This is a genomic window from Blastopirellula sp. SH421 (genome assembly GCF_057808535.1).
Genome location: NZ_CM173712.1, coordinates 5298390 through 5356060, shown reverse-complemented (window position 1 = coordinate 5356060; position 57671 = coordinate 5298390). Strand labels below are relative to the sequence as shown.

Annotated in this window: 47 protein-coding genes (2 of these 47 cut by a window edge); 24 read left to right on the top strand and 23 right to left on the bottom strand. The window is 55.1% G+C overall.

Translation table 11 applies throughout. The features are described from left to right. The 4 genes from SH421x_RS21590 to SH421x_RS21575 form a co-directional block, all read right to left on the bottom strand. A protein-coding gene (locus tag SH421x_RS21590) for a zf-HC2 domain-containing protein (protein WP_488852090.1) crosses the window boundary here: on the bottom strand, positions 1-87 show its 5' end (the start). Its footprint begins 435 nt before the window's first position; only the first 87 of its 522 coding nucleotides appear in the window; it begins with the start codon at positions 85-87; its stop codon lies off the left edge, out of view. 116 nt (positions 88-203) lie between these two features. Then, positions 204-962: a Crp/Fnr family transcriptional regulator gene (locus SH421x_RS21585; RefSeq protein ID WP_488852089.1), complete on the bottom strand. Its 759-nt coding sequence runs from the start codon at positions 960-962 to the stop codon at positions 204-206. A 289-nt stretch (positions 963-1251) separates the two neighbouring features. After that, positions 1252-1950, bottom strand: a complete 699-nt coding sequence (locus tag SH421x_RS21580) for a redox-sensing transcriptional repressor Rex (RefSeq protein WP_488852088.1) — start codon at positions 1948-1950, stop codon at positions 1252-1254. Positions 1951-2168: 218 nt separating this feature from the next. Then, positions 2169-2606 (bottom strand): type II secretion system protein, encoded by a 438-nt coding sequence (locus tag SH421x_RS21575; protein ID WP_488852087.1) that lies wholly within the window; start codon positions 2604-2606, stop codon positions 2169-2171. Positions 2607-3140: 534 nt separating this feature from the next. Between SH421x_RS21575 and SH421x_RS21570 the strand changes: the two genes are divergently transcribed. Together SH421x_RS21570 and SH421x_RS21565 are read left to right on the top strand one after the other, a co-directional pair. Beyond that, positions 3141-4679: a hypothetical protein gene (locus SH421x_RS21570; protein ID WP_488852086.1), complete on the top strand. Its 1539-nt coding sequence runs from the start codon at positions 3141-3143 to the stop codon at positions 4677-4679. Positions 4680-4920: 241 nt separating this feature from the next. After that, a complete protein-coding gene (locus SH421x_RS21565) occupies positions 4921-5889 on the top strand; it encodes a sterol desaturase family protein (protein WP_488852085.1) in 969 nt (322 codons plus the stop codon). A 23-nt stretch (positions 5890-5912) separates the two neighbouring features. Here SH421x_RS21565 and SH421x_RS21560 read toward each other — a convergent pair whose 3' ends face one another. Together SH421x_RS21560 and SH421x_RS21555 are read right to left on the bottom strand one after the other, a co-directional pair. Then, positions 5913-6404 (bottom strand): HEAT repeat domain-containing protein, encoded by a 492-nt coding sequence (locus SH421x_RS21560; RefSeq protein WP_488852084.1) that lies wholly within the window; start codon positions 6402-6404, stop codon positions 5913-5915. 139 nt (positions 6405-6543) lie between these two features. Next, on the bottom strand, positions 6544-7509 hold the full coding sequence (locus tag SH421x_RS21555; RefSeq protein WP_488852083.1) for a Gfo/Idh/MocA family protein: 966 nt from the start codon (positions 7507-7509) through the stop codon (positions 6544-6546). A 214-nt stretch (positions 7510-7723) separates the two neighbouring features. Here SH421x_RS21555 and SH421x_RS21550 point away from each other — a divergent pair, with 214 nt between their 5' ends. The 4 genes from SH421x_RS21550 to SH421x_RS21535 all read left to right on the top strand — a co-directional run bounded on the left by SH421x_RS21550 (position 7724) and on the right by SH421x_RS21535 (position 15436). After that, positions 7724-9835 (top strand): esterase/lipase family protein, encoded by a 2112-nt coding sequence (locus SH421x_RS21550; protein ID WP_488852082.1) that lies wholly within the window; start codon positions 7724-7726, stop codon positions 9833-9835. Positions 9836-10252: 417 nt separating this feature from the next. Next, positions 10253-12853 (top strand): PVC-type heme-binding CxxCH protein, encoded by a 2601-nt coding sequence (locus SH421x_RS21545; protein ID WP_488852081.1) that lies wholly within the window; start codon positions 10253-10255, stop codon positions 12851-12853. A gap of 97 nt (positions 12854-12950) precedes the next feature. Further along, a complete protein-coding gene (locus SH421x_RS21540; protein ID WP_488852080.1) occupies positions 12951-14714 on the top strand; it encodes a HEAT repeat domain-containing protein in 1764 nt (587 codons plus the stop codon). A 17-nt stretch (positions 14715-14731) separates the two neighbouring features. Continuing rightward, entirely contained in the window at positions 14732-15436 is a 705-nt protein-coding gene (locus SH421x_RS21535; RefSeq protein ID WP_488852079.1) for an N-formylglutamate amidohydrolase, read from the top strand. Here SH421x_RS21535 and SH421x_RS21530 read toward each other — a convergent pair. Continuing rightward, the gene (locus SH421x_RS21530) at positions 15407-18040 is read right to left on the bottom strand and encodes a response regulator (RefSeq protein ID WP_488852078.1); all 2634 of its coding nucleotides are present in this window, start codon (positions 18038-18040) and stop codon (positions 15407-15409) included. The genes SH421x_RS21535 and SH421x_RS21530 overlap by 30 nt on opposite strands. Before the next feature lie 168 nt (positions 18041-18208). After that, entirely contained in the window at positions 18209-19066 is an 858-nt protein-coding gene (locus tag SH421x_RS21525) for a formyltetrahydrofolate deformylase (protein WP_488852077.1), read from the bottom strand. Positions 19067-19276: 210 nt separating this feature from the next. Here SH421x_RS21525 and SH421x_RS21520 point away from each other — a divergent pair, with 210 nt between their 5' ends. The 3 genes from SH421x_RS21520 (at position 19277) to SH421x_RS21510 (ending at position 21794) form a co-directional block, all read left to right on the top strand. Continuing rightward, entirely contained in the window at positions 19277-19720 is a 444-nt protein-coding gene (locus SH421x_RS21520; protein ID WP_488852076.1) for a YkgJ family cysteine cluster protein, read from the top strand. 77 nt (positions 19721-19797) lie between these two features. After that, the gene (hisS, locus tag SH421x_RS21515) at positions 19798-21147 is read left to right on the top strand and encodes a histidine--tRNA ligase (RefSeq protein WP_488852075.1); all 1350 of its coding nucleotides are present in this window, start codon (positions 19798-19800) and stop codon (positions 21145-21147) included. A 74-nt stretch (positions 21148-21221) separates the two neighbouring features. After that, a complete protein-coding gene (locus SH421x_RS21510) occupies positions 21222-21794 on the top strand; it encodes an HYExAFE family protein (protein WP_488852074.1) in 573 nt (190 codons plus the stop codon). Here the strand turns inward: SH421x_RS21510 and SH421x_RS21505 are convergent. Next, positions 21791-23182 (bottom strand): sigma-54-dependent transcriptional regulator, encoded by a 1392-nt coding sequence (locus SH421x_RS21505; RefSeq protein ID WP_488852073.1) that lies wholly within the window; start codon positions 23180-23182, stop codon positions 21791-21793. The genes SH421x_RS21510 and SH421x_RS21505 overlap by 4 nt on opposite strands. Positions 23183-23185: 3 nt before the next feature. Then, positions 23186-24565, bottom strand: coding sequence for a sensor histidine kinase (locus SH421x_RS21500; RefSeq protein ID WP_488852072.1), 1380 nt, complete (start codon positions 24563-24565; stop codon positions 23186-23188). Positions 24566-24814: 249 nt separating this feature from the next. Between SH421x_RS21500 and SH421x_RS21495 the strand changes: the two genes are divergently transcribed. Beyond that, positions 24815-25828: a DUF1559 family PulG-like putative transporter gene (locus SH421x_RS21495; protein ID WP_488852071.1), complete on the top strand. Its 1014-nt coding sequence runs from the start codon at positions 24815-24817 to the stop codon at positions 25826-25828. A gap of 134 nt (positions 25829-25962) precedes the next feature. Beyond that, a complete protein-coding gene (locus tag SH421x_RS21490; protein WP_488852070.1) occupies positions 25963-26490 on the top strand; it encodes a zinc ribbon domain-containing protein in 528 nt (175 codons plus the stop codon). Between the two features lie 47 nt (positions 26491-26537). On the opposite strand, the gene SH421x_RS21485 is transcribed toward SH421x_RS21490, so the two are convergent. From SH421x_RS21485 to SH421x_RS21475, 3 genes are all read right to left on the bottom strand, one after another. Beyond that, a complete protein-coding gene (locus SH421x_RS21485) occupies positions 26538-27317 on the bottom strand; it encodes a hypothetical protein (RefSeq protein ID WP_488852069.1) in 780 nt (259 codons plus the stop codon). A 179-nt stretch (positions 27318-27496) separates the two neighbouring features. Next, complete coding sequence (locus SH421x_RS21480) at positions 27497-28069, bottom strand: RNA polymerase sigma factor (RefSeq protein ID WP_488852068.1); 573 nt, start codon at positions 28067-28069, stop codon at positions 27497-27499. Positions 28070-28301: 232 nt separating this feature from the next. Then, a complete protein-coding gene (locus SH421x_RS21475; protein WP_488852067.1) occupies positions 28302-28610 on the bottom strand; it encodes a hypothetical protein in 309 nt (102 codons plus the stop codon). A 745-nt stretch (positions 28611-29355) separates the two neighbouring features. Between SH421x_RS21475 and SH421x_RS21470 the strand changes: the two genes are divergently transcribed. Further along, a complete protein-coding gene (locus SH421x_RS21470) occupies positions 29356-30138 on the top strand; it encodes an MBOAT family protein (RefSeq protein ID WP_488852066.1) in 783 nt (260 codons plus the stop codon). After that, positions 30135-30545, top strand: coding sequence for a hypothetical protein (locus tag SH421x_RS21465; protein WP_488852065.1), 411 nt, complete (start codon positions 30135-30137; stop codon positions 30543-30545). The genes SH421x_RS21470 and SH421x_RS21465 overlap by 4 nt, the downstream gene beginning before the upstream one ends. Positions 30546-30777: 232 nt before the next feature. Here the strand turns inward: SH421x_RS21465 and SH421x_RS21460 are convergent, their stop codons facing one another. After that, positions 30778-32067, bottom strand: coding sequence for a glucuronate isomerase (locus SH421x_RS21460; protein ID WP_488852064.1), 1290 nt, complete (start codon positions 32065-32067; stop codon positions 30778-30780). Between the two features lie 100 nt (positions 32068-32167). Continuing rightward, entirely contained in the window at positions 32168-32836 is a 669-nt protein-coding gene (locus SH421x_RS21455) for a hypothetical protein (protein WP_488852063.1), read from the bottom strand. A gap of 330 nt (positions 32837-33166) precedes the next feature. Here SH421x_RS21455 and SH421x_RS21450 point away from each other — a divergent pair, with 330 nt between their 5' ends. From SH421x_RS21450 to SH421x_RS21415, 8 genes are all read left to right on the top strand, one after another. Beyond that, positions 33167-33943 (top strand): inositol monophosphatase family protein, encoded by a 777-nt coding sequence (locus SH421x_RS21450; RefSeq protein ID WP_488852062.1) that lies wholly within the window; start codon positions 33167-33169, stop codon positions 33941-33943. 32 nt (positions 33944-33975) lie between these two features. After that, positions 33976-34485, top strand: coding sequence for a GNAT family N-acetyltransferase (locus tag SH421x_RS21445; protein WP_488852061.1), 510 nt, complete (start codon positions 33976-33978; stop codon positions 34483-34485). A gap of 161 nt (positions 34486-34646) precedes the next feature. Continuing rightward, the gene (locus SH421x_RS21440) at positions 34647-35816 is read left to right on the top strand and encodes a DegT/DnrJ/EryC1/StrS family aminotransferase (protein ID WP_488852060.1); all 1170 of its coding nucleotides are present in this window, start codon (positions 34647-34649) and stop codon (positions 35814-35816) included. Between the two features lie 255 nt (positions 35817-36071). Continuing rightward, positions 36072-38357, top strand: coding sequence for a DUF1592 domain-containing protein (locus SH421x_RS21435; protein ID WP_488852059.1), 2286 nt, complete (start codon positions 36072-36074; stop codon positions 38355-38357). A gap of 17 nt (positions 38358-38374) precedes the next feature. Then, positions 38375-39718, top strand: a complete 1344-nt coding sequence (locus SH421x_RS21430) for a DUF1552 domain-containing protein (RefSeq protein WP_488852058.1) — start codon at positions 38375-38377, stop codon at positions 39716-39718. 107 nt (positions 39719-39825) lie between these two features. Further along, positions 39826-42960 (top strand): DUF1553 domain-containing protein, encoded by a 3135-nt coding sequence (locus tag SH421x_RS21425; protein ID WP_488852057.1) that lies wholly within the window; start codon positions 39826-39828, stop codon positions 42958-42960. A 4-nt stretch (positions 42961-42964) separates the two neighbouring features. Beyond that, positions 42965-44392 (top strand): DUF1501 domain-containing protein, encoded by a 1428-nt coding sequence (locus tag SH421x_RS21420; RefSeq protein ID WP_488852056.1) that lies wholly within the window; start codon positions 42965-42967, stop codon positions 44390-44392. Positions 44393-44472: 80 nt separating this feature from the next. After that, positions 44473-45171 carry a 2OG-Fe(II) oxygenase gene (locus SH421x_RS21415; protein WP_488852055.1) on the top strand — a complete coding sequence of 233 codons (699 nt, stop codon included), beginning with the start codon at positions 44473-44475 and terminating at the stop codon, positions 45169-45171. Between the two features lie 22 nt (positions 45172-45193). On the opposite strand, the gene SH421x_RS21410 is transcribed toward SH421x_RS21415, so the two are convergent. Further along, on the bottom strand, positions 45194-46567 hold the full coding sequence (locus tag SH421x_RS21410) for a methyl-accepting chemotaxis protein (RefSeq protein WP_488852054.1): 1374 nt from the start codon (positions 46565-46567) through the stop codon (positions 45194-45196). Positions 46568-47189: 622 nt separating this feature from the next. On the opposite strand from SH421x_RS21410, the gene SH421x_RS21405 reads away from it, so the two are divergent. After that, positions 47190-48128, top strand: coding sequence for a GGDEF domain-containing protein (locus tag SH421x_RS21405; RefSeq protein WP_488852053.1), 939 nt, complete (start codon positions 47190-47192; stop codon positions 48126-48128). Between the two features lie 13 nt (positions 48129-48141). On the opposite strand, the gene SH421x_RS21400 is transcribed toward SH421x_RS21405, so the two are convergent. Next, complete coding sequence (locus SH421x_RS21400) at positions 48142-49935, bottom strand: PQQ-like beta-propeller repeat protein (protein ID WP_488852052.1); 1794 nt, start codon at positions 49933-49935, stop codon at positions 48142-48144. A gap of 815 nt (positions 49936-50750) precedes the next feature. Here SH421x_RS21400 and SH421x_RS21395 point away from each other — a divergent pair. Then, entirely contained in the window at positions 50751-51185 is a 435-nt protein-coding gene (locus tag SH421x_RS21395; protein ID WP_488852051.1) for a carboxypeptidase-like regulatory domain-containing protein, read from the top strand. A gap of 68 nt (positions 51186-51253) precedes the next feature. Further along, on the top strand, positions 51254-52183 hold the full coding sequence (locus SH421x_RS21390; protein WP_488852050.1) for a DUF1559 family PulG-like putative transporter: 930 nt from the start codon (positions 51254-51256) through the stop codon (positions 52181-52183). Between the two features lie 165 nt (positions 52184-52348). On the opposite strand, the gene SH421x_RS21385 is transcribed toward SH421x_RS21390, so the two are convergent. The 6 genes from SH421x_RS21385 to SH421x_RS21360 form a co-directional block, all read right to left on the bottom strand. Then, the gene (locus tag SH421x_RS21385) at positions 52349-53512 is read right to left on the bottom strand and encodes a hypothetical protein (protein ID WP_488852049.1); all 1164 of its coding nucleotides are present in this window, start codon (positions 53510-53512) and stop codon (positions 52349-52351) included. A 185-nt stretch (positions 53513-53697) separates the two neighbouring features. Continuing rightward, a complete protein-coding gene (locus tag SH421x_RS21380; RefSeq protein WP_488852048.1) occupies positions 53698-54168 on the bottom strand; it encodes a DoxX family protein in 471 nt (156 codons plus the stop codon). A 142-nt stretch (positions 54169-54310) separates the two neighbouring features. Further along, positions 54311-54742 carry a peptidase associated/transthyretin-like domain-containing protein gene (locus tag SH421x_RS21375; protein WP_488852047.1) on the bottom strand — a complete coding sequence of 144 codons (432 nt, stop codon included), beginning with the start codon at positions 54740-54742 and terminating at the stop codon, positions 54311-54313. Between the two features lie 73 nt (positions 54743-54815). Continuing rightward, positions 54816-55505: a DUF1559 family PulG-like putative transporter gene (locus SH421x_RS21370; protein WP_488856472.1), complete on the bottom strand. Its 690-nt coding sequence runs from the start codon at positions 55503-55505 to the stop codon at positions 54816-54818. 142 nt (positions 55506-55647) lie between these two features. Continuing rightward, entirely contained in the window at positions 55648-56211 is a 564-nt protein-coding gene (locus tag SH421x_RS21365; protein WP_488852046.1) for a type 1 glutamine amidotransferase domain-containing protein, read from the bottom strand. Positions 56212-56424: 213 nt separating this feature from the next. Beyond that, positions 56425-57671, bottom strand: partial view of a beta-ketoacyl-[acyl-carrier-protein] synthase family protein gene (locus tag SH421x_RS21360; protein WP_488852045.1) — the 3' portion only. It continues 16 nt past the right edge of the window; the window shows 1247 of its 1263 coding nt (coding positions 17-1263); its start codon lies off the right edge, out of view — the gene reads right to left on this strand; it ends in the stop codon at positions 56425-56427.

The following is a 57671-nucleotide window of genomic DNA, read 5'->3' as shown; positions in this document are numbered from 1 at the left end:
CCGACGTAGCGAAATGAGGCCCTGCGCGACCTCGCCAATTTCGCCGGCTCGGCAGGGACGCCAAGATGGAGAGTCGTGCTCGTTCATGCGGTTAGTAGTCGACCCCAGGTAGTTTGTGACTCAAAGCTACCTAATCGTACGCAAAACAGGGAGAGGAATTTGGTGCGAAGTCCTACGAAACCTGGTGATTTCGCGGGAAATCGCTAGGTAGTGAACCCGAGTCGCAACGACGTTTCATGATGAGCCGCGTCCGCCGGTTCGGGGATCTTCGGTTCTGGAGCCGAAACGCTGTGCGCCAGACGCTGCATCGAGCGGAGGATAATTCGGCGACGGCCAACCTTTACCAAGCCCTCGTTTTGCATTTCGCCCAGCACGACCGTGACCGTTTCTCGCGTACTGCCCACGATATTGGCCAAGTCTTGGTGCGACAGGCGGATCTCGAGTTCGACGCCATCAGTGATCCGTTTGCCGTAGCTTTCGGCCAGTTCTAGCAGCAGGTGGGCCAAGCGATCACGGTTTGAAAGAAACAGGAGATTTTTTACTCGGCGTTCGATACGGCGACGACGAAGTCCGATTAGCTTGGTCACGCCGATCGAGAGACCGGGACGCGACTCCATCAGTTCGTGCATCGCTTCTTTGGGGATCGAAACGATCATCGCCGCTTCAACCGCTTCTGCATATTCGTCGCGCGCTTCGCCATCGAGAATCGAGAGCTCACCAAACAATTCGCCCGGCTCAATAAAAGCGAGGATCGATTGTTTTCCCTCCGGCGTTAAATGGCAGATTTTAACGCGTCCCGAGGCAAGCAAGAGTACCGAATCCGCTCGTTCAGCGGGTAGGTAGATCGGTGATTTTTTTGCGAAGCGACGAACGCGTGAGCAGGCGTCGAGTCGTTCAATTTCTGTGGCTGACAACTGTTCGAAGATACGACAGTTCTTAAGGTGCCAAATTTTCTCGGTCATCGAGACCCCCAAAATAGCTCGACCGACAGGCCGCCCCAGAAGAAGGAGCGTTGCGATCGAAAACCGGGTGGATTCCACCTTGGATGCCGGAGGTAGGCCGAAGTTACAGCCGTTCGAGAAACGTTCACAAAAAAAGAGACGCCGATTTGGCGTCTCTAAGAAAGCTACCCCCCGAGGATTCGAACCTCGAATGACAGTGCCAAAAACTGTAGTGTTACCATTACACTAGGGGGTAAAAATGTGAAGGGGCTATCTTAACCAACTATCCCGCTGTTCGGCAAGAGGACCATCAGTCGGCCAGCGGCCCTTCACTGGACAGGAGGTCTTCTGGCGGCCGCAGGTTCGTCATTGCAAAGGATAATTGTTCCATTTCAATCGCCAAATCTACGCTCGAAACAGCAACTTCCGGGGGAAGACGGAGCGTTATCGGAGCAAAATTTAAAATTCCGCAAATTCCTGCCGTGACAATACAATCCGCCACTTCTTGCGCGGCGGCGGCCGGCGCGGCGATGATCGCTAAGCGAACATCATGTTGGAGCACAATCTCGGCCAATTGTGACATCGGCCGAATCTCGATCCCCTCCAGCGTTTTTCCGTATTTTAGCGGGTCAGAATCGACGGCGGCGACGATGTCAAAACCTTGGTGGCCAAACCCGCGGTGTCCTAGCAAGGCTCGCCCAAGGTTGCCAACGCCGATCAGAACCACCGGCCACGAATGATTGGTGCCGATGATTTGTTTGATCGCCAGCACCAACTCGCTGCAGCGATAGCCGACGCCGGGGTAGCCAAAGTGCCCGAAGTGCGCGAGATCTTTTCGGACTTGGGCATCGGTAAAGCCGAGGAGTTGACCAAGTTGCGTACTGCTAGTCGTCACCACACCATCACGTTGCAGCCGCTGCAATTCTCGCAGGTACAGGCTCAACCGGCTGACGACGGCTTTGGGTACGGCATCAGCCGGCGGTTTGTTTTTGTCTTTCGGCTTGCTCATTCCATCGGCGGGCAAATGTAATTTTGATCAAAGTCAACCTTTACTCTATCGCTTCGGGTTCATTCTAAGCAACCCAAGTCGAAGCTCACGACGCATGAAGCGCCAGGGAAGGGGGCGGAGTTCGGTTGCGGTAGGATGACGAAAAAAAGCCTCCAGACCACGAAGGGCCAAGAGGCTTTTTTTATTTCTAGCTAAATATCCCCGCGCCGGGCAAGCGTTTACTCAAGCAGCATTTCTTCGTGATTGATATAGATATTGCCGGTTGTCGGATTGTACAGCCAGCCGTCAGTCGTGGTGACGTCGCCCGCGGTGGGGACAGCGGAGATCGATTTGATCGTCGCCGAGTTTGTGAATGAGTTAACCGGCAATTTGGAGAGATAAGGCCCCATTTCTGGGCTGCCTGTCGTGGTGCCGTCAACATTAGTTTTGATGATCAACTCTCCCAGCGTGGCGCTCGGCATTTTACCTTCGTGCTGGGCACGATAAAGCTGGATCTGCGAACGGAGCGTGTGAAGATTGAACTTTACGCTGCTCGCTTTGGCGTCTTCGGTCGAGTCAGTGAATTGGGGTATCACCGTCGCGGCCAATACGGCCAGGATCACGACCACGATCAAAACTTCGATCAACGTGAAACCAAGCTGTTTTTTGTTGGACATGGGGATTTGTCTCCTGCGATTTACTTGCCGCCCGGCAAAAGTAAGTACGGTTTTTTCGTAGCGACGCGAAATTGCGATCCGCTCCTTGTACTTACGTTACCGCGGACCTGCGTCAAGCAAATCGAGCCTGTTTCAAGCAGCGTTGCGGGAGATTTTCCTAGCCAGAGGGAGCCTCAACCGCCAAATGTGCAAATTGTTCCGATCGTAGCGGATGTGGCCGAGAGATTGCCGGTCTATTTTCCCCATTGCCTCTGAACGCTACGAAGTCGTCAATTTATCTATCCGATCTATCTCAAGCCGATGACCTAAATTGACGATAAGTTACAACATCCAGGTGATGCTTGGGATAAATGGGAAGACTACATGCGGCAGCTGAGTCCCCAGTCCTATCACAAGCACCGTTTGGAGCGGTCGGAGGATTCTGCACGGATTTTTCGGATTTGAGGGCTAAAGGACACGGCGAACGCTTCGCCAAACCAGGCCAGGCCCTTTGTCACCACACACAGCGATTCTGTCAGCTAAGGAGAATTGGAAATGAGAGCGTTTCTTTGGGCGCCGGTGCTTGCGGTTTTGCTGACCGTAAGTTCGGTCACAACTGCTGAAGCCGGCTATTGCGGCCTGTTCAGCTTTCGTAACTGCTGTTGCTGCGAGCCCGTGAGCTACGAGTGCTGCAAGCAACAGTGCTACACGGTCAACAAGACCTGCAAAGAGGTCCAGTACGAGAAGCAGGAAATTACCTGCTACAAGACTGTTTACGACAAAGTGATGGAAGAGAAGGCAATCGATTGCGTGCGTTACGAGAAGGAAACGCTGTACAAAGATTGCACGTACACGGTTTGCAAGCCGGTTTACGAATCCAAAGTCCGTACTTGCACCTATACGGTTTGCAAGCCGGTCTGGGAAACGAAGACCAAAGAGATCAACTACACGGTCTGCAAGCCGGTTTGGGAAACCAAATCGAAGGACATCTGCTACACGGTTTGCAAGCCGGTCTGGGAAACCAAGACCAAAGAGATCAACTACACCGTTTGCAAGCCAGTTTGGGAAACCAAATCGAAGGACATTTGCTACACGGTCTGCAAGCCGGTTTGGGAAACCAAGACCAAGGACATCTGCTACACGACTTGCAAGCCGGTCTGGGAAACCAAGACCAAAGAGATTAACTACACCGTTTGCAAGCCGGTCTACGAAACGAAGACTCGCGAAGTTTGCCACACGGTCTGCAAGCCGGTTCACTACACCAAGACCATCCAGATCAATTGCGGTCACTACGAAACCGAAGTTACCGAGATTCCTGGTCCGGTCGTGAAGAAGTGCGTCCAAGAGCCAGGTTGCTGGACTTGGGATCCTTGCTGCTGCAAGTGCGTCTACTGCCCGGGTGAGACGAAAATCGTCGAAGTCCAGTGCCCGCCGCGCAAATGCTGCAAAAAGGTTTGGGTTCCGGAAGTGAAAGAGAAGACGATCAACTGCGTGAAGTACGAACGCGAAGTGATCAAGAAAGAGTGCCCTTACACCGTCTGCAAGATGGTTCCGGAAACTCGCACCAAGACCTGCACGTACAAAGTGTGCCACATGGTCAAGGAAAACCACGTCAAGACCTGCACCTACAAGGTCTGCAAGATGGTCCCGGAAACGGTCACCAAAACTTGCACCTACAAGGTGTGCAAGATGGTTCCCGAAACCCATACCAAGACCTGCACTTACAAGGTCTGCCATATGGTCAAGGAACAACGCGTCAAGACCTGCACGTACAAGGTCTGCCACATGGTTCCGGAAACCCACACCAAGGTGTGCACCTACAAGGTGTGCCACATGGAACGTGAAGTGAAGACGAAGGAAATTCCTTACACCGTCTGCAAGATGGTTGCTGAAACCTGCGTCAAGCAAGTTCCTTACACGGTGTGCAAGCCGGTCCACTACACCAAGACCATTCAAGTTTGCAAATGCGTGCCCCGTAAAGAAGCCTACACCGTGACGCGTTGCGTCCCGAAAGTGGTCTGCAAGACTGTCCCCGTGACGGTTTGCTGCCCGGCTCCTTGCGAATGCAAAAGCGACTGCGGTTGCGGCGCCTAGTAACTAGGCCAAAAACGTCCAGCTTCCTCGAAGCCTGATGGCAGGATCGAGGTTCCCTGGCCTGGTGGTAAGCGAGCGGTCCGAGTTTCGACTCGGGCCGCTTTTTTTATGCGCCAACGGCATTTCTTTGAAACCCCCACGCAACCACACAAGTTGTTGTAATTAGCGTTGACCTATTGATCAGGATTGCGCGAGAATCAACGGTTTCACACTGCCTAGCCAAATAGCGGTCGAGGAACGGATGAGCGTCGTAACGGAGCAACCCAGCAACCTAACAGATCAGCCGAGCCCTCCACGAACCGTCGCCAAAAAGCCGATCTTTGTGCCGTTCGCAAAAACTGTCGCTCCTTGGTTGCTTGGCCTGATTGCAGTTGCCGTGGTCATTATCGCTCTCGATTGGGCGTTGGGTTGGAATTCGCCGCTTGTGTCACGGGCCCAAGCCGTATTCGCGGCTGTCTATGTGACCAACTTGATTCGGTATCTGGTCGCGGCCGGGGGAGCGTTTTTGCTGTTTTATGTCTTTCTACGTCGAATGGGTTGGGTGACCCCGATTCAGAAGAAGCTTGCCGGCGCCGCTGAGATGCGGCGCGAGATTTTCTACAGCATTGCGTCGCTCGCGGTTTTCGCAGGCGTGGGGGTGATCGTCTATCTAGGCAAAATCGCAGGTGTGCTCCATTTCTATTACGGCGGCAATCCGCTGAACACGGTTTATTTTTGGTTCTCGGTCGTCGCGATGATCTTGATTCATGACGCTTGGTTCTATTGGACGCACCGCCTGATGCATACCAAGTTGCTTTACTCCAAAGTGCATCGCATTCATCACCTCAGCCACAATCCGACTCCCTGGGCGGCGTTCGCTTTTCATCCTGTCGAAGCCTTTATCCAGGCGATTGTGTTGCCGATCGCGGCGATCTTCCTGCCGATGCATCCGCTGACCGTCATCTTTTGGATGCTGTACATGACCGGGATGAATGTATTTGGGCATCTGGGGTTTGAGCTGTTTCCCCATTGGTTTCTCCGCAGCCGCTTCTCTAACTGGCACAACACCGGCGTCCATCACAACATGCATCATCGCTGCGTGAGCTCAAATTTCGGTCTCTATTTCAATCTTTGGGATCAATGGTTTGGCACCAATCATCCCGAATATCAAGCCGAATTTGAGCGGGTGACCGCCAGCGGCGCAGCGTCAGCAGAACAAAAGCTGGATTAAACCATTCGCTGCAAGCAGATCGCTCAATAGTTTGCCAATGCTTTGGTCGCCAGCCGAGCGAGCCGCGGATCGGTTGATTGGGCCGCTTGTTCCAGAGCCGCTTTGGCGGAAGCGGTTCGCACACCGATTTGATCAATCGCCCAGACTGCTTTTTGTTGGACTGCAATCGCAGGATCTCCACTAATAACCGGCAGGAGGTCAATAGCTTGATCAGTCGCAGATTCGCCCAGCCTTCCCAGTAATGTAGCCGACCAGTAGCGAACGTCAGCCGCAGCTGAAGTGAGTAACTGCGCAAGGGCAGGGGCATCCGCCGCGGAAGGTGTTTCCAAGGTCTCCAGTGCTCCGACCGCCGCTTCTCGCACGGACTCGTCTGCATCGGCGGTCAGACGACACAGCGGAACCGCGGCCGCTCGCGACTCCGGACCGAGTTGAGCGAATTTTTCACACGCTGCCAAGCGAAGCGAAATCTCGTCGCTGTTTAAGTGATCCATAAGCTGCGAAAGGTCGGTCGCCATATCAGCATTTCCTTGTTGCGGTTCCGAATCGGAGTGATGGACAGATCTGGTTTCAAGCAGAGTTCGCTCGGTGACAACGGACGCCGATAATCAATATAGCCAAGCGATGAGAATAAACGAGCTCATCTTTCGTGGCAAACTACCGAGCGTCGCGATAAATCTCCGCAATGACTTCGTTCACACGCAGGCCATCTGCTCCGCTGACTTGCGGCGCCCGGCCTGTTTCGATCGCAGCGACAAAGTCAGCGATTAGCGGCACGTTGAAGTTGGCGTGCGGTGGATGATGTTCGACTTGATCGCCGTCCACGGAGCGAATCACCACGCGACCAGAGTTAAGCGGCGTCATGTCAACAATGCCTTTCGTCCCAAAAATTATGAACGAGTCGGGATCTTGCACCGCGTCAAACAGGCAAGTGACGCTGGCTTGTGTTCCGCCCGCAAAGCGAAGTGCGAAGGTCGCGATATTCTCGGCAGAGTCTGGGTTTCTGCGGGAGCAGAGACCGCGAATTTCGACAACTTCGCCAAAAAGTCGCAGCAACAGATCGATCCGGTGGCTGCCGACATCCATCACTGGGCCTCCGCCTCCCTGTTGCAAATTGATGCGCCAAGGAAGTGATTCATCTGCGTTGAGCGCGATCGGCGCGGAACAGACGATTTGAACTGCAAGGACTTCGCCCAGTTGTCCGGTTTGGATCAATTCGGCCACGCGATCGAGAGCCGGATAAAAGGAGCGATAATAGGCGACTCCTAAGGTTCGGTGGATCTCTGTCGCCGCGTCGATCATCAGCCGGCATTCCGCCGGATTCAACGCCATTGGTTTTTCAACTAACACGTGCTTACCGGCGGCCAATGCAGCTAAAGTCTGCGGCAAGTGAAGATAGACCGGCGTCGCGATATAGACCGCATCAATCTCTTCGTCGGCCAGAAGTTGATCGGCCGAAGGGTAACTTCGCGGGACCGAGAAATCGGCGCAAAACTTCGTTAATCGCTCGGCGTCGCGGCGGCAGGCGGCCAGTAGTTCGCTCTTTTCGACAGCTTGAATCGCGCTGGCGACTCGTTTACTGGCGACATCGCCACACCCCAAAATTCCCCAACGTACGGTCACGAGCATCCCTTTCATCAGAAACAAAACCTTCTGCTGACGAGTCTGTCGCGCTCTTGAGCAGGAAGCAACCGGGGAGCGCGGAGCAGTACGATCAGCAGAGCCGGAAAAACCGGCGCCAAAGATGAACAGAACTCCCGAATTCGTAGAGAAGAAAATTTGCGTCCTGCTTAACGGTGAGGTAGCCTTGCTCGGTTATTCTTTCGGAGTAGGAAGCATGCTGCAGATCATGAGGATCAACGCCGCGACGAGGCTCGCTTTGTTTGCGGTCATGCTCTGCGCCATGCTGACCGGCTGTTTATCTCACAGTCGCGGTCGCTGGTATCCGCCGGTTTTGGCCGATCCTAATCCTGCAGCAGCCCCCCGATCTTCCTGCTTTAGCGTGGTCCCTTGCGCGGCGACGTTGGAATTGATCGAACCAGGGAATGCAATGCGGATTCCGGATGTGGAGCCAGCCGATCTCCCTCCGCGCTTGCCTGCGGAGGGAGGATTCTGGCGCGATCCAAACCTGAACGCCGGCCCACAACGACTGCCGCCGATCGATCAAGAATCGTCAACTCCGCTTCCCAGCAGGCAGCAATGGGGCGAACCGATCATGCCGCAGCCATTGCCAAGCGGGGAAACTCAGCCTGCTCCGATCGCAGAGTATGAAGTTGAAATCAAAGCCCCACCGCGCGAGGATCGCTTGCTGTTGGCGGAGAGCTACTACGCGATGGCGGTAGACGCCGATAAAAAAATTGACGAGCATGCGATGAGCTTGTATCTCGACGCGATTCTGGGCGCCTGGGATTATCTGCAAACAGCGCCGGTTGAAATCGATATCTCCAAACCAACGGGGCGCGCGTGGGAAATCTATCATTCCAGCCTGGCGCGGCTAATTCATATCGCCGCTGTGACCAAGCGGATTGAAAGGAATATTCGGATCAAAATTCCGGAAGACTACGGCTTTCGAGTGCTTGAGATCGAGTATGCCGGTTTCGCCTGGCGCGCGGATGAATTTGACGAGTGGAATGTCGTCGGCGACTATCAATCGAAATACCTGCTGCATCACTACAAGCGCCCAGGTTTGGGGGTGCCGTTGGTGATTGTTCGCCATCATCGACCTGACGATCAATTTTTACCCTCCAAGACTCCATTCAATGCGACGGCGGTACTTCGGCCGCTTGATGACGAATGTCAAGTCGATGTCGATACGCCTAGGCCCGATTGCGAGACGCATGTCGAACGCTTGGTCGGCTCGCTGCAGTTGTTTAATCCCGATGAATATGATGACGTTGAATTTCGCGAATGCCAAACAGTGCTTGCCGCTGACTGGACGGCGCTGTTCGCCTACCTGTTGAGTCATCCTCAACAAGAGATGCGGCGTTCTTCGCATCACGGGAAGGCCGATCCGCCGCCGGCCGGTTTGTTCATGCTAGAGCCGCATCAGCCGGGACGCATTCCGGTTGTATTTGTGCATGGTTTGCTCTCGGCGCCTTATACCTGGGCGGCGATGGCCAATGAGTTATACGCCTATCCCGAACTGCATAAACGATTCGAGATTTGGGCGTTTCAATATCCATCGGACGAGCCGTTCTTAGAGTCGGCGGCCGTACTGCGGCGCCAATTGGACTGCGCTGTGCAAAGCAGCGATTGTGAGGGGACTGATCCGGCGCTCGATAACATGGTGGTCGTGGGGCATAGCATGGGCGGCCTGATCGCCAAATTGTTAGCCGTTAACAGCGGCAATACGCTTTGGGAGCATGCCGCTTTCGTCCCCCTTGAAGAAGTCGTCGCACCCAAAGATGTCCGCATTCGGCTGCAGAAGGCCTTTTTCTTCTCAGCGGTTCCCTATGTCAAACGGGTCGTCTATATCGCGACACCTCACCAAGGCTCGTCATGGGCGCGAAGCTGTCTAGGGCAGTCGATGTCTCTGGCGATTGAAGAAGGGCAGGATAAAGAAGTGGTGCATCGGCAAGTCGTGGACGCCAATCCGGCTGCTTTTCGCGAAGAGCTGCGCCGCCGACCGCCGACCAGCATTGACTTGTTGGATTCAAAGAGTCTGATCTTGAAGGGGATCTACGACTTGGACGTCGGCCCCGATGTCAGCGAGCATTCCATCATCGGCCGAGGCTGGTGGTCCATTCACGATGGTGCGTCGGATGGGATCGTACCGGTGAAAAGTGCCCGCTTGCCAGGCGTCGACTCTGAAGTGATGGTTTCGGCGACACATTCGCACCTGAATAAACAGCCGGGAGCGATTTGCGAAGTGCTGCGTATTTTGCAAATGCATGCCGATCAACTTCCGTGGATTCAGCCCCATCTTATCGGGCAGTGTCCCGCGAAATAACCAATTTCGCTTCATTTCTTTGCGCAGATAGTCCGCGAAGTCGCAACTTGCGCAACAAGGTGAGGGTTTTCCGGGAATCATATCTTGGACTGGACACGAATTCTTAGAGGGCGCCGCTGCTGATCAGCGCCCAGCGACAGCTAGTTCGCACGGCCCGTGTAGTAGGTTGAGTCGCGGCACTTTTGCGGGACAATCAGGCGTTGTCGCGAAATTGTTCTCAATGCAACCTGTTGAAATCGGCTGCTAACGCTTCCCCCATGCGGATGCGGTAGGTTATTATAGAGTGCTTACAGACCCCACCCCAATGGAGCGGATTGGTAGGTCGCATCGGTCCTGCCAATGATTAGCCCCCCCTCTCGACGACATCGCCGCCGCGCGATTCGTCTTATTTTCTACATTGCCGGAGCAGAGTATTTCATGAAGATCGCGTCGAAGTTGATTGCCCTGAGCTTGCTGATCGCCGCGGTATCGCTGGCCGGCATGGCTCGCGCCGAGGCGAAGCTGGAGCTGAAAAAAGGGGACAAAATTGTCTACATCGGCAACACCCTGGCCGAGCGGATGCAGTACTATCCGCGGTTTGAAACCTTGTTACAGGCTCGCTTTCCGCAGTTGGAGCTGGAAGTTCGCAATCTGGGTTGGTCTGCGGACGAAATCGATCTGCGTCCTCGCAGCCAAGACTTCAAAGATCACGGCCATACTCTTGAAGACCACAAGCCAGATGTGATTCTGGCCTTTTTCGGCTTTAACGAATCGTTCGCTGGACCGGGCGGGCTGCCGAAGTTTGAAGAAGAGTTCACCAAGTTCGTCAAATCGACTTCGACCACCAAGTACAACGGCGAAACAGCGCCAACTTTGGTGATCGTCTCGCCGATCCCCAACGAAAACTTGCATAGCCGCACGCTCCCCGATGGAGAAGCGAACAACAAAAACATCGAGCTGTACGCCGCCGCGATGAAGAAGATCGCTGAAGCGAACAACGCAGTGTTTGTTGATGTTTACGCTCCCATGAAAGAAAAGCTGGCGGCCGACACCGACCTGACGATTAACTCGGTTCACTTGAACGACGAGGGCTACAAGGCCTTTGCCGAAGTTCTGGACGCCGGATTGTTTGGCGAAGCGCCTGAATACAAATGCGATCTAGACAAGCTGCACGCCGAAGTGTTTGAGAAGGATCTGCAATTCTATTACGACCATCGCGCGGTCAATGGTTTTTACATTTACGGCGGGCGTAAAAATCCGTTTGGCGTTGTCAATTTTCCGGCAGAGTTTGAAAAGCTCCGCAAGATGATCGCTGTGCGTGATCAACGCATCTGGGCGGTCGCCGCAGGGAAAGAAGTATCAGACAAGATCGATGACTCTGGCACAGGCGACTTCATCAAGATTGAATCGAACGTCAGCCGTCCGTTTACGTTTGATTCGCCTGAAGAAGCTCTGAAAAGCTTCAAGCTGCCGGAAGGTTACGAGATCAACTTATTCGCCTCAGAGCAGGATTTTCCGGAACTGCGGAACCCGGTGCAGTTCGCCTTCGACGCCAAGGGGCGTTTGTGGGTTGCGACGATGGAAACCTATCCAATGTATCTGCCGGGAACTCCGGTCAACGATAAGATTTTGATTTTTGAAGACACCAACGGCGACGGCAAAGCAGACAAAAAGACGGTTTTCGCCGATGGACTTCATTTGCCCACCGGTTTGGAACTGGGGGACGGGGGCGCATATGTCGCCGCTCAGCCGAACCTGATCTTCTTAAAAGATACAGACGGGGACGACAAAGCGGACGTCAAAAAATACATGCTGCACGGCTTTGACTCGGCTGACTCACATCACTCGCTTAGCGCCTTTACCTGGGGCCCCGGCGGAGCGTTGTACTTTCAGGAAGGAACATTCCACCACACGCAGATCGAAACTCCCTACGGTCCAGAGCGGGTCAAAAACGCGGGCATCTTCCGCTACGAACCGTTGACCGCCAAGGTTGACATCTTCGTCTCCTACTCGTTCGCGAATCCGTGGGGGCATACTTTTGATGACTGGGGACAAAACTTTGTCGCCGACGCGTCAGGCGGCGCCAACTACTTTGGCGCGGCCTTCAGTGGCGATGTGGATTACCCCAACAAGCACCCGGGGATGAATCAATTTCTAAAAAAGCAGTGGCGTCCGACTTCGGGCTGCGAGTTTGTCTCTAGCCGCAACTTTCCAGAATCGGCTCAGGGCAATTACCTGCTGAACAACTGCATTGGTTTCCAAGGGGTGTTGCAATATAAGATGAAAGAAGATGGCTCAGGCTTCGCCGCTGATCCAGTCGAACCATTGTTGCAGTCTTCGGACCTCAACTTTCGCCCGGTTGATCTGCAGTTTGGTCCGGATGGTGCGTTGTACATCGTCGATTGGTACAACCCGTTGGTCGGCCATATGCAGCACTCGGTTCGCGATCCGAAGCGAGACAACATGCATGGCCGCATCTGGCGTATCACCTACAAAGGCAACGATTTGGTCACACCGGCTAAGATCGCCGGCGAGTCGATCCCGGACTTGTTGGAATTGCTGAAGTCGTACGAATACCGGACTCGCTATCGCGTTCGTCGTGAACTGCGTGAGCGTGACGCTCAGCAAGTCGACGCTGAATTGGCCAAGTGGATCGCCGGCCTGGACGTGAACGACAAGTTGTACGAACACAACCTGCTTGAAGCCCTCTGGGTCAAGCAGAATCTTGACATGGTTGACCAGGACCTGCTGGCCAAGTTGCTGCGTGCCGAGGATCCGCGGGCTCGCGCCGCCGCCACACGCGTGTTGTGCTACTGGCGCGATCAGGTTGAAGAGCCGCTCGCGCTGTTGCAATCGCAAGTGAACGACGAGAACCCCCGCGTTCGCCTGGAAGCGGTCCGTGCGCTCAGCTTCTTCGATTCGCAGGAAGCACTCGACATCGCGCTTGAGTCGCTCGCTTACGATCAGGACTACTATTTAGAGTACACTTTGGGCGAAACGATCAAAACGCTCGAAGGTCGCGTTGGCGCCAAAAACTAGTTGATGCGATTGATTGGTGAACGCAACGGAGTCACCCGGACCTGGTTCGGGTGACTCTTTTCAATGACGCAACGAATACCCTCAAAAGGTTCGATTTATGAGTTTTCGTCACTCCATCTCGATGACGACAGCGTGTTGTGCAGTCTTGCTGCTGGTTTCTTCGGTCTCGGCGCAAGGGAGCGTCGACGCAATGGTCAAGATGATCGATAGCGGTCGAATTACTGAGCAGCGTCTGCCGCAAGTCTTGGATATGATTTGCAAACGGGCCAACGATGAAAATCTGGCGTTCGTTTTTCAGATGGCGACCAAGCCTGACGGTTTTCCAGTCGCTGTCCGACCAGACGCGTTGAAGTCGTTGCACGCCGCAGCCGTCAGTCGCAATGCCGTTCCCACCGGCGATCTGTCAGCGATCAGCGAGTTGCTGAAGAGCGATGATCGACAAACCCAAACATTGGCGGTCGAGCTCGCCGGCTTGTGGAAAGTCGAAGGAGCACTTGACGCGTTATCGAAATTAGCGACCGAAAAGAAAACCAGCCCCAGTCTGAAAAAAGCGGCGGTCAACAGCTTGGCGAAGATCGGCGGCTCCAAAGCTGTCGAGACATTGGAGCAATTGACGCAGCCGAATCAGCCGCTCGCGATTCGCTATCTGGGAGTGTCGGCATTGGTAGATGTGGATGTCGAAAACGCGGCAAAGATCGCAGGGAAAATTCTCGCCGGAGGGGATGCTTCCACCGATCCGGCGGTGATGATCGATGCGTTTCTCGCTCAGCAATCGGGGCCAGCCAAATTGGGAGCCGTACTGGCCACAACCGAACTGACTCCGGACGTCGCAAAGATGTGTCTGCGTCAGATGTTCGCTGTCGGTCGGAGCGATCCCGAACTGGTGACAGTGCTCTCTAAGGCAGCCGGCATTGACGATGACGCGCCGCCGCTCACGGCGGATGAAATCAAAGCGGTCGCCGCCGAAGTCATGGAAAAAGGGGACGCCCAGCGCGGCGAACTGCTCTTCCGTCGTGCCGATTTGAACTGCTTCAAGTGTCATGCGTTGAGCGGCGCCGGCGGCCAGATTGGCCCCGACCTGAGCGCCGTCGGCGGTAGCAGCCCGCCCGACTACGTCGTCACGTCGATCTTGTATCCAGAACAAGCAGTCAAAGAGGCCTATACGACCCGGACCATTTTGACGATCGACGGCAAGGTCTACACCGGCATCGTCTCCGAAGAGGATGATGATCGCGTGATCATGAAGCAGGCCAGTGGTCAGACCGTAGTGATTCCGGTCGACGATATCGAAGACGAAAAAGAAGGGGGCTCGCTCATGCCGAAAGGGCTGGCGAAGTTCCTGACCCACGACGAGTTTCTCGATTTGTCTCGCTTCATCTCTGAACTTGGGAAACCCGGCAAGTACAAGATTCGTACCGAGCCGACCGTGCAGCGGTGGCGCGTGCTGAATGAAATCCCTACCGATTTAGCTGCCGGCGTGCCGACGATCGGTGAGTTAGAAGAGCAAATCATTCAAGCCCCAGAAGATGCTTGGACCCCAGCCTATGGGATGACTGCGGGAGAGTTACCATTGGCGGAATTGACGTCGGACGAGCGGCCGGTACTGTATTTGAAAGCCGAAGTCGACGTGGTTGTGGGGGGGAAAGTTCAAGTTGGATTAAACGAAACTACCGGCGTGCGTGTCTGGGTCGGAGATGATCTGCTGCCGGAAGGAAAGCCGGAAGCGGTCGAACTGGAGCCGGGGACACATGCGATTTATTTACGAATTGATCCGGCGACATTTCCTGCCAAAACGCTACGAGTGACGGTCGATCGACCGACCGATTCGCATGCAGAGTACACCGTTGTGAGCGGCGCCTAATCGGAAAATTACAGCGTATGGATGCGGTTGTTCTTTCGTGTGAGCACGGCGGGAATGAAATTCCGTCCGAGTATCGTGCTAGATTTTGCGACGCCGAGCAGGTCTTGGCGTCGCATCGCGGTTGGGATCCAGGCTCACTAGAGATGGGGAACGCTTTCCAGCGTTCGACCGGAGCGCCGCTGGTTGCCGCGACCGTTTCGCGGTTGGTGGTCGAGCTGAATCGTTCGCTCGGCCATGCACGACTCTTTTCAGAATTTATGCAGGACCTCTCTGCTGCCGAAAAGCAGCAGGCTCTCGCCAAGTACTACGAGCCTCATCGATCGCGTGTCCAACAAGCGATTGATGAGTTTCGCGACGCCGAGCGGCGCGTGATCCATCTGTCGCTGCATACGTTTACGCCCGAGCTTAACGGAGAGGTTCGCAATGCCGAAATCGGACTGTTGTATGATCCGGTAAGACCAGGTGAAAAGTCCTTCTGCGCCGCTTGGCGAGCGCGGATTTTGGCGGTGCGGCATGATCTGCGCGTTCGCCTTAACTATCCTTACCAGGGGAAAGCGGACGGACTCACGACATCGCTACGTAAACAGTATCGGGACGAACACTATCTTGGCATCGAACTAGAAGTCAATCAGCGGCTGGTAGCTGATGACGATGCCTGGCGAACGTTGATCACGGACCTGGCGCAAACCTTTCTAACGGGCGTACGACGTGTTGTTAGCTAGTTCGAGCGAGATCGATTGCTCTAGCTCTTTCAGCAGGTTGCTGACGCTTTCGGCCAAATCGGCCTCCGTGCGATTTTCCAGCAATTCGCACGATTGCGTTTCGTACTCCTGATCTTGCAGTCGATTGAACCAGCGCAGAAGCGAACCACGACTGACCACACCGGTCGGACGGCCATCGCGCACGACGACCACGCGACGAATCGACGCGCGAATTAAGAAGTTCGAGATTGTTTCGACCGTGTCATCTTCATGAAAGTAGACAACGTCAGAACTCATGGACGAGCGAATGGACTGATCCCAGCGTGACACGTCGGTCATATGACGCATCAGGTCTTTTTCGGACAACACGCCGCAAAGCATGCCATGTTGATCGACGACCGGCGCCGAGTTGATCCGGTAACGAAGCAGAAAGCGAAGCGCTTCTCGCGCCGTGTCGCTTTCATGTAGCGTCACTATCGGGGAAGTCATCACCTCATGAGCCAAAGCGCTCGCCATCGGCGTTCCCCATTCGTTGACAGAAGAAGGGAGCGGAGCCGCTTGGGCAGTTGACGAGTGCCGCACGACGCGATTGCGTCCCAACTGTTTCGCAACCGCTAACGTCTCTTCGGCCAATTGAATCAAACTATCCAAGTTGGTCGTATCGGCATGCGCCTGGGCGACGCCAAAGCTGACGGTTGTCTGTAGCTTTTCGCCGTTCACTACGGGAGCGTTTCCCGCGAGCACTTTACTAAGTCGTTCGGCGAATTGGGCCGCTTGAAATTCATTGGATTCGACCATCGCCACCAGGAAACGGTCGCCTGCCAATCGGCAGACGTAGTCGGTTAGACGCGTATGCCCTTGGGTGAGCTGAGCGACTCGTTGAATCACTAGATCGCCAGCTTCAAAGCCATATTTGCGGTTGATTTCATCGAATCCGTCGATGTCGAGCATAATGCACGAGAGCGGGAGATGATATCGAATCGCGCGGAACCATTCGCGTTCTAGTTGTTCGTCCAATTGGCGACGTGTCGCCAAGCCGGTCAGGGGATCGTTGCGCGACAATCCGGCGGCGCGCGATTCGAGCGCGACAACGCGTGAAGCGGCATGCAACCGAGCTAACAGCTCATTGCGATCCAACGGCTTTTGCATGAAATCATCCGCGCCGGCGTGAAAGGCTCGCAGTTTTGTCTCAGGCCGAGAATCGGAGGTGATGACGATCGTATAAATGTAGTTCGTGCGTAGCGAATCTCGCACCCAGCGACAGACCGTTTCGCCATCAATGGTCGGCATAATCCAGTCCGTAACCACGTACTGCGGTTGGTCTGTCTGAATTGCTCGCAGCGCGGAAGCGGCGTCGACGCAAGTTGTCACTTCGTAGCCGGCATCGGTCAGCCACTTTTCGAGCAGCCGCCCAAAACTAAAATCATCATCGATCACCAGCACTTTAGGATTGGTCGACATCGGAGAAGCGGAGTACTCCAGTGACCGACGAAAACGGGGCTTCGCCAATTGGCGACTAGAGTTGGAACGATTTTCGCTCGTATTTTGCTCGGCGATCGCGACGAGCTTGTCATAACATTGAAAAAATGCCTGAATGACGATCGGATCGAAATGCTTGCCGCTCTCCGAAATGATCATGTCGTGGGCGTCTTGGCATGCCAGCGCTTCTTTGTAGACCCGTTTCGAGGTTAACGCATCAAAGACGTCAGCGACGGCGACTATTCGAGCGCTGAGCGGAATGTCGCGCCCCTTTAGCCCCGTGGGATAGCCCGACCCATCCCAGCGTTCATGATGATGTCGTGCGACCACGGTCGCCATGCGAAAGAAGTCCCCTCTCGGACTGCTGTGCGCGACTTCTTCGAGCGTACGAGCGCCGATTTCAGCGTGACTTTTCATCACCTCGTATTCGTCCGGAGTCAGTTGGCCTGGCTTCAGCAGGATCGCATCGCTAACGCCGACTTTGCCGATATCGTGCAGCGGGCTTGAGCGATACAGATCGGACAAAAACGCATCGTCAATTTCGTCACTATATTCGCTTTTGAATTGAAGTTGTTCGGCCAGAATCTGCGAGTAGGCGCGGATGCGGACCAGATGTTCGCCGGTCTCGGTATCGCGTGAATCGGCCAGCTTCGCCAGTGCGAACACGGCGATATCTTGCGTCGCTTCGATCGCTTGAGCTCGCGAATCGACAATGCGTTCTAGCTCGTGGGAGTATTTTTGCAGCTCATCTTCCGCCTTTTCGGCGCGGGCAATCGCGTCTTGCAATCGCAAGTGAACCCGGATCTTGGCTAGCAGTTCTTGACGATTAATATTTTTGGGGACGAAATCGACAGCGCCGCTTTGGAAGACCGCAATCCGCTTTTCCGGATTGTCTGTGCTGCTGAAAATGAGAACTTGGGCCAGCTTGCAGCATTTTAGTCGACGCAGTTCTTCGCAAATCTGGCCGCCATCGCCATCGGGCAAGTGCAAGTCGAGCAGGATCAGATGCGGCTGAAAGTCCTCGACAATCTCGCGACACTCGCGTGCATTGGCTGCGAACGCTACTTGGTAACTCGCTTCGAGCAACTCCCCCAACTCAAATCGAGTGAGCGGTGAGTCGTCGACAACTAAAATGCGATGTTGCATGGGAAATCCAATCCAGCCCCCTGGATTTATACGCGTTTCGCGAAAGCCGCCGGCTCATCGACCTGAGGAGCGTATTAAAACGATAGGGCGCAGCCTCGTTGCGGCAATCCGAAGTGGACTGTACGGCAGCGGATTTCCAGAGTCGTGGGGGAAGAATTGCTATAACCGTTACGACCCGATAGCGATCACCCGGTGAAAGTGCAGTTGCACCTCGCCGTCCACTACGCGACGAACCCCCTCAACCAAACAGCGGGGTTCGTTGTCTTCTTGACCAAGCCGGATAATATCGTCCAGCTTCGTCCCCGGAGGCGTGGTGAACGTCGACTGTTGGATGATTTGATTGCCGGCATCCAATTCGGGGACAATAAAGTGACACGTTGCGCCGTAGGTCAGCATGCGGACTGCAAATGCGTCGTGATAGGGACGGATGCCGGGAAAGCTCGGCAGCAAGCCATGATGCAAGTTGATGATTCGCCCCCCTGCATATTTCCAACAGCTGCTGGCCGGTAGGACTCGCATATATCGAGCCAAAATGACATAGTCGACATCAAACTCATCCAGGATGTCGATCATTTGATCGTCGTCGGTTTTCCCTTGGTGATCACCCACGTTGCGCCATTCAACCCCAAATTGTTCGGCCAGACCGCGACAAGCGTCACGATTGCCAATCATGATTGCCGGTTCCGCTTTTATCAGCCCATCACGCATCGCTCGTAACAGCGCCAGCGCCGGCTCTGGCCGATAGGTGGTGCAAATCGCCAGGCGCGGACGCTCTTTGCGAACTTCTGGGGTCCAGACGCGTATCGACAGATTTTTCAGACGCGCGATCTCGGCTAGCGCCATGCGTAACTGATCGACTTGGGCATTTTCTAGCTCAATCCGCAACAACATGGCGAAGATCGCTTCTTCGTCATGATCGTACATCTGGATTTCGGCGATGTTTGCGCCCAGACTCGTGGCATAGTGGATGATGGGGTCAGCCAGGCCGACGTTATCAGGACCAACCGCAGTAATGACGATGCGCATCGCGAATTGCTGGGGGGAAAGAGGCGAAAGAGGAAACATTGCCCGGCGACTGGGCCGGCGACCTTCTAATATGCCACAAAATTCCTAACCTGCCGTGGGGAAGCTCGGGAGACTGGTCGCAATCTGCAGGTTTTGCTAGATTTACCTTCCAAGCGAACGACGCAAATTCGCTATTTTTTCAGCTCCCCCGCCGGGGAAAGGAATGCGGCAATGTCGCTTGCCAAACGAACCAAACCCTATCGTGAAGACCTGAAGCCGGGCGAAGTACTGTGCGAACATTGCACCGCCAAGTGCTGTCGTTACTTTGCATTGCCGATTGATACGCCGGACGAAATGACCGATTTCGAGTTCATTCGGTGGTATCTGCTGCACGATCGCGCCTCGGTATTTGTGGATGGCGCGTCGTGGTACTTGCTGGTTCATACGACCTGCAAGCATTTACGCGACGATAATATGTGCGGGATCTACGAGACGCGACCGCAAATTTGTCGCGACTACACCACCGAAAATTGCGAATACGAAGATGACTGGGTCTACGACATGTACTTTGAGACTCCTGAGCAAATCTGGGAGTACGCCGAGGCGATGGCGCCACGCGGCGCTGGTCAAAGCATTCGTAGCCGCAAGCCGCCGCTGTTGCCGATCCTCAGCTAGCGCGACTCTCGCATTTCATTTTCCCTCAATCCATCACGGGCGGGCCAACCGCCCGTCTTTTTGTTCCTGGTAAACCGATGTCTGAAAAAGCAAAGCTAATCCAGCCCCGCACGCTGAAGGGCTTCCGCGACTATCTGCCCGAAGCGATGATGCCGCGTGAGCGACTGATAGACGCCGCGAAGCAGGTCTATCGCTCCTACGGTTTCGCCCCGATTGATACTCCGGCGCTGGAGTACGCCGAGGTTTTGAGCGGCAAAGGAAGCGATGAGACCGATCGTCAGATGTATCGTTTCCAGGATCATGGGGGGCGAGATGTTGGACTTCGCTTTGACTTGACCGTCCCGTTGGCGCGCTTCGCCGCGCAACATGTCGGAACTTTGGGAACGCCGTTCAAACGCTATCACATCGCTTCGGTCTGGCGCGGCGAAAATACGCAGCGTGGCCGCTATCGCGAGTTCATGCAGTGCGACTTTGATACGATCGGCACCAAGTCGCTGGTTGCTGACATTGAGACGGCGCTGGTCATTCATGACCTCATGCGGGCCATCGGCTTTGAAGGCTTTCAGATTCGCGTCAACAATCGTCAAGTGTTGAGCGGCGTGCTGGAGAAACTGGATCTAGCCGAAAAGTCGACCGAGGTGCTGCGCGCACTCGACAAGCTGGCGAAAATCGGCCGCGAGAAAGTCGCCGCTGAGATGATCGCCGCCGCAGGCGCGACCGCCGCTCAAGCCGATCAGGTGTTAAAGCTGGCCGAGGTTTCTGGCTCTAACAGCGAAATTTTAAAGCAGCTGGAGCCGCTGGTCGCCGGATCCGAAAAGGGAGAAGCAGGGCTATCTCAACTGCGCGAACTGCTTGAAGCGACCGCGGCAGTCGGTGTGAGCGATGCGCGCTTGGCGATCGATGTCTCGATCGCGCGCGGTCTCGACTACTACACCGGCACGATTTTTGAAACTTTTCTGGACCAACTACCGGGCATCGGCAGCGTTTGCTCTGGCGGCCGTTATGACAATCTGGCCAGTCTCTACACCAAAGAGCAACTCCCCGGCGTGGGGGCTTCGCTTGGCTTGGATCGTTTGTTGGCGGCGATGGAAGAACTGGGGCTGATCGAAAAGGTGAGCACACCGGCGCCTGTCTTTATCCCGTATTTTGACGAGAAAAGCCTGAACGCCTATCTGGTTCTGGCGGCGCAACTACGTGCGGCAGGGATCGGCGTCGAAGTCTATCCCGAAGCCAAGAAGCTGGGGCAACAACTGAGGTACGCCGATCGTCGCGGTTTTAAAATCGCGATCATCGCCGGCGACCGCGAACTGGCCGAAAGCAAATGCCAGGTGAAAAACTTGGTCGCGGGGGAGTCGACTGACGAGTCCCTTGCTGCTGGCGCCGCCGCTGTGATTGCTCAAATCGAAAAGATTCTCGCGTCATCCTAAAACAGGGTGACAAACTGTTGTCACCACAGGTTGGCAAACTAAGAGCATCAGCTCGCCGCCGTGGAGACAACCCAATGACGATCCGCTCGAATCATTACGAAGCTGCTTTTGAGGCTTACCTGCGCCATCTTCAAACCCCCTATGTGGCGGTCGACGAGTCGCGCCGTTCGATTGCCCCGAATGGCTCGATTAAGAACGTCGACTTTATCGTTTCCCCCTCCGGGAACGAGATGTCGTGGCTCGTCGATGTCAAAGGTCGTCAGTTTCCGTCGGGGCGCAAGAACCGCTACTGGAAAAACTGGGCGACTATTGATGACCTGCAAGCGATGGCCCAATGGGAGTTGTTGTTTGGCCCACAGTTCAGAGGTCTGTTTGTTTTTGCCTACTGCGTGACCGGCGACATGGCCCCGTTGCCGCAAAATTTTCTGTTCCCGTTCAAGGGAGAGATCTATGCGTTTGTCGGTGTCCGGATTGATCTGTACGCCGCTTGGGCGCGACGGATCTCGCCCAAGTGGCGGACTATCGCAATGCCGACTACGGCGTTCCGGCAATTGGCGCAACCGCTGAAATTGTTCCTGGAGACGCCAATCATCTCTGGAGGTGATTTTGATCGGCGACGCGCCACGGAGATGGCGCCTTCTTATTAGTCGCTAGAAATCCCGTATTCATCCGCCTTCTTTTTGACCGTAGTGCGGTGCATGCCGAGCGTTTTGGCAGCCGCGACAAATTGCCCCTGATGGTTTTCTAATGCAGCACGCAGCAGCGGCGGTTCGACCAACGCTAGCAGCTGGGCATGTAAATCATCAATCGACTCGCCGGTTGCTAGTTGCTGCTGCGCCCAAACGCGGATCAGTTCGGCAAGATCAACTTGACCTGTGGTATTGAGCGGGGGCGCCGCCGCTGGCAGATGCTCGACGCGGATCGCATCTCCCATGCTGACAATCTGGGCGTGTTCCAGCGCGTTTCGCAGTTCACGCACGTTACCGTACCAGGGACGACGTTTTAGTTCGGTCAGAGCCGCCGTGGTGATCGCCGCGCCCTGGCTGTTGGATCCAAGCTGCGCGAGAAAGTATCTCGCGAGTTCCGGAATATCATCCACACGCTCGCGCAGCGGGGGAAGCTGCAATCGGAATGCGCTCAAACGAAAATAGAGATCATGCCGGAACTCTCCCTCTTCAACTCTACCCAACAAATGGCGATGCGTCGCCGAGACGACTCGAAACCGGGTTGGCACCGGTTGGCCGCCGCCGACCGGCGTGACTTCCCCATGTTCCAAAGCCCGCAATAGTTTGACTTGGGCAGCGGCGGGAATATCGGCCACTTCATCCAGGAACAAGGTTCCGCCGTTGGCGAGTTGCAAGTAGCCTGGCTTGGCGTTGTGCGCATCGGTAAACGCGCCCCGGGTATGTCCGAACAATTCGCTCTCGACCAGCGTCGGGCTGAGCGAGGCGAGGTTCACCGCGATGAAAGGTCCGGTCGAACGAACGCTATGCTGGTGAATGGCGCGGGCCGCCAACTCTTTGCCAGATCCGCTTTCGCCTTCGATCAAGACGCAAGCATCGGAGCCTGCGGCTTGGGCGATTTTTTTAAAGACGGTTTGAATGGATGGCGACTTGCCCACCATCCCATCTGGAGAAACGATCGTTTCGCCAGCGTTCATCTCGATGGTCGATTCACGCGGCGCGAGCGCACGTTCTAGCGTTCCCATAATGGTCGCCGCATCGAACGGTTTGACGATGTACTCAAATGCGCCGCTCCGAACAGCAGCGACCGCGGTTTCTAAATCACCGAATGCCGTGATCAAAATGATCGGAACATTTTGCGATGCTTGACGGATCGCATCGATCGCTTCAAGCCCTGACATGCCAGGCAACCGGACGTCAAGCACGATCGCAGCGGGTTGAATCGTCTTGAGCTTTTGCAACGCTTCTTCGGCTGACGCAGCGACTTCGGCGTGGTGCCCTTTGGCTTCGGCTAGTGAACTGACGGCCCAGCAGACGCTGGGTTCGTCGTCGACGATAAGAACTTCCGCCATCGCTTATTCGTTTCTCGTATCGGTCAGATGAATTTCAAATCGTGTTTCGCCGTTCTCCCGGCGATAGGTTGCTTCGCCATGGTGAACTCGTGCAACCTCACGGACGATCGTTAAGCCGAGACCAACCCCTTCGCGCTTTGACGTGATCAGGGGGTCAAACGCGACTGACGCAATCTCTTCAGGCAATCCAGGGCCGTTGTCGGTTACCGTTAATCGCACGCCTCTGGGCTCTCGGATTAGCTCTAGCCGGACTTCTCCCTGGGCGGGTTGGTCGCCGCGCGGATGCCCTGCAATTGCTTCGACAGCGTTGGTCAGCAGGTTGACAATCACGGTCTGCAACAGAGTCGCTTCTCCCAGCAAGGGATAGCTCCCTTCGCCGATAAACGTCACGTTGACATGGTGGTGCTGCGCCAACGGGCGGACGAGCGGCAAGGTTTCCAGCACTATCTGACGCAAGTCGAGCGGCTCGAAGTCGCGGCGTTCTTCTTTGCCAAAATTGACGATTGCCCGCAAGTGGGTCGAAATCAACGCCAGCTGTTGGTTGGCGATCGCCATGCCTTCGTCGTGCGCTTGGGGACATTGTAACGCGTGAATATCAAGGGCCAACTTGCACCCGGTCGCAGCGTTGCGAACCTGATGAGCGAATCCTGCGCCCAATTGACCCAAGACGCGAGTTCGCTCTAAAGTCCGAATCTTTTCGTCGTAAGCGGTAAGTTGCTCGGCCAGTTGATTGACGGCATCCACCAAGTCGCGGACTTCGTCATTGGTCATGCGGGCAGGGATGGGGGATGCGTCTCCGGCTGCGATCCGTTCGACTTGTTTGCGGAGTTGAGCGATCGGTGCAGTAACATTTCGAGCCAGCGCGAAAGCGACGATGCCCAGCACCAGAAAGCCTGCCAAACCGATCCAGAACGGTGGGCCAGCAGCGGCAGACCAAGCTTTGCGGTAGGAGTCGACCGGATAAAACATATGCAGAACTTGCCCTTGCTGGGGCAAACCTTGCAGCGTCACTGCGGCATGAAAATATGCTTGCTTGTCGATCGAGATCTCTTCGCCCAACGCCAAGTCTTCGATCGAATCAGTCACCGTCAGTGCTGCGAGCTGTTCCGAACGCAAGCCGTTGAGCGTTGAACGGAGGAGCTGCCCCTCGATCGAGACGGCATACTGGGCCCCAGAGAGCCCCTTCATCTGCTCCAGCACCGCTTCGCTCAGGGGAAATGTCGCCGACTGCAGGACGGTCGCTACATCACGCAGACGCGTCTCAATCCGAGCTTTGGCGTTGGCCACCGACAGTTGGGCTGTCACCAGCGTTACGCCGATCATGATCACCAACAACACGGCGGCGAACGGAAGTAACAGTTGGATTCGAAGCGGCCAGCGCATTTTAGGAAGCACGTCATGGGCAGAGGAGGACGAATCTATCTATCGTAATCGAAAGCGGAAATTGCTGCTGCGTGTCGTCTATTCCGTCATCGATGTCGGTTAATTCGACAATCAAAGGTCGGCTTTCCATGAACTGGGGATCCTCGCATGCGTAAATTCCTACATGAAGGAATTTTAAGGAAACTGGCACTAGGATTGCATAAGCAATGGCATCCCCAACCCTTTGCAGCGGAAAAGTAGGAGAGTGTCTTGAACATCAGCGCGGTACCAAAGCGTGGTTTTACCCTGGTTGAGCTATTGGTGGTGATCGCGATCATCGGCGTGTTGATCGCCTTGCTGTTGCCTGCGGTGCAGCAAGCACGCGAAGCGGCGCGGCGTATGCAGTGCAGCAACAACCTGAAGCAGCTTGGTTTGGCGATCCACAACTACGAAAGCACCTACCGCAAATTGCCGGCCAGCGTGATCATCGATCAGGGGTCGGCCAGCAACAACGGAGCTTGGGGAGTTCACGGGCGAATCTTGACGATGCTCGAACAAGGAAGCCTGTACGACCAAGTCGATCTCAACACCGCTTGGGACTTTCAAACCGCCATCAGCAACATCAAGATCCCCGGCTTCGCCTGTCCTAGTGATCCTGGTTCGGATCAAGTTCGCGATCCCGGCGGCGGCAAGTCGCTGCTGTATCCGACCACCTATGGTTTCAATATGGGAACTTGGCTGGTCTGGGATCCAGCGACTCGTAAAGGGGGGGACGGCATGTTCTATCCCAATAGCCATCTCTCGTTCGCAGCCGCGACCGATGGAACCAGCAACACCCTACTGGCGGCAGAGGTCAAGTCGTGGACTCCTTACACACGGAATTCACAACCGCCGGCGACAACGATTCCCAATGATGTGGCTGCTGCCGAAGCGGCGGTCGTCGCCGCATCTTCCGAGTTCAAAACGGATACCGGGCATACCGAATGGCCTGATGGTCGCGTTCATCACACCGGCTTTACCGCGACGATGGCTCCCAATACCTACGTCAAGTTCAGCAGCGGCGGCAAAGACTACGATGCCGACTACAACTCGTGGCAAGAGGGAAAAACCGGCGGCAGCGCCGGACCAACCTACGCGATTATCACTTCTCGTAGTTGGCATCCCGGCGTTGTACAGGTCGCGAGGCTGGATGGATCGGTCTCGAGCGTCCCTGAGACGGTCGACTTGGCTACTTGGCGGTACATGGCGACACGCAGCGGGGGCGAAGTGATACCGGCGAACTAGCGTTTACATACTCCGCGGGGCTATATTGGCAATCTTTGACCGCGGAGGCAGTGGGGAATTACTATAGAGGATGCGGGTTCGGGCGAAGCAGCGCATACTGGCTCGCCCGAAATTTCACTATCCTCGACTCTCGTGTGGCTTCCATGATTGCCAAGCTGACCAAGCTGCGTTGTCCGCGATGCAGCAAAGCACTCGGAATTCCTCGCAAACTGGCAGGCAAGACCTTCCCTTGTCCAAAGTGCGGCGCGACCTTTTTGATCGCAGAGAATCTGACGCATTTGCGTCCATTGACCGCTTCTCCAGAAGAAGAGCCGGTGGTCGCCGAAGTGGTCGAACCGCCGCTGGCGGAATCGGTAGAAAAGCCAAATTCATCCATGTTTCTGTGGTTGATCCTTGTCATCGGCGGCGGACTTATGCTGTTGCTGCTAATCATGATCGCCGCAGTGGTGATGACTCTGTCGGCGGCAGGCCCCAGTGCAGCGACGCCGACCAAGCCGCATGTCACGACGGAATCAATTGGAACCGATCAGCAGAAAGCAGGCGAACCAACCGAAGGTCATTACGACAGAACCATCGCAGAGCCGATCGAGGCTGCACCAAACGCCGCTGCGCAACCGCAGCCTGACGCTAGCCTCAATGCAGAGCCATCCGAGGACGAATAGATCAACCGATTCGTAGCAGCTTGCGGCGCTGTTGTTTTTCTGTGACTTTAGGTCAAGAGTTTCATTTGAATGATTTCACTGGCGTTTTGCAGTCGGCTGATTGGTTCAAGTGGGTGTTTCAGGCTCCAAAGCAATTGAGACCAGATGACAGTTTGCGGAAATGGATGAGACTCGGTTTTCCTCGGTAGGCGCATGCCGAATTTTGCTGGAACAGGGATCGAAACTTGGCCTAGTGCGAGCATGACAAGCATTCGATACAGCTCAAAATGTTGCTTAATGGTTCCGACCGGAGAACCGTCGCGATAGCGCAGCAGCTTCCCTCTGCCATTGGGATATTGCGTATCGGCGAAAATGCTCCACCGCACTTCGCGTCCCTTGGCTTCTTTCGGCACGTTGACGAGCAAAGTAGTGACCGCAAGTCCGCCCCCAGGTAGTGTGATCGAAACGTCGGGCGGAATCGGAATCTGGCCAATGCCGGTTGGCGATTGCAGGAGCAGAGTAGTCTGTGCGAGTGATGAGTAACGATTTTGTGCGACGATACGAAAGAGAAAAACCTCGGTCGTCTTGTCGACTTCGCCATAAAAGGTGAAAGTCACTCCGCTGCGTTCAAAGATCAAATTGTTAGCAAAGTATCGCCGCAAAAAATCGGGGGCCTTATCAGGGATCCGCATCATTACAGCAATGATTGCGATCGCGACGAGAAACCCTAACACACAAAGCGGAAAAGCAATTTGCATGGCCCAAGCTGGTTGTCCAGGTTCGTCCATCAGCCAAATGATCCCAATGAACATAATTGGGATGAACGTGGCGACAGCGATGACTGCCATAAGATTGCGTAAAGCTAGGAACATCGGAGAGACAGCTCCTCGGTGAATGTAAATCGAGTAGCGGCTTAATTTTAGCGTCCACTTTTCAACGTACCTAGAACAAAGAAAACCGCCTGAGATGCTTCACGCTTCTCAGGCGGTTCCTGTTTGCCAACGTCGTTGAGGTGGAACAATCGTCGTCAGACGGCGATCTGTTCTTCCATCTCTTTCGCCAGCCGCTTTCGAGCGACATGCAAACGACGCTTGATGGTGCCAATTGGCGCATCAAACTCGTCGCTCATCTCACGCAGCGACTGACCTTCGACGTAAAACGCTCGCAGCGTTTCGCGGTCGAGATCACGCAGTTGGGCCAGGCCCGAGTGCAGGGTCTCGGCTCGTTCGCCGTCGATCAACGCGTGCAGCGGAGTCCGGCGATCGACGCAAGTCGCCGCCAGGGTGTCCGGCTCGGTCGCGATGTCAGGAGGACGTCGCACGGCGCGGTTGATCGCCATGCGGACGGTGATCGATCGCAACCAGCCGGGGAAAGCCGCCGGCTCACGCAGCTGATCAATCTTCTGCATCGCTTGGATGAAAACGTCCTGGCACAGCTCTTGCGCTTCTGCGTAATCCCGCAGTCGCTTCAGCGCGATCGCGAACACGACCCCCTGGAACTGCTCGACCAATTGGCCGAAAGCGTCACGGTCGCCGATTTGCGACGCCGCAACCAGGGTGATCATCCGCTCTTTTTCGTCGATTTGCGTGTGGTCAGTCATGGGAAACTCTCTCTCTCGTATGGTTTTGTATGGAACTGCTGAGGACGCAGAGGCGGCGGCAGGCGAAGGTGCGTGCGACCGCGATTCGGGCGAAGAGCAGGAGGCTTCTTGGAGAGCGCGAAAACAGACCAACAGGGTGCTGTCAACGCGATCCAAGAGCGACTAGCTCAGGCGCCGTCGGGGCGAGCCTTGCAGACGAGAAGCGAGACAAATTGTCTGACGCGGATGCGTCTTAGCTTCTGCCTATCCAGGCCGGCGACACTTCTGGTCGCACGGAGCCCCAACTAAACGCCGGCTGTAGTTGGCCTAGTTGCATTGGTTTTTGTTCCAATGAACCTGATAGCCAACACTCGCCGCCGAGCCATGACGGTTTCAGACCGCCGCCCTGCTTATTGGGCGGTGTCAGATGGGTCATGGCGTGACCATAGAGACGCATACACGTGAAGAACCCATCACGAGCGACATCAACGGCGACCACGGCGACGCGGGCGACTGCAGCGACAACAATGTTTTCGCGGATGTTGATAATGTCGTTACGCATTGTGAGTTCCTCCTACGCGGTTTGCGCAGTGAGAGAGTGAATAAGAAGTCTTCCCCCGACCTACCCTGGTGGGGAACATTGAAATATAACGCGCCGCCGAAGCTTCAGCAACTTTGTGAAATAATTACCGAAGTCGGTTCTCTAACCGCAACGTGCAGTTAGCTTGGCACACCAATAAGACGATACTTCGTCGGATTGGTTCACACGCTACGGACATATTTTCTAAAAATCTTGCGCCCAGAACGTACGGTTGTTCACACTTTGTCGCAAGTCTTTACAGTGAAACATCTTGCATGAAATGGATTCTGGCTGGAAACTTAGGCCGCAGCGAGGATTCTCTCGGCAAGAGACGAACGGCGACTCTTTGGATAGGGTGTGATTCTCCTAATTTAGCCGCTCATCACACCCAAATTCGATTACCGGTGTGGTTCGGGCTTCGAGTTTTCTCCTACAGGCTCTATGTGATTTTGGGAGCGATTCAGGCGAAGCGATTGGGCCGGTTCGTGCGGCAATTTCGGGGGCGCTTCGTTGCCGCCAACGCCGGTTATACGGTTGTTAAGAGATCGATCAATTCCCTAGACTTCCTTTCCTACCTTGTGTGATGACTATCGCCGCCAGCCAGATTGACCCATCGCGGACTAATCCGCCTGCGGCGTCACACACGAGTTGGCCGATTGAGTTAGTCGTGATCGTCCCGGCGATCGTTGCACTTTCCCTCTCTGCCCAAGCCCCAGGCTGGGTACAGATGTGGTTATCCGCGGGATCGATTTATCTCGCTTGTAAGTGGATCACTTGGAGTACGACCTCGGTCAGTTCAACCCCTGCCCGAAATCTTGCCTATTGGTGGGCTTGGCCAGGACTTGATGCGCCAGCCTTTCTCACCATCCAACCCAAGCCCCCGATCCCATCGCCGCTGGTTACAGAATGGGCCTTTGCCGCGCTAAAAACGGCGCTCGGGGGATTTCTGTTGGCTACCGCGATAGGCTGGGCTGATTGGTTACATCCACTGGCCGTCGGATGGCTGGGGATGTTTGGGCTGATTTTCTCGCTACATTTCGGTTTATTTCATCTGCTCTCTTGTTGGTGGAGAAGTCGCGGAGTCGATGCGCCGCGTTTGATGAATGCTCCGCTGGCGGCGACGTCTCTATCCGACTTTTGGAGCCGACGCTGGAATGTCGCGTTTCGTGATCTGACACATCGTTTTTTATTTCGACCGTTGGCTGCTCGCTTTGGTCCACAGTGGGCCGTGATCCTTGGCTTTTTATTTAGCGGCGTCTTGCATGATGTTGTCATCTCGATCCCGGCCGGAGGGGGTTATGGCTGGCCAACAGGTTACTTTGCGCTGCAAGGGGGCGCAATCCTGCTCGAGCGTAGTCGCTTCGGAAAACGTGTTGCGCTGCATCACGGAGTGCGGGGAAGGGTATTTGCCGCCGTCGTGTTGATCACACCGATCACCTGGCTGTTTCACCGGTCGTTTGTCGAGCAGATTATCGTCCCGATGCTGCTCGCGTGGAAAGAACTCGGATGAGTCTCGAACTCGAAACGATGTTGCGAATCGTCGGCGGCATGCAATTGTGCGTGCTGTTTGCCTCGGCGCTGGTCCCGTTTCAGCTTAACTGGAAAGCAGAATTGGCCTGCTTATCCAAGCTCCACCGCCAAATGTATTGGGTGTACGGGGGATACGTTGTGCTCTCGATCGTCGCTTTTGGACTAATCAGTTTGCTGAACGCGGCCCAGTTAGCCGGCGGAGACTTTTTGGCGCGTTCGTTTTGCCTGTACGTCGCCATCTTTTGGGGACTGCGCCTCCCGCTGCAAGCGGTCTTCGACGTGAAAGCCCATCTGACCACTTGGTGGTTGAAACTGGGATACCACACGCTAACGCTGCTGTTTGTCTGCTTTACGGTGATCTATGCCTATTGCGCACTGCGACCTTAAATCGCGGCAGACCGGACCGGACAGCTCCGTTGTTTTCTCTGTAAAGGTGTTGTCTGGACTGCGACGTTTTTTCAGCTGAAGTGCACAGCATTCGAGGTTCCGTCTTGCGCAGCAAACAAACCCGCCAACCACTCTCATGGTTGTCGGTCTTGATGTTGGCGTCTCTAAAATTCTTACCGTGTCCGGCCGCGCTTCACCCGCGGCCCGGCCGTGTTCCATTCTTCTCTTCGGTTTAGCCGCCGACACCAAAGATCGTCTCGACGTTGCCGCGTAGGACCAGGCGGCCTAGTTCCACCGCCCGTTCTTCGCTCCAGCCGCGGTCGATGACAAATCTTTCGGCCAAGACTTTGGCCAGGATTCGTTTGAACATGGCGAACTTGGGCATGCCAAATTCCAGCTTGTACATGTCGCTGTAGTAGCCGATCACTTTGGTTTGCGGGATCGCTTCGAGCCGCGCAGCCAAATCGTTTTCGATGTAGGCCGGCGTGTTGCTGTACCACCAGTGTCCGTTGGCGACGACGTTGGGGAAAATCCAGCTATAGCTGACCAGCTCTTGATTGGTGACGCTGGCTAACACCGACACGGGGAAGGTGACGTCGCTGAATGCGTTAAAGAGTTGGCGGTATTGAATCAGCGAGACGCGGCTGTCGTACAGGTCTTGCCCTTGATAGACGCCGGTTTCATAGACGCCGCGATTGACGCCGATCATCAGATCGAACGGCAGCTTGTGCTCACGACAACGTTCGGCCAGCGACCAAAAGACAAAGTTCGCCGCGGCGTGGCGATCGTGGGGATCGGCGTCATGGCCTTGGCCTAGGATGTTTTTGATCGCGATATCAGCGCGGTTATCGCTGACATAGTGCGGCGCAAAGTCAGGCGGTAGCGAGATCGCACATGCTTTGGCGTTATTGCTGACGAAGTGCGCAAACAGTTTGTCGAGCGCACTTTCTAATGCAGCGCGACCATTGACCGAAATGCCGGTCGCATTTTCTAGACGCTCGGCGACGGTCAATTTCGACAAATGAAAGACGAGGTCGTCAGTTCGCAAGCAAGGGATATAACGCGAAGTGTCAAAGCCCTCTAACGCGTCGTCAAAGTCGTTGGTCAGAAAGACCCCTTCCAACTTGCTTTCGCGCAGGACCGTCTCTTCCCAATCTTCGCCGGCCATCTTTTCGGCAGCGGTATCGTAGAGCGCCTCCCAATTGTCAGTGGTCAGCCGATCATCGGCGAAACCAAACATTTTCTGGGCGAACTCAATGAACCAACTGTATTGGATCGTGTTTTCGATCGGGCCGAAATTTTCGACCAAGCGGCGCACTTTTTCTTTAGGGTCGAGACCCGGCTCTTCGATCTGATCTTTCGGCATGCCGGCCGAGTGAGATAGCTCGGTGTAGTAGTGATACCCCAAGATATCTGCCAGCGTCGTTGACGCCGCACTCAGCGGATTGATATGCGAATGGGGGTCAACCAAGACGATTTGGTCTAGTTGTTCAAATAGCTGTTTTCGCAACTCAATCGACATGGGGCGCCGGCTCGTTGAGGTGTTGGATGACAAAAATCTCAGCGTAACTGAAAGAGATGTACATTTCATCCCCCAGGTAAGCCGGATACTGGGTGGCCGTTTAGGTCGTTAGCGGGAGTTCAGACAAGCGGAACTCCTCATATTTTGTGGCGAGCGTCGCTTCTAAACCGTCGAGCGGGCAAAACAAGAGTCGCACGCGGACTCGGCGAATCACTCCTTTTTCGAGCGACTCAGTAAACATGCGGACCGTCAGGTGGGTGGGTTCGACTAAGATTTCGTCGGCGTCGCCGGGGTAAAAGAGGACGCAGCAAACGGTTTCTTCATCGACCGTCACGGCGAGCGCTACTTCTTCTTCCGGTTCTAAGCTGGATTGGGCAGGGACCAAATGACCGGCCGCCAACCGAAAAACCTGTTGTGTCGGAAGCTTGATCGCCAGCGGCGCCGCATGGTCCAACAACGAGGTTTGTCGCGATAAGATGAATTCGCAGGCCGATTCGGTCGGAATTCCACGAATGTAGGCTTGGGTCCGGACAGGGACTTCCGGCGTATCTTCGCTGGTGAATACGAGATCGTCTTCGCGAATGTAGGCCTCCCAGGCGGGGGCATCTTGCCAGTCAATCTTGACCGTTTGAGTGCGACCCGAGTTGAGATCGCAGAGTCCGACCACCATTTGTTCGGCGAGGGTCACGCCTAAGAGAAGCGAAGCTGATTCGTACTCAAACGGGGCGGATGCCGATGCAGCCGACGTCCATAGAGATGCAGAAGGCATAAGGGGGCAAAGATTGAACGAGTGAGGAAATAAAAAAACCCCGTCGCTCACCAAGGTGAGTGACGGGGCCGGAACAGAGAAGAGGCCGAAATGGCGCCCACAGGGCGAGGCGTATGAAAAGTATGATGCCTTAATTGGCTGCTCTTCCACTCGTCATGATAACAAAGTAGTCGTCGTTGTCCACCTTTTGGTTCCCAAAATCTTCGGTGAAATTTTTGGATCGGTCATTCTCAATCGCTCGGGTAGTTCGCAAGCGGCCGGCTTCTTTTATCATTGGGGCAGACGGAGACCAACCAGGCGACCAAACTGGCCACGAGCCGAGGGGACCAAATGCCCGATTATTTAACGACTTGTGAAACGGCGGCCCGTGCTGCAGGACAGGTCTTGCTCGATTGGCAAGGGAAGTTTCGGGTCCGCGAGAAGGGACGCGCTGACCTAGTTACTGAGGCGGATGTCGAAGCCCAAAAAGCGATTCAAAAAATTGTGCTCGACGATTTTCCGGAACATGGATTCTTGGGAGAAGAGGAAGACCCGGCCAATGCCGCATCTGCTCAGTACGAATATCGGTGGATCGCCGACCCCCTTGATGGAACGACGAACTATGTCCATGGGCTAGCAAACTATTCGGTATCGTTGGCTTTGCAACATCGCGGCCAAGTGATTGTGGGCGTCGTCTATGACCCGGTGCGTGACCAATGCTTTGCAGCGGAACGCGGCCGCGGCGCCACCCTGAACGGTGAGAAACTGCAGGTCAGTGAGATTACCGAATTGGAGTATGCGTTGGTTGCGGCTAGTTTTGCCGCCGGCATTCAGCGCGACTCGCCTGAGATTCAGCAGTTCATCGAAGTTTTGGTCCGATGTCAGGCGATGCGGCGGCTTGGCTCGGCTGCTCTGAATCTGGCCTATGTTGCAGCAGGAATCTTGGACGCCTACTGGGCTTCGAGCGTTAAAATATGGGATATCGCCGCCGGCGTGTTGCTGGTCGAAGAAGCAGGCGGAATCATTCGTAGCGTCGGCGGAGGCCCGCTGGACTTGAATCACCCCAAGGTGCTCGCCGCATCGACCGACGCGTTACATGATCAACTACAAGCAACGATCCAAGTTTGACATCTGAGATCTGATTCGGAGCATTCTTCCCAATGCTGATTCGCCCTGAAACGCCGGACGATGTGCCGGCCATCCGCCAGCTATTGCTGGCCGCATTTCCGACCGCGATTGAAAACGAAATTGTCGATCAACTGCGCGACTGCGGCTGCGAGCAGTTGTCATTGGTTGGGGAAGTAGAAGGCAAAATCGTTGGTCAAGTGCTGTTTACGCCGGCGACGATCGAATCAGAAGGCCGCGTTATTCAGGGGTGGGGGCTTGCGCCGGTCTCGGTTTTGCCTCAGTCGCAGCGCCGCGGAGTTGGGGCGGCATTGATCGAAACAGGGCTCGCTCAACTGCGCGACAGCGGTGCGCTGTTTGTGATTGTGCTGGGCGATTCTGGCTACTATCAAAAATTTGGATTTCAACCTGCGTCACGGTGGAACGTCAAATCAGAGCTGGCAGGCGTTCCGGACGAAGCGTTTATGATGTTGGTCTACAAGCCAGATGCGATTGGCGTCGGCGGAATTGCCAAGTATCGCCCCGAATTTGCGTCAGCCGTTTAGGGTTGCATTTGCTAGCGAGCGGTTCGCTTGATCTTGACCTTTCTATTGCTTCTCTCTAGCTTTTCGCGAGAGGCCCAAAGTTCATAGGACGAACAAGCGGCCGAACAGTCTGCTGAACGCATTCATCAGGCTGCAAAACATGGAAGCATGGAGAATCAAGGATGAGCGCTCAAGAGTCGGCGGGCCGTCCCGCCTCGGTTCCGTTGTTGGATGTCGCCCGCGGCAATGCACCTTTGCAGACCGAATTTGTCGCGGCGCTGGAAAACGTCCTTCAGTCGGGCCGGTTTGTGTTTGGGCCTGAGGTTTTTGAATTAGAGCAGCAGATCGCAGAGGCTTCGCAGGCCAAATATGGAATTAGCTGCGCGTCGGGCAGCGATGCTTTGTTGCTCGCTCTGATGGCGTACGATATCGGCCCCGGCGACGAAGTGATCGTTCCTAGCTTTACCTTCTTTGCGACGGCCAGCGCCGTCTGGCGGTTGGGGGCCAAGCCGGTGTTTGCCGACATTGACCCGGTCACTTTTAATATCGACCCGGCGGCCATCGCCGCGGTCGTGACACCGAACACCAAAGCGATCATCCCGGTACATTTGTTTGGTCAGGCGGCCGACATGGCTTCGATCAACGCCATCGCCGCCGCGCACGATTTATGGGTGATCGAAGACGCCTGCCAGGCGATTTTGGCCGAATACGACGGTCAACCGGTCGGTTCGATCGGCGATGTGGGCTGCTTTAGCTTCTATCCGACCAAAAATCTGGGCGGCATGGGGGACGGCGGCATGCTGACCACCAATGACGAAGCGTTGGCGAACAAGCTGCGACTTTATCGTGGTCACGGGATGGAGCCCCGCTATTACCACTCGGTGGTCGGGATCAATAGCCGGTTGGATACGTTCCAGGCCGCCACGTTGTTGGTGAAAATGCCAAAGTTGGCCCAGTGGACCGAGATGCGCCGCGAAAATGCAGCTCGCTACAACGATTTGTTTCAGTCGGCCGGGATGGATGAGTGCGTGATTTTGCCGGTGGAATACGCCGACCACAAACATGCCTGGAATCAGTACACGGTTCGCGTACCGCAAGGTCGCCGCGATGCGCTGCGGAAGCACCTAGCCGACCACAAAATCGGGAGCGAGATTTACTATCCGGTCCCGCTGCATCAACAAGCCTGTTTCGCCAATATGGGGGAACATGCTTCGCTGGTCGAGACCGAAAAGGCCGCGTTAGAAGTGCTGAGCCTGCCGATCTTCCCCGAACTGACTGCTGCCGAGCAACAAGTTGTGGTCGAAGCGGTCGACAAGTTCTATTCGGCGATTCAAAAGAAAGCGGTCGCTTAAGCCGCTGCGTGTAGGTTCTAATGAACGAAGTCGCCCCCGCTACTGGCGGCGACTTCCCGCAAAGATCCCCTGATCCCCCGTTTTTCGCAACACTGAGCGGGGGGAATCGAAAATGATGGGCAATTGAGCGTATTTGTTGGACGCAACATGCGTCGATTTGTATAATCAGTTGTTGAGTCAAGCCAAATCCTTCCTGCCTGCGGCTTCTCTTAAGCTTCCTCGCCTGATTCCCGCCTTTTAATTGGATTCTGCCCCTTGCGATTTTCTTCGCTGCTATTGTCGATTGCGCTCATGCTAGCGGCTGTTTCGTCGCTGTTGGCCGAGCCTGCACGTCATCAGGCGAAATTTGATCAGCAAGTCAAACCGTTTTTAACGAAGTATTGTGCCGATTGCCATTCTGGTGATTTCGCCGAGTCAGGGGTCGATCTGGCTTCGTTTAACACGGCCGAGCAGGTGATGACCACTGGTCGCAAAAGCTGGCAAAAGACGCTTGATCTGCTGGCCTCAGGCACGATGCCTCCTAAAGAAGAAGCGCAGCCTTCGGCCGAAGAATTGGCCCAAACGCTGCAGTGGATCCGTGACGCGCTGGCTGACTACTCGTGCGATGGTCCGATTGATCCAGGTCGCGAGACGATCCGGCGTTTGAACCGTGTTGAGTACGAGAACACGATTCGCGATCTATTGGGGATAGAGTTTAAAGCGTCCGAAGAGTTTCCGGCAGATGATGTCGGCTACGGCTTTGACAACATTGGCGATGTTCTTTCGCTCTCGCCGTTGCTGCTGGAAAAGTATTACGATGCCGCCGAGACGATAGCTAATAAAGCAATTGTGACCGAACCGGCGAGCCTGATCAAAACCGATCGGCTGAATGATTTCAAACTGAAAGATGGGTCGAAGAGCGACGATCGTATTAGCTTTGCTTCGCACAATGTGGCGAAGACTGATTTTGAAGTCGCGACGCCTGGCGAATACAAGCTTTCGATTCGTGCTTTTGGCACGCAAGCCGGCGATCAGCTCCCCAATATGCACGTCAAATTTGACGACGTCAGCAAAGACATTGCGGTCGACGCGCAGCGCGGCAAAGAAAAGAGCTACGAGATCACCAAGCGGCTGAGCAAAGGGAAGCATCATGTGGAGATCTCGTTTACCAACGATTTCTACGATCCCGACAATCCCAATCCGCAGCGGCGCGATCGTAATCTGATGGTCACCAGCGTCAAGCTGGTTGGACCGCCAGACGTGAAGCCGACAGATTATCCCGAGTCGCATCGGGCGATTTTTATCGCTTATCCAGGGGAAGAGGGGGTCACGGCCGAAGCGGCGACGCGGCGCATTTTGACCCGTTTCGCATCCCGCGCCTATCGTCGTCCTGCTACGGCGGACGAAGTGAATCGCTTGTACCTGCTGGTCAGCAACTCGCAGTCAGGCGGCGCCAAGTTTGAAGAATCGATCCGCGATGGCGTGATCGCCATCCTTTGCTCGCCCAACTTTTTGTATCGGGTCGAAATGGATGAAAGCAAACAGCCGGTTCGCGAGCTTACAGAATATGAGTTGGCTTCGCGGTTGTCTTACTTCCTGTGGAGCAGCGCACCCGATCAAGAGTTGTTAACGCTGGCCTACGAAGGCAAATTGCGATCGCAGTTGGATCAACAAGTTGCTCGGATGATGAAGTCGCCGAAAAGTTCGGCTCTGGTCGAAAACTTCGCCGGTCAATGGCTGCAACTGCGCAACTTAGAATCGGCGAAACCCGATCGACGCCAGTTTCGCTCGTTCACGCCGCAGTTGGCCTTGGAGATGCGTCGCGAGACCGAGCTCTTTTTTGACTCGATCGTACGCGAAGACCGCAGCATTTTGGATTTGATCGGCGCCGACTACACCTACATCAACGAATCGCTCGCCAAGCATTACGGCATCAAAGACATCAAAGGGGATGAATTCCGGAAAGTGTCATTGAGCGACAAAGGTCGCGGCGGAATTTTGACGCAGGCCAGCATTTTAACGGTCACCTCCAACCCGACCCGTACTTCGCCAGTCAAACGGGGTAAATGGGTGTTAGAAAACCTACTGGGAACGCCGCCGCCGGATCCTCCGGCCGATGTGCCGACGTTAGAGGGGCAAAAAGAGTTGACCGGAACCCTCCGCCAGCGGATGGCCCAGCATATGGCGAACCCGGCCTGTGCGTCTTGCCACAAGCGGATGGATCCGATTGGGTTCTCTTTGGAAAACTTTGACGCGGTTGGGGCTTTTCGAGAAAAAGATGAAGGTCAAAAAATTGACGCCAAGGGAGAGTTGCCTGGCGGGATACAATTTGAAGGCGCCAAAGGGCTGCGCGAGGTTATCCTCAAGGATCACCGCGACGAATTTGTTCGCACGTTTGCAGAGAAGATGCTGACCTACGCTTTGGGCCGCGGTGTCGAGTACTACGACATGTGTGCGGTCGATTCGATTCAAGCTGAATTGGAACGTAACGATTACCGTTTCTCCGCGCTGGTGAAAGCGATCGTTCATAGCGATCCTTTCCAAAAGCGCCGCACGAATTAACGGATAGGGAGTCCGAGATGAACAGTAGCATTTCTCGTCGTACGCTGCTTCGTGGCTTTGGCGCCGCGATCGCGTTGCCCTGGCTGGATCAGATGGCGCCGATCGCTTCGGCGGCTGCGTCGACTGGGAAGCCGCCTGTGCGGATGGCCTTCTTGTACGTTCCCAACGGAGTCAACGTCGAGCAATGGCGTCCCCAAGGCGAAGGCGCTAATTGGCAGCTTTCTCCGACCTTGTCGTCGTTGAAAGACGTCAAGTCCGAGATGACGGCGTTCTCTGGACTGACGCTTCGCGGTGCGTTTGCGCTAGGAGACGGAGGCGGCGATCATGCTCGCAGCGTCGCATCGTTTTTAACCGGTTCTCATCCGAAGAAGACCGACGGCGCCGATATTAGTAATGACGTCTCGGTCGACCAATTCGCCGCGTCGCGCGTTGGATTCGCCACCAAATTTCCGTCATTAGAACTCGGTTGCGAACCGAGCGCTCAGGCCGGCAAGTGCGACTCTGGCTATAGCTGCGTTTACACGTCCAACATGGCTTGGCGCAACTCGACCTCGCATGTCGGCAAAGAGATCAACCCCCAGGCGGCGTTCGATCGTTTGTTCGGCAACGAGAATGGTAAAGAGTCGGCCGAGAGCCGCGCGCTGCGTCACAAGCGGAAGAAGAGCATTCTTGACTTTGTGATGGATGACGCCCAGCGTTTGAATCAAAAGCTAGGGAAGTCGGACCAGCGCAAGCTTGACGAATATCTGTATGCGGTACGCGAGATCGAACGTCGCGTACAGCAGTCGATCAAGCTGGATGGCGTTGAGGTCGATGTGCCGGACTATCCGCGTCCGGCAGGGGTTCCGGCCGATTACAGCGAACATGTCCGCCTGATGATGGACATGATGGTTCTGGCGTTCCGGACCGACATGACTCGGGTTTCGACCTTTATGTTCACCAACGCCGGCAGCAATCGCACCTACAACAACATCGGCGTCAGCGACGGTCACCACTCGATCTCGCATCACGGGCGCAACAAAGAGAAGCTTGAAAAGATTGCCAAAATCGACGCCTTCCATGTCGAACAATACGCCTACTTCGTCAAGGAACTGCAGAAGGTTCGCGAGGGAGACGGCACCCTGCTGGACAACTGCATGGTGATGTACGGCAGCGGGATCGGCGACGGCGATCGACACAACCACGACGACTTGCCAATCATCATGGCAGGCCGCGGCGGCGGAGCGATCAAGCCGGATCGTCACCTGAAGTACGACGACAATACCCCGCTGACCAATCTCTATGTGTCGATGCTCGAAATCATGGGCGCCAAAACCGATCGCTTTGGCGATTCGACCGGTAAACTGACCAATCTCGGCTAATCGGCACATTCGTTCCGCAAAATCCGCACAACAGGGCGCGACATGGGTCGCGCCCTGTTTTTTGCGCATTTGCCTTCGGCGGCAGGGCGATATGATAGAAGCTGAACATGAAATGCTTTCCCTCAAATGTGCGTTTGCCGTTGAAGTGGTCGCTCTTTCAGCTTGTCTGCCTTGCCCTTTCGGCGTGCGGGACCAACTGTGTCCTGGCCGACAGTCCAGATGTGCTGCGCCCTGACTTTGCTACCCAGGTCCTGCCGATCCTGACGCAACACTGTTTCGCCTGTCACGGGCCTGATCAAAAGCAGCGGCAGGCCGATCTGCGACTAGATCGGCCGGCGGCATTCTTTGAGCGCCGTGGTGATCAGGCGGCGATCGTCCAGCCAGGCGATGCAACCGGTAGCGAACTCTATCGGCGTCTGGTCTCAAGCGATCCTGAAGTCCAAATGCCGCCGCCTGAGCACGGCGATCGGCTAACACTTGATCAGATTGCGACCCTCAAACGTTGGATTGATACCGGCGCCCCATGGAGCGGGCATTGGGCGTTCGAGCCGATCACCAAACCGGCGCTGCCTGCCGCTTACCCAGGTTGGAGCGACTTGCCGATTGATCGCTTGGTCGCAGCAAAGTGGGGTGAGCATAAATTCTCTCCAGCTCAAGCGGCCGATCGCGAGATGCTGCTGCGTCGCGTTACGTTCGCCCTCACAGGTCTGCCGCCGTCAGCCGACGAAATTAAATGCTTTCTCGCCGATGATCAGCCGAGAGCCTATGAGCGAGTTGTCGATCGGTTGCTCGCGTCGCCGCGTTACGGAGAGCAGATGGCTCGACATTGGCTTGATCTGGCTCGTTACGCCGACACGCATGGGTTCAACATTGACAGCTATCGCGAAATGTGGCGGTGGCGTGATTGGGTGATCGACGCCTACAACGCGAACATGCCGTTTGACCAATTTACGATCGAGCAACTTGCCGGCGACCTGTTGCCTGACGCGAGCATCGATCAGATCACGGCGACTGGTTTCAATCGCAATCATCCGATCAACGACGAGATGGGGGCCATCCCAGCAGAATACTTGCACTTTTACGCCGCTGACCGAACCAACACGACCGCAACCGTCTGGCTCGGTCTCACACTGGCTTGCGCCGAATGTCACGATCACAAGTACGATCCGATATCGCAGCGCGATTATTACCAGTTTTACGCCTTCTTTAACAATGTGGATGAGCTGGGTCTGGATGGCCGCCGCGGCAACGCTGCGCCGCTGCTGATCAGTCCGACCAAGCAACAGCGACAACAGTTGGCGCAACTGGATGAGCAAATCGACGCGCTCGACTGGGCGTTGGCCAGCACGCAGAACCGGGCCACCGCGGCGCTGGCCGCTTGGGAGACAACCGCGGAGCAGGGCAACGCCAGTTCGCAGCCGCCTGCCGATAGTCTGGCCCGCTTTACTTTGGATTCAGAGAGCGATCTAGTGCAAATCGATCGTGGGCAGGATGAGGAAGCGATCTTTTTGCCTGGTAAGTTTGCTCAAGCGCTGCTGTGCGATGGACGGACGCTGGTCACGCCTAGCAACCCGATCCCGTTGGAAGATTCGTTTTCGGTAGGGCTTTGGATTTATCCTACCACGTCCAGCCGGACGGTTTTGCTGGCGCATCCTGACTTTACGCTATTGCTTGAACATGGCGAACTAGTTTACGAATCGCCTGAGCGACTTCTGCACACAGCGGACGTCATCACCAAAAATCTGTGGCAGCAGGTGACGTTGGTGGTCGAAGGCAAGAGTGTTGCACTTTATCGCGACGGGGCGGCGCTCCCGCTTTCACTCCGCAAGCAACTGGAGACGATGGAAGTCGACGACGAGCCTTTCCAAGTCACCACGTTGCAGATCGCGAGTGCTGGGGACTCGGTTGGTTTTCGGGGCTTGCTGGATGACGTGCGGATTTACAATCGAGCGCTCGATCCGCTCGAAACGCAACGTCTGGGCGGGGGGAACCCGATCGGCGAGATTCTTGCTCAGCCGGTCGCCGATCGCAGCGAAGTAGAGCAAAAAACGTTGCTCGACTATTTCTTGCGCAAGACGGATAAGAGTTACGCGCGCCAAGTTGAGCAGCGCGAATCGCTTGCTCGACAGCGACGCCGGTTGGTCGAGAGTTTTCCCGAAACGATGGTGATGCGCGAGCGCAAAGATCGCCGGCCTGCCCATGTTTTGCAGCGTGGACGATATGACCTGCCAGGCGAAGCCGTAACGCCGGGCGTTTTAAGTTGTTTGCCACCACTTCCGATTGGCGCCGAGTCTGATCGGTTAGCGTTGGCGGAGTGGCTGGTCGATGAGCGTCAGCCGCTGACAGCGCGTGTTGCAGTGAACCGTTATTGGCAAATGCTGTTTGGTTTACCACTGGTCGCAACGCCGGAAGATTTTGGGCTGCGAAGCGAACCGCCGACGCACCCCGAGTTGCTTGATTATTTGGCGGCAGATTTTCGCGACAGCGGTTGGAACGTGAAGCGACTGCTCAAGCAAATTGTGATGTCGTCGACCTACCAGCAAACCTCCGCCGTTTCGGCGGACAAGTGGCAAGCAGATCCAGCCAACCAATGGCTCGCGCGTGGGCCGCGGCTACGTCTCGCTGCAGAAGAAGTCCGCGACGCGGTTCTCGCGGCGAGTGGGCTATTGAACGAAGAGTTAGGTGGGCCCAGCGTCCGTCCATATCAACCGCCTGGGCTATGGGAGGCAATATCCTATGGTCGCGACTTTACCGCGCAGCGCTACGTGCAAGATCACGGTGATCGCTTGTACCGCCGCAGTCTTTATACGTTTTGGAAACGCTCGTCTCCTCCTGCCAATCTAGCTGTCTTTGACGCGCCGAACCGTGAGATCTGCACGCTGTTCCGCAGTCAGACCAACACGCCTCAACAGGCGCTGGTACTGATGAATGATCCGACGTTTGTTGAGGCGGCGCGCGTGTTAGCCGCTAAGTCGATGCAAGCCAACGACAATCTTGATCCGCAAATCTCGACCACGTTTATCGAAGTGATCTCACGCCGACCGACGTCAAAAGAATTGCAGTTGCTGCGGCAGTTGTATCAATCGCAACTGGCGCACTACGACGCACACGCCGCTGCGGCGAAAGAATTGCTGGCGATTGGCGAATCGCCGGCTGCCAATTTGCCCATCGCTGCGCATGCTGCGATGACCATGGTGGTCAGTACGATTATGAACCTCGACGAGGCGATCCACGCCAACTAAAACGATGCACCACCCGCAACAACAACTCGCTAATCTGCTCAGCCGCCGATTGTTTTTGGGCCAGGCCGGTTCGGCGCTGGGCGCAGCGGCGCTGGTTTCATTAGCGGAAACGCCGCTGCAGGCCGCCAAGCGTCACTCTTTCGCCAAGGCGAAGCGGGTCATTTATCTCTGTCAGTCGGGCGCTCCTTCTCAGCATGACCTATTTGACTACAAGCCGTTGTTGGCAGAACGGCAAGGGGAAGAATTACCCGAGTCGATCCGCGCCGGGCAACGTCTAACCGGCATGACTGCCGATCAAACCACGTTTCCGCTGACGCCTAGCAAGTTTTCATTCTCGCAATATGGAGAAAGCGGCGCCTGGCTGAGCTCGGTCTTGCCGCATACAGCCAAGATCGCCGACGACGTTTGCTTTATTCACTCGCTCCACACCGAAGCAATCAATCACGATCCGGCGATGACGCTGTTGCAGACCGGGACGCAGCAGCCAGGTCGCCCAAGTCTGGGAGCCTGGGTCAGCTATGGTCTGGGAAGCGAAAACGGCGATTTGCCAGCGTTTGTCGTCTTGATCTCGCGAGGCAGCAGTTTGGGAAACCAGCAACCGTTAGCCGACAAACTGTGGGGAAGCGCCTTTCTGCCGGCTGAGCAACAAGGGGTCAAGTTCCGCGGCTCGGGAGATCCAATCCTGTACTTGGGCAATCCCGCTGGCGTCTCACGACAATCCCGGCGCCAAATGATCGCAGCGGTCGCCGAGTTGAATCGCTTGGAAGCAAAAACGATTCCTGATCCGGAAATCGAGGCTCGCATCTCTCAATATGAACTCGCTTATCGCATGCAGGCTTCGGCGCCAGAGTTGGTCGATTTTCGGGATGAACCCGAGTCAACCTTCGCCTTGTATGGAGACGACGCGCGGACGCCTGGCACCTTTGCGGCCAACTGTTTGCTGGCTCGCCGCCTGGCGGAGCGGGACGTCCGTTTTATTCAGCTTTACCATCGCGGTTGGGATCAGCATCTGCATCTGCCGCGTGATCTATCGCGACAATGTCGCGATGTCGATCAAGCATCGGCGGCACTAGTAATTGACTTAAAGGCTCGGGGATTGCTGGAAGATACGCTGGTTGTATGGGGGGGAGAGTTCGGCCGGACCGCCTATTGCCAGGGAGAGTTAACCGTCGATGATTATGGCCGCGATCATCATCCTCGCTGCTTCACCATCTGGATGGCCGGAGGCGGCGTGCGAGCAGGGATTCAATACGGAAAAACCGACGAGTTTGGCTACAACGTCGTAGAGAATCCAGTCCATATCCACGATCTGAATGCGACCATCCTGCATCAACTGGGCGTCGATCACCTCGATTTGACCTATCGCTACCAAGGTCGTGATTTTCGGTTAACCGATATTGCCGGCAATATAGTGCAGAATATCTTGCGATAAAAAGCAGGGCAGGCCGTGCCTGCGGATTGGGGCTGGACTGCGGAAACTACAAAGAAATTTAGTACGACGGTGGGCTGGCGATGGCTGCTACAAAACAGCAACTTGATTGGCGGCGGATCGGTGATGAACTCGATTTGTTCGGCTGTGCAATCGTCGATCTGTTTTCGCCTGCTGAGTGCGCCGCCCAGATTGCATTGTTTGAAGAGCAATCGCTCTTTCGCAAGCATGTAATCATGGAGCATCATGGCTATGGCCGCGGGCAGTATAAGTACTTCGACTACCCGTTGCCCACGCCGATTGCCGAACTTCGCAGCACGCTTTATCCAGGCCTAGCCGCGATCGCCAATCGTTGGAATGCCGCATTGAAATTGGACGAACGATTTCCGGAGACTCACTCCCAGTTCTTAGATCGATGTCATCAGGCAGGCCAGTCGAAGCCGACGCCGCTACTGTTGCGCTATGACGCGGATGACTTTAACTGCTTGCATCAAGACGTCTACGGCGCGCACTTCTTTCCCTTGCAGATTGCGATTTTGTTGAACCGCCCGAGCGTCGATTTCAGCGGGGGCGAGTTTGTATTGACCGAGCAACGCGCACGGATGCAGTCGCGCGTCGAAGTCGTTCCGTTGCAGCAAGGACAAGCAGTCATCTTCCCCGTGCGCGAGCGTCCGGTAAAGGGAACACGCGGCTATTATCGGGTGAACATGCGTCACGGCGTCAGTCGCTTACGATCGGGACGACGCCATACGTTGGGAATCATCCTGCATGATGCGGAGTAGCCCGATTTTCCAAGCATCCGATTTACAATTTTTGCAGTTCGGTGCTCAGGTTCACGAGGTCTGCGGACGTCGATTTCATGCCGCTGATTATCGTCGATTGTTCTTCGATTGCAGCGGCGACGGCATTGCTGTTTTGACTAACTTCGATGATGCTCTTTGAGATTTCGTTGGTCGCTGTCACCACCTGACCGATGTTCATGCGGATTCCACTAACGCGTTGTGCAATAGTTTCTGTGGCGCTGCGAGTTTCTGTCGCCAACGATTTGACTTCGGACGCGACGACGGCGAAACTTCGTCCTGCTTCTCCAGCTCGCGCTGCCTCGATTGTCGCATTGAGAGCGAGTAGATTTGTCTGATCCGCCAATTCACGGATCAGAGTCACTACATCATCAATTTGTGCACTGCATTCTTCAAGCTGGTTGATATAGATGTTAGTTGATTGAGATTGTTCCTCAGCGGTTCTCGCCAGGCTGGCCGTTCGATTCACATTTCCGCTGATCTCTCGCATGGCGGCCGCCATGTCGTTGACGTTTGCCGCCACCGTGTTGCCAACTTGACCCAGGTTTCCGACTTGGCGACGAATGGCTACATGCTCGGTGCAGACGATCCAGGTCGCCATGACTCCGGTCCGTTGATTGTTGCGATCACGAATGTCGCGAACCTCAAGATCAAGAATTTCAGTTCCCAATGGGATTTGTGCTCGAATGGGGAATTTGCTCTGATCGGCCAGTATGCGCCGTTGGTGTTCGGGATTTTTATGAAAGATGTCAATGCTGCTGCCAATCACCTTGTTGACCGGGATGGGCAATAGATTTTCGATCGCTTTCAGCGCCGAGATAGAAGCCGGGTTGAGGTAGCGGATGACAAAATCGCTGTCCGCGAAAATCAAATTTGTCGGCAAGTTCTCGACCATTGACATCAAACGGAACGCTTCTTTCTCTACACGGACCTGTTCGGTCACGTCAATCGCGTATTTGACAATCTTCTGTGGGATGCCGTTTTCATCGAGAACCGGATTGTAAGTTGCTTGGATGTAGACTTCGCGATTCCCTTTCCCCAGTCGCATGAACCTTTCGGACTGGAATTTTCCAGCATTGAGCGATCGCCAAAATTCGACGTATTGCGGACTCGCGGCGAAGTCCTTGTCGACGAACATCGAATGATGGCGACCCACGACTTCCTCTAGGGTATAGCCCAGCGTGTTTAAGAAGTTGTCGTTCGCGGTCAAGATTTTTCCGTCCATCGAAAATTCAATCGTCGCATTGGAGCGATTGATCGCATCAAGCACTTGCAGTGAGTTCCTTAACGCTTGTGGATCGGCAGGCCGTTCTGTCGCGTCGTTTTTTCCACCAAGCGTGAACCAAGAGACGACTCGGCTTAGTCCTCGAAGTGCCATGAAAATCTCACTCTGTGCAAAAATGGGTTGCTAGGGAAATCCGATTTGAGCTGATCGGCATTAAAAAAATCGATCAGCTCAACAAAATTGGATCGCTTTTTGGCGGTTGCGGGATTTTTTTCCTTGCGCTGCGGTGACCCGTGGTAAACGGAGAGAGTGGAAGAGGATTGTCAGCAGCGTGACGAAGATCAGGCTTATTCTCAGCGGGATGATTTACGGATGCCTTTATCCATACAGAAGTCTATTGCCACCAATTGCAGCAATAAGTGGGATCGCGTGGGGGGGAGCGGAGTCGGTTTAATTCGTCTGCAATTGCACTACTGGGAGATAGGGGAGAGTTGCACGGCGAAGGGACGAAACAGGGAATCGTTGCGCTAGGAAGGATTGCAAGGATTATCGCGGTTGTCAGGTGCTGAGATCGAAATTGGTAAGCGATCCAGGCCTATCAATGCTCCGCCACCCTGGGGTTGCAACGTTTTTAGCGAAGATAGTTCATTCTTTATCTCCGAATCCCGTATAAATCCGTAAATATTCGAAACGCCTCTCCGCTACAGCGTAAATTTTGATCACCCAGGATCGCGCTCTACAAAACGAACGCAGTCGCTCTGCCAAGGCAAATCTCATGAATGAACTCGTTCGAGTGTTATTAGTCGAAGACCATTCTTCCGACGCACTGACTATTCAGTACCATCTCGAAAGTTGTTCGGAACTAAGGATGTCAGTCGATCGCGTCGCTACGCTCAGCGATGCGATCACGGCTGTGCACGATCATTGCTACGACGTACTGATTGTCGACATGGGGCTTCCGGATAGTAGTGGATTGGCCAATGTCACTCGCCTGCGTGAGGCCGCTCCGTCGGCGACGGTCATTGTGCTAACGTCCGATGATGATGAGGGGGAAGCTCTCGAAGCGATTCGTCATGGCGCCCAAGAATACCTCTCGAAGCAGCATCTTCGCGGGCCACAATTGACGCGTACGATTCGTCACTCGATTACGCGCCAGCAACATCTGCTGACAGCCCAGTCGCAAGCGATGACTGACGCACTAACCAGCATCGGAAATCGCCGCGCGTTTGAACGAGAAGCGAACCGCCGGATTCACGAGTATCAACGACTGGATGTCCCGTTCTGTTTGACGATCTTTGACATTGACCATTTCAAACGTATCAACGATCAGTGGGGCCATGACATCGGGGACAAGACCTTGCGAGTCGTTGCCGATAGTCTTGATAACGAATTGCGTGCTACCGACATGGTGACGCGATTGGGGGGAGAAGAATTTGCGGTCATTTTTGTCGCGACTCAGTTGGCCGAAGCGCTGATGGTTTCGCATCGCGTGCGGGCCAAGATCGGTGAGATGTGCGGCGCTAGGATTCAGGACGAACTGCGTTTGACGATGAGTGGAGGAGTAGCGGAAGTTCGCCCCGGCGACGACCTTCGTTCGCTGCTAAACCGAGCCGACGAAGCGTTGTATGTCGCCAAGAATAATGGCCGCGATCGCTGTATGGCGCATGACGGCACAATTATTTCCGCTGTAGTCACCCCGGCCTTGGCAACTTAAGTTTGCCGGACCTTTACGGCGCTGGTTTCGCTGGATTGTCCTTATTAACCAACGGTAATCGATAGCAAGCCGCTTCTTGCGAATTACGAACGTACAGGCGATTGCCGACGACGACGGGATGGTTCCAGGTCTTGCCTTCCAATGCGGGCAGTTTCGCCAGTTCGATCCGCTCATTTGGATCGGCTTTGAGCAGCACCACTTCACCCTCTTCGCTGATAACCAGCAGCAAGTCGCTATCGGCAAGCAACAGTACTTGTCCTTTGCCGTAACGCCCTCCCTTCCAGTTGCGATCGCCGGTCTCTAGGTTAATGCTGCCGAATATCGCCACATCAAATCCATACGCGTTGCCCTGATGGACGACCATGTCGTTGAAGTCGGGCTTCATGTTGCGTGATGTCCATTGCTCTTCGGCCGTAATCTGCTCGCCGGTTTTGTTAATCCGCAGCGAGCGCGTGCCGGCGCCTAATCCGGTTGGAACCAAGATCGTGTTGGCGTCGACTACTTCTGGCTGAACCGCGCGGTAGCCTTCGTAAGGCCACTCGTAATTGAGTCGTATGCTTCCGGTCGTCGGCTCGATCAGATCGATTCCGGTATTGGTCAGCATCATAATCAGCGACTCGCCGGCAATCGTCGCCAACTGCGGAGAACTGTAGGATTGCGCGCCAGACGGCGCGGACCAACGGATCTTGCCTGTTTCGGCATCCAGTGCGAGTAATCCCTTGTCGCCGGGAGCGCCGGCGTAGATCACCACCAGCGAGTCAACAACCAGCGGCGACGACGAAAAACCCCACATCGGCGTTTCTCGCTCAGCCAACTTTCGGAGATCTTGCTGCCAGAGGATGTCGCCGGTCGCAGCGTCCAGGCGCATCAAATAGCCAGTTGAGCCCATCGCGTACAACGCGTCGCCTGCCAAAGTTGGTGTTGCCCGTGGTCCAGGCCCGCCAAGCGGATCTTCAATGCGGGCCTTGATTTCCTGCTTCCAGATTTCTCGGCCGGTGTCAGCGGAGTAACAGACAACCGCCTCGTTGTCGCCGCGTTGCTCTTGGGTGAAGAGGAAATCTCCCGCGACCGCAAACGACGACCAACCAGGACCGACGACAATTTTCCACAGCAGTTCCGGCGGGTTTGAGTTCCAGTCGCTGTCGATCTTGGGGCCATGTTGACGAGCATTGCGCTGCGGCCCGCGAAATCCTGGCCACGCAGGATCGGCAAGCGCCTGTTGCATGTTGGTCTCGACGAAATCGGCCGGCTCGGCTTTATTTTGTTGCGCCAGCAGTCTTTCCTGATTGGTTGGCGTCCACCGCCACGCGACGGTCATCTCGAAATTTCCCCACATGCCGGAGCTACGCAGCAATGTCGAGAATCCAAAGCCAACAGTCGCGATAATGATTGCAATGATTGTGCGGCGAAACGAGAGCATCTGGGAGCAAGCGATCGCCGCCAATGCAAAGCCAGCCATGCCCATCGGAAGCGTGATGGTGAGCGTCCCTGGTCCCAACATCGACTTATCCACACTGACGAGTGTCGCCATCAAGGCTGCGATGATCCCGACCAAACCGGTCACGCGTTCGTACCATGCGGCGCGACTAGCAATCAGCCACCACAGCAGGATCGCGATACCGCAAAGAGCCGGACCAAACGCTGCCGACATCCAAAGCATCGGCGGGCCATCCTCCAGCATGCGCGGTAGAAATCGCAGCACGACCATCCCCGCTAAGAGCAGGATGGGAGGCCAGATCCGAAGCGATTGGGATCGTGGTTTTTTGGGGCTGGGGGCTGCGATCGTTTCGCTCGATTCTGTGCTCATCGTAACCAATCCTGGCAAAGAGAAGAAAAGAAAGCAGCGATGGGGATTCTGCGGAGCATTTCAATTCTGGTCCGCTGAATTTGGTAGGACTGCAGGCGGTCAACTCAACTGGCTAGACGCGGTGATATTCGAAATCGCGAGTCTGGATTTTTAAGCCTTCGGCTTCGATACCGTTGAGCGGATAGGGGAGAGTTGGCCTATTATCCCAACCGACGCCGCCGGATTGGCCGGAGTCTGGAGAGATTGCTCCATCAGCAAAAGCATGAACCAATCAGGCATCACCCCCCGACCTTGCGGTCAGCACATCCTTAAACTCACGAGCAGCAACTTAGGTGGAGATCGCCAGTGGGCGTCCGATGAGAGACCTCGCTGGCTTCATTTTCAGAATGATAGAGGTCGAATCGCGTGATGCCAACCGGAGCCTAGAAGTGATGCCAAATGTGCTAAGGGAGTAATTGGTCTCGCAGGTGAAGGATTTGTGGCGTCTTGTCGCGATTTAAAAAACGCCCAAAAACGAAAATCGCGGAAGGCGCTTTTAGCCCTACCGCTTATCGAAATGGGGATCGATTGGCAAGCTTAGCAGGGCTGGCCCGGAGCCGATTGTGATTGCGAATTTTGTTCGACAATTTTATATGATATTACGTGACATTTCGGGGAACCTTGTTATTTTAAAGTTCTCTCATGCATGTTTCTGGCGAGCGATGTTCCCCCCCTTCGACTCACCAGCCCTCGACGATCGTGCTGCTATTGACGCCGTGCGATCGGAAATGCGTCTTCTTACGTCAATTTTTTGATTTCTCGGAGGAATTTCCTCAATGCGCAAGATTGCTGGTCATTACCGATACGCCGTCGGTTTGTTCTGCCTACTGCAGGCAGTTGGATGCTACGCCGAAAAAGATGCATTGAATCGACAAGCCGTATCCGGGGAAGTCACCCTGCATGGTGAGCCGGTTGGTTTCGGTTCGATCTCATTTGAAGCGCTGGAGTCATCGCATCGGATGAGTAGTGGAACATCGATCGAAAATGGACGATTCACGATTCAAGCGAACCAAGGGCTCCCTCCAGGCGAATACACCGTGCGGATAAGCTGTCCCGACCTGAAGTCAGCGCCGATACCCGTTGATTTCATTCCTGGCGAAACTCGATCAGTCGCCAAAGAGCTTGCACCTGCGGCTTGGAATACGCGTAGCAAGCAAAAAGTCGCAGTAGTCGCTGGCGAAGAAAACAACTACGAGTTTTCGATTCCCTAGACGCGACGTTTGTCTCAAGTTCTGCAACATGTCTTTACCGCACAAATTAAGTCTTACAGGAGCTTTCTATGTTTTCGAAGAAGTCGATGACCCGCGGGTTCACACTGGTTGAACTGCTGGTTGTAATCGCAATTATCGGCGTCCTAATCGCCTTGCTGCTGCCGGCTGTTCAGCAGGCTCGAGAAGCGGCTCGTCGCATGCAATGTAGTAATAATCTGAAGCAAATCGGGTTGGCGATGCACAACTATCACGATACGCATCGCAGTTTGCCGGCCGGCAACTACGGGGCCAGCTGGGGTACTTGGCAGCTGGCGGTCATGCCGTTCATGGAGTTGAACGCGATGTACGACAACTATGACAAGACGCAAGAGGATCCTGCTTACAGCTACGGAATGGCGGAAAATCTGGATGTCACCACGGTACAAATCCCCGCATTTACTTGTCCCACCGATCCGATGGCGATTGATGAAGGACAAATTACGATGCACAACTATGCGGCGAACTACGGGAATACCGATTATTTGCAGCAAACGGTGAACGGCGTCGCGTTTGGCGGCGCTCCGTTTCAGCAAATCCAGCCGTTTAAGAACCCGGCGAATCGCTTCTTTGGTTTGCGGGACATTGTAGATGGAACGTCGAATACGTTGCTTGTAGCCGAAGTGCTTCGCGGCGGCGGCAGCGGTGCATCGACTGACTTGCGTGGCTACACGTGGTGGGGCGATGGCGCCGGATTTGAGACCTATCTTCCCCCCAACGCAGCGCAGCCTGATCCGATTTACAACGCGGCCCTCTGCAAAAATCGGCCCGAAGCTAACTTGCCTTGTACGGTAATCACATCGAGCAATCCAGGGATGTTCGCATCTCGCAGTCAGCACCCAGGCGGCGTTCAGGCCGTCTTGTGCGATGGCTCGACTCGCTTCATTCCAGAAACGATCGCGATCGATAATTGGCGAGGTTTCTCGACGACCCGAGGGAACGAAGTCCTGGGTCAGTTCTAAGAGGTTCTACTAGAAATTCAAAGCCGGAGGTGCATGAAAGCATCGCCGGCTTTTTTTATCCGTTCTAGGTTCAGCCGTAGCCATTCCGACCGTAAGCCAGGCGAGAGACCAGATCCTGAGCGGTTGGGATCGCGATGTTTACTTTGTGGGAGTTGCGGGAAATCGCTACTCTTCGGCATCATCTTGAAAAGCCGAGATCGGCGGCTCCTCGGTATCATCCCAGATGCCAATCCAGCGACTTTGCAGATGGGTGTCAAAGAAGTGCAGCCATGTGCGACGGGGAATTTTGCCATCGCGAAGCGTCTGTGTAATGACCGCGGCCGCCTCGGGCAAGTGAATAATTGCGAGATCGATGTAGCTGTAGCGAAGCCCAGTTCCGCCGCCGATTGCGCAACCGAGACCAGCCGCGCGAAGCGCCGCATCAAGCGCGTCCTCGATTTCGGCTTTGTCCCCAAATTGGCAGGCGTCAAGGTCCTCGCCGCTACCGTCGACCTTGACGTAGCAAAAAATCTCGCCACAGTTTGAGTAGCGCGCCGAGTCAAACATGATCGGCGAATGGGCCGCCATCCACATGGTCTGATAGGCGGTGCGAGCGATGGCCAGGTCTCCTCGTTCCGTATAGTCCTCGGCCTGTTCCGGCTTGAGTTCATATAAGAAGTTCTCCGAGCCTTCGCCGTCGGCGCTAATCATTTCAAACAGCGGGCGATCAGGCAGCGTGCTTTGAATTTGTTCGATCAGCTGATTGACTACCGGTTTCAAATGATCGAGCGGTTCAAACTGATCCGCCTCTTCGCTGTCGAGCGGTGATGCAAGGATATAACCGATCCAGCGATTCAGGACTTCTTCGCCAACCAAAGATTCCATCGCAACGAACGCCTGATGCATCGATGCTTCGTCTTGCTCAGCAAAATGAGGAGCGCAAATCTGGACTGTGATTCGGTTCAACTCGTCGATCGCAGCGCGAAAGGTGGCTTGGCTAAGATCGCCGCCGGTACGAGCCTCGACGGTATGCAGCATCATTTCGACCGACTCAGACTGGCGATATGCGTAAAACTCCCAGCCGTCGATTTGCGGCGCCGCTTGAATGATCGCGGTCGCCAGCGGACGAAGTTCATGCCGCGACTCAGGCGTGATCACTAGGCGATGTCCCTTGCCGTGGACCGCAGGCCCAAACTCCCACATCAGCTGAGGATGAATCGCTTGCAAATTTGCAAACATCCATTGCTCTAAGTTCCATGTCTGTTCGCGATGGAACAGCGCAGCAATGTCATTGCGTTTTGACTGGAAGGCGCTCCACCAAGCGCTGATCGCGTCTTGTTTTTCAGACATGGCGATTCAATTTGTGAAGAAGAGATGGAATGCAATAAGCTCGAGGTCTGATCACCGGCCGAGCTTGACAACGCCTGCGAGTATAAACGATGACGCCGGCAGATACGCCTGTGCGCAAAGAAAATATTACTGCGTATCGAACGAAGAATTTCGCCAAGGATTATTCGGATCTGCAAGCGGCGATCTTAGTTGGCGTGGGCGGATCGCGTCAACGCAGGCCGAAGTCCAGGACCTGTCCAGGGAGGATCGATCGCAGCAAGCAGCAATGACGCCGCTGCGGCGGTCCATACCGAGAAACTAAGCGGCCCTTCGGGGCCGGTGCTAAAGGTCATGCTTAACGCAAAGATCAGTAGTAGTCCGCCGCTGGCCATCGCGGCAGGTCGAATCGCGATGCCCAAAAGCAGCGCAGCCGCAATCAAGATTTCTAAAAGGGTCGCCGTCCATCCGGCGATGTTCGCGAAGTTCGGCGGCAGGTACCACAGTAGCATCTGCGTGTAGGTGAGGAACCGGTCCATGTTGCCCCATGCTACTTCGCGAGAGCCAAGGTGGGTCCAGATTCCAAACCGATCCGCAACCGCCGAAAAGAACGAAGCTGCGAGCGCCACACGAGTGAAGAGTGCGGCAATCGGAAGAAAGCGGGATGCGGATGGAGTCACAAGCTTGCTCTTCACAGTGGCTGTCAATCAGGATCAACGCTGCATTTGGCAACGAGTCTTGATTCTAGTACCGATCTGGCCTCGATCCAGGTCCACTTCGCGGTGATTGGAGGGGGCCAATTTGGCTCGTCCCAACATTGAACTATTTCGACTTCAGTTCAAACGCAAAGACGTTTTGCGTTTCGCCGCTTACCTCGGAGATTAACTTCGTTTGCTTGTTGTATTTTGGCGGCACAAGCGATTGGGTCGGAAAGTCCATCGCCATTTCATCGGCGGAGTTCGCCCCGCTGGCCGGAAGTGGAATAACCGACGTAATCGAGACCTTGTAGCGACCAGGTGGGAGCCCTTGTGCGGAAGAGATCGCGAAGCTGCCGTCGTGGATTTCCGTTCCCGAGACGAAGGGGCCTTGCTCTTCTGGCATAAAGACGATTGATCCAGTAGCCAGCGGCTGGCCATCGAGAGTGATCGTCCCTTCGATCGCTTGGCGGCCCAAAGGATCTTTGGTCGTTCCAAAGCAGCCGGTCATCATCAGGCAAACTACTGCGATCAACCGAAGTGACGATGAGAAAGTCATATCTGTTTCCAGCAAAAAAAAGAGCAACTCAAGCCACTGTCGGCAGACTCAGATCAAAGAGATCTGGCTGCGACTAATTTCCTGACAAAACTTCCTGGCCAGATATCGTGCTCAGCCCGCGAATCAAATTGACGTCGATATTGTTGCTAATAAAACGAACCGAGCCATCGCACTGCAGTGAGTGAGCGCCGCCTGGATGACGGCTACGCAGCGAAAGCAAGTAAGCGAAATTTGTGCCAGCCGTACAGGGTTGATCCGGCGTGCTGGCGCAGTAAACGCTGATGTCAGGGATCGAGGTATTGGGCGGAAGATTACCTGATACCAGCGTCAGATAGGCGTATTGGAGTAGGCCGCGATAGTCTCCCTCTTTGGCGCCGACGCGGATCTCCCCTGTCAGCATCGTGTTGGACAAGCCATCAGTGATCTTCGCGAACTTGGTTGCATAACCGGTGTAAGTGATCGAGAAGTCAAACGGTCCTGGAGAGAACGTAACGCCGTGGGCGTCGCTCTTGTCGAGGTGTCCATTCCCCAGGTTCGCTGCGTAGTTGTACTGAACGACGTTATTAAAATGGGCCGCTTCATTATCGCTGGGGCAGCGCATGGTCGTGATCGACGTTTGACTGAGCGTGCGATTGGGAGCAGCGGAATAGAAGTTCGTCTTTTCATCGTAGGCGTCAAACATTGCGCCTTGTTCGATGTAAGGCAGAATGCGGCGGAACCAAGTCATCTGGACGTTGGCGCCCGCTTTGTGGGCGCTAGCAATCCAATCTTTGTTACCGCGCCCTTTAAGCGTCGCCGTGATGCATTGGAGAGGCCTTTGAAACTCGCGTGAATACGCAGGCAGTATCGGTCAAAGGTTCATGGTTGATATTCAAACGCACCGCTGGGGAATGAGCCACGTGATGCTACACCGACTGTCCCGTGTGATGCTCCGCCGAGAACTCTTCGATCAATTGTCCGCAAAAGGCAGCCAAATCGTCTGGCTTACGACTGGTGATCAAGCCATCATCGGTGACGCACTCTTGATCGAGCCATTCGGCGCCGGCATTGATTAAATCGGTTTTTAAGCTGGGCCAGGAAGTAACCTTACGCCCGCGAACGACATCTGCTTCGATCAACAGCCAGGGACCGTGACAGATTGCCGCTACAATTTTTCCTTGTTCAAAAAATTCGCGGACAAATTCCACACAGCGCGGATCGGTTCGCAGAGAGTCAGGATTGGCGACTCCGCCTGGGAGGATCAATCCGTCATAGCGGCCGGAATCTACCTGATCGATGGTGAGATCGACTGAGAACTTCTCTCCCGGCTGATCGTGATGCATTCCTTGAATGTCTTGGGAGTTCGGCGAAATCAATTCGACATCGGCTCCCGCAGACCGGAGGACTGCCATCGGCTGGGTCAATTCTACTTGTTCGAAACCATCGGTTGCGAGAATTGCGATTCGTTTTCCCTTCAACGAGTCGGACATGCTGGCTCTCCATGAGATAGGCCTTTTTTGGGGCGTCAGTCAAGGCAGCGTGCCGACGACGCGTTCAAAGTGATTCTGCACTACCTTTCGGATAGGTGCAGACAGCATGCCAACCGGTAGAAAAGTCGTAAGTCGCTAAACTTGAACGCGAGAAGCTTCGCGCAGCGATTTCTGCTCGCCCATGCTGGTCGATCGGCGATCAAGAGTTTTGGCTTATGCGGCGCGGCGAAGCTCGGGATAACCAAAGCCCGAAGCGGCGTCGTTCCAGCGACGAATCGCCACGGCGACCAAATGCCCGCCAAACGCAACCGAAAGTTTCATCGCGTGCTGCGCCTTGAGATGACGTCCCACTTGCGGGATGCAATCGAGATCACACTCTGGGTCAGGGGTTCGCAGGTTGGAAGTTGGCGGTACAAAACCATCACGCAGCGCCAGCGTAGTAATCGCCAGTTCAACGCTACCTGACGCGTTGACCAAATGTCCCAGCATCGATTTCATGCTGCTGACGCAGGTCCGCTGAGCTTGGATGCCAAACGCGGCGCGAATGCCGCGGATTTCGTTGATGTCGTTCTGTTTGGTGCCGGTACCGTGGCAATTGACATACTCAATGTCACGCGGAGTCAGGTCACTGACCCGCATCGTGTCAGTGATTAATCGTTCGAGCGCCACGCTCTCCATGTCGAGACCCGTTACGTGATGGGCTTCGGATAGGCAGCGGCAACCGAGGATCTCGGCATATATTTTAGCGCCGCGTGCTACGGCATGGCTGAGTCGTTCGATTACGAACATTGCCGAGCCTTCCCCCATGACAAAGCCGTTGCGATGTTTATCAAATGGGCGGCACGAGTTTTTGGGGTCTTCGCTATCAGAGAGAACCCGCATGCTGCGAAATCCGGCTGCAAACAGGGGATCAATTGATTCTCCGCTGCCCACCAAGGCGATATCGCATTGATTGTCACGAATAGCGCGGACGGCGCTCATCATGTCGACCAAGCCGCTGGCGCAAGCGGTCGAATGACAAATTCGCGGGCCCATCAAGCCGTACCGATTGGCGATCTCACCGCATGAAGTATTCGGATAAAGCTGATTCCACCAGTTTACGCCGGAGGTGATCCAGTTTACGGGACGTCCAGCCAGGATGCTGCGTCCGGCGGCGTCTCCCATGTGACCGCTGATGGCGCAGCCAAAGCGTTCAAGGTCGACGTCGGTCAGATCGATTTTTGAATCAAGGATTGCCTCTTCGGCCGTAATGTTGTTTAGCAACATCGGTTTCATGATGTCGCGATTCATATTCGGTAGATCGACCGGGGCTCCCAGAACCATGTTGTCTGGAATCGGCGTCAGTCCGGTGATTCGACGGATTCCGCACTCTCCGCGCTGGATAGCGCGCCACGTTGACTCACGATCCTGACCGACCGAGGTGATCATGCCGATCCCGGTAATGACGACAGGTTCTGTAG

What these genes read in the sequence shown, in the direction of transcription:
- SH421x_RS21510 (WP_488852074.1), top strand. Translation starts at nt 21,222, where the DNA reads ATGACGATCCGCTCGAATCATTACGAAGCTGCTTTTGAGGCTTACCTG.
- SH421x_RS21445 (WP_488852061.1), top strand. Translation starts at nt 33,976, where the DNA reads ATGCTGATTCGCCCTGAAACGCCGGACGATGTGCCGGCCATCCGCCAG.
- SH421x_RS21550 (WP_488852082.1), top strand. Translation starts at nt 7,724, where the DNA reads ATGCTGCAGATCATGAGGATCAACGCCGCGACGAGGCTCGCTTTGTTT.
- SH421x_RS21415 (WP_488852055.1), top strand. Translation starts at nt 44,473, where the DNA reads ATGGCTGCTACAAAACAGCAACTTGATTGGCGGCGGATCGGTGATGAA.
- SH421x_RS21430 (WP_488852058.1), top strand. Translation starts at nt 38,375, where the DNA reads ATGAACAGTAGCATTTCTCGTCGTACGCTGCTTCGTGGCTTTGGCGCC.
- SH421x_RS21535 (WP_488852079.1), top strand. Translation starts at nt 14,732, where the DNA reads ATGGATGCGGTTGTTCTTTCGTGTGAGCACGGCGGGAATGAAATTCCG.
- SH421x_RS21470 (WP_488852066.1), top strand. Translation starts at nt 29,356, where the DNA reads ATGTGGTTATCCGCGGGATCGATTTATCTCGCTTGTAAGTGGATCACT.
- SH421x_RS21530 (WP_488852078.1), bottom strand. Translation starts at nt 18,040, where the DNA reads ATGCAACATCGCATTTTAGTTGTCGACGACTCACCGCTCACTCGATTT.
- SH421x_RS21440 (WP_488852060.1), top strand. Translation starts at nt 34,647, where the DNA reads ATGAGCGCTCAAGAGTCGGCGGGCCGTCCCGCCTCGGTTCCGTTGTTG.
- SH421x_RS21465 (WP_488852065.1), top strand. Translation starts at nt 30,135, where the DNA reads ATGAGTCTCGAACTCGAAACGATGTTGCGAATCGTCGGCGGCATGCAA.
- SH421x_RS21575 (WP_488852087.1), bottom strand. Translation starts at nt 2,606, where the DNA reads ATGTCCAACAAAAAACAGCTTGGTTTCACGTTGATCGAAGTTTTGATC.
- SH421x_RS21500 (WP_488852072.1), bottom strand. Translation starts at nt 24,565, where the DNA reads ATGCGCTGGCCGCTTCGAATCCAACTGTTACTTCCGTTCGCCGCCGTG.
- SH421x_RS21365 (WP_488852046.1), bottom strand. Translation starts at nt 56,211, where the DNA reads ATGTCCGACTCGTTGAAGGGAAAACGAATCGCAATTCTCGCAACCGAT.
- SH421x_RS21525 (WP_488852077.1), bottom strand. Translation starts at nt 19,066, where the DNA reads ATGCGCATCGTCATTACTGCGGTTGGTCCTGATAACGTCGGCCTGGCT.
- SH421x_RS21375 (WP_488852047.1), bottom strand. Translation starts at nt 54,742, where the DNA reads ATGACTTTCTCATCGTCACTTCGGTTGATCGCAGTAGTTTGCCTGATG.
- SH421x_RS21395 (WP_488852051.1), top strand. Translation starts at nt 50,751, where the DNA reads ATGCGCAAGATTGCTGGTCATTACCGATACGCCGTCGGTTTGTTCTGC.
- SH421x_RS21585 (WP_488852089.1), bottom strand. Translation starts at nt 962, where the DNA reads ATGACCGAGAAAATTTGGCACCTTAAGAACTGTCGTATCTTCGAACAG.
- SH421x_RS21485 (WP_488852069.1), bottom strand. Translation starts at nt 27,317, where the DNA reads ATGGCAGTCATCGCTGTCGCCACGTTCATCCCAATTATGTTCATTGGG.
- SH421x_RS21570 (WP_488852086.1), top strand. Translation starts at nt 3,141, where the DNA reads ATGAGAGCGTTTCTTTGGGCGCCGGTGCTTGCGGTTTTGCTGACCGTA.
- SH421x_RS21405 (WP_488852053.1), top strand. Translation starts at nt 47,190, where the DNA reads ATGAATGAACTCGTTCGAGTGTTATTAGTCGAAGACCATTCTTCCGAC.
- SH421x_RS21390 (WP_488852050.1), top strand. Translation starts at nt 51,254, where the DNA reads ATGTTTTCGAAGAAGTCGATGACCCGCGGGTTCACACTGGTTGAACTG.
- SH421x_RS21455 (WP_488852063.1), bottom strand. Translation starts at nt 32,836, where the DNA reads ATGCCTTCTGCATCTCTATGGACGTCGGCTGCATCGGCATCCGCCCCG.
- SH421x_RS21565 (WP_488852085.1), top strand. Translation starts at nt 4,921, where the DNA reads ATGAGCGTCGTAACGGAGCAACCCAGCAACCTAACAGATCAGCCGAGC.
- SH421x_RS21480 (WP_488852068.1), bottom strand. Translation starts at nt 28,069, where the DNA reads ATGACTGACCACACGCAAATCGACGAAAAAGAGCGGATGATCACCCTG.
- SH421x_RS21450 (WP_488852062.1), top strand. Translation starts at nt 33,167, where the DNA reads ATGCCCGATTATTTAACGACTTGTGAAACGGCGGCCCGTGCTGCAGGA.
- SH421x_RS21560 (WP_488852084.1), bottom strand. Translation starts at nt 6,404, where the DNA reads ATGGCGACCGACCTTTCGCAGCTTATGGATCACTTAAACAGCGACGAG.
- SH421x_RS21540 (WP_488852080.1), top strand. Translation starts at nt 12,951, where the DNA reads ATGAGTTTTCGTCACTCCATCTCGATGACGACAGCGTGTTGTGCAGTC.
- SH421x_RS21420 (WP_488852056.1), top strand. Translation starts at nt 42,965, where the DNA reads ATGCACCACCCGCAACAACAACTCGCTAATCTGCTCAGCCGCCGATTG.
- SH421x_RS21460 (WP_488852064.1), bottom strand. Translation starts at nt 32,067, where the DNA reads ATGTCGATTGAGTTGCGAAAACAGCTATTTGAACAACTAGACCAAATC.
- SH421x_RS21385 (WP_488852049.1), bottom strand. Translation starts at nt 53,512, where the DNA reads ATGTCTGAAAAACAAGACGCGATCAGCGCTTGGTGGAGCGCCTTCCAG.
- SH421x_RS21400 (WP_488852052.1), bottom strand. Translation starts at nt 49,935, where the DNA reads ATGAGCACAGAATCGAGCGAAACGATCGCAGCCCCCAGCCCCAAAAAA.
- SH421x_RS21425 (WP_488852057.1), top strand. Translation starts at nt 39,826, where the DNA reads ATGAAATGCTTTCCCTCAAATGTGCGTTTGCCGTTGAAGTGGTCGCTC.
- SH421x_RS21520 (WP_488852076.1), top strand. Translation starts at nt 19,277, where the DNA reads ATGTCGCTTGCCAAACGAACCAAACCCTATCGTGAAGACCTGAAGCCG.
- SH421x_RS21505 (WP_488852073.1), bottom strand. Translation starts at nt 23,182, where the DNA reads ATGGCGGAAGTTCTTATCGTCGACGACGAACCCAGCGTCTGCTGGGCC.
- SH421x_RS21410 (WP_488852054.1), bottom strand. Translation starts at nt 46,567, where the DNA reads ATGGCACTTCGAGGACTAAGCCGAGTCGTCTCTTGGTTCACGCTTGGT.
- SH421x_RS21580 (WP_488852088.1), bottom strand. Translation starts at nt 1,950, where the DNA reads ATGAGCAAGCCGAAAGACAAAAACAAACCGCCGGCTGATGCCGTACCC.
- hisS (WP_488852075.1), top strand. Translation starts at nt 19,798, where the DNA reads ATGTCTGAAAAAGCAAAGCTAATCCAGCCCCGCACGCTGAAGGGCTTC.
- SH421x_RS21545 (WP_488852081.1), top strand. Translation starts at nt 10,253, where the DNA reads ATGAAGATCGCGTCGAAGTTGATTGCCCTGAGCTTGCTGATCGCCGCG.
- SH421x_RS21475 (WP_488852067.1), bottom strand. Translation starts at nt 28,610, where the DNA reads ATGCGTAACGACATTATCAACATCCGCGAAAACATTGTTGTCGCTGCA.